This window comes from Treponema vincentii F0403 (assembly GCF_000412995.1).
GTDB classification, from domain to species: Bacteria; Spirochaetota; Spirochaetia; order Treponematales; family Treponemataceae; genus Treponema; species Treponema vincentii.
In genome coordinates this window covers 80,619-138,289 of sequence record NZ_KE332514.1, presented here as the reverse complement: position 1 = coordinate 138,289, position 57,671 = coordinate 80,619, and the positions used below count along the sequence as shown (strand labels likewise).

Sequence of the window (57,671 nt, the reverse complement as noted above, 5' to 3'; positions counted from 1 at the left end):
TGCCGTCTCCGGCGGCTTCCGGACATATTGCACAATAGCCGCCGTTACGGCAATAAGCGCGACACAGACTGCCGCCGCTGCCGCAATTTTTGCGCGGTTGCGGACAAAAAAACGCTTGCGGGTGATACGCTTCCGCGCCGTTTGAACAAAGGCCTTGAGCGCCGCTTGTGCTTCCGCCGCCGGCGCCTGCCCGCCGCCTTTCAGCGCATCTGTCTGCTGCGCCTGTACACCGGTCTGCCGTCCGCCGGCGAAGAGCGGCAGCGATTCATCGCAATAGCTGCAGAGCTGTTCCGTAAGCGGCAGCTGTGGCGCAGTGCGGCGGTTCGCCGCCGTATCCGTATTGCCGCTGTCCGCCGTTTTTTCAAAGCTGGCGCTCTTATGTCCGGCGGCTCTGACAGCGGTATGTTCTGCGGCTTTAGCGCTCCCCTGCCCCGCGGTTACAGCTAAGCCGCAATCGATGAGCTGCGCAAACCGCGGGAGCAGCGCCGGACAGCGAAGTTCTACCGGCACATACACGCCGTCCCGTATATTCTGCACAAGCCGTTCCGCCACGCCGCTGTTCCGCTCAACCGTATATGCTGCGCCGTCGTTTTCATTATGAAGGCCACCTCTACAAGTGCTGCCGGTGCCGCAAAGTCCGCCGGCATCTACCGCTGCAAACGGGACGGCGGCGCTGTTAAAAGGCGGCGCTCCGGTGATACAGGCATAGCTGAGCGTTGCTAAGAAAAACGACGCAGCATCGTCAAGCGGCACTCGTTCCGCATCAGGATGTACCCACGGATAATGAAACCGAAGCGCTGCTGCAGTCTCAGCAGTAACGCAGCGGAGCGTTAATCGGGGCGGCAGTACGATAAGGTCTTGAGCGCCGCCGTCGGTTCCTCCCTCGATCAGCAAACACAAGGGGGCAGACATAGCTGCTCGGAAAAAAGCTTCGCTTACCGTACCGTTTTTATACGCGGCGATAAAGCCCGAAAAAAGCCGGTACAGCCTCCGCAGCGAAGTTTCAGCCTCGCGGAGTTTTTGCGCCTCGGTATAAACCGAATCGATAAGCGGACGGGCATCCCGCAGCGGCAGCACAATTCCAACCTCTTCCCGCCCTTTTTCCGTATTAAAAAACGTAAGGGTTTCGTTAAGATAAAACTCCTGCACCGTCCCGTCGGGCGCAATGCGGAAACAGACATCGTGAATATAATCGACGGCAGCCGAATGTGCAAATACTCGAGGTTCCATCCCCGAAGCAAGGAGGCAATACTCGGCACCGTTTATTTGATGTATTGTTATCGGATTTTCAATCATACGCTTTATTGTATCCTAATACGAAAAGGAATCTGACGCATTGGCCTTATCCATCGCTATCTTCCATAAGCGGTGAATTTTTTTATTCCGAAAATCTTCCGGTATCGACTGAGCGCTGATGTCCTGCACGGTAAAGAGCGTATTTTGATAAACAAACCTATCTTTTCCCGCAGTGCCGGATGGTCTATCCGAAAGTTCCGCCGCGTTAAACCGCAATGTCCGCGAATTGGTGGAAAAGTACAGCACCCCTTCCGCCGACAATACCTTACAGCAGCTGCGGATTAAGTCTTGCCAGTGCCGGTTCACATCGAAAAATTGAGGAGTCCGCTTCGAGTTTGAAAATGTCGGCGGGTCGCAGATGATGATATCCCAGCGCTCTTTCCGCTTGGCAGCCTGTTCCAAAAAAAGGCGGACATCGCTTTGTACAAAGGTGCAGCGGGCAGGATCGTCAACACCGTTCAGCTGAGCATTTTGATATGCCCATTGCAGATAGTTTTTAGATAAGTCAACCGAGCAAACCTGCCGCGCGCCGCTTACCAGCGCATGAACGGAAAAAGACGCGGTATAGCAAAAAAGATTCAGCACCGTCTTACCGGCGGCACTTTCGGCAACCGCGATGCGTGCAGGCCGGTGATCAAGAAATAAACCGGTATCGAGGTAATCGGACACATTGATAAAAAAGCGGCACTTACCTTCCCGCACGATAATACGTTTTCCGCTATCGGCAATCTTTTCATACTGCGCTTCGCCCCGCTGCCGCTTACGGCATTTCTCATACACCTGCGCCGGAGGAATCTGTAAAGCCGCACAAAGCGCTTCCGTCAACTCAGAAAGAGAGGCAGCTGTTTTTCCTTCTTTGGTAGTGTAATTATGATCAGTAGACCGTTCATATTCGGTAAGCACGGCAAATATCAGCCCTGTTACATCTTCAATATAAAGATCGACGGCAACGGGAATTTCGGGAATGTCTCTATCATAAAGCCGATAGGCAAAAATACCAAGCCGGCGTGCATATTTTTTTAGGTGTTTGTACCGCTTCACCAAGCGGTTATAAAAAAGAGCTGCTTGCTGCGGAGATTTTGAAGGAGTCATAAGGCTGTTCTATGATGGGGCTTTAACATATACATTTCTTAAAGTCCCATATCCGTAAATAAAAAAATAAATGTTATTCGCTTGCTTGCTGAATACGGGTATTCATCATCACGCCTAAAAGGGCATAACCTGAGGTAAGGTCTTCCTGCTGCACAAGTACATTGTCGGGCACTTTTATTTTAACATTCGTAAAATTCCAGATTGCATCAATTCCCGCTTCTACCAATCGGTCTGCAATGAGCTGCGCACTGGGGGAAGGAGCGGTTAAAACCGCTAAAGCAGGATGCAAAACGTTAATTTGTTCCGTTAATTCGTTCATACCGAAAATCGGAATACCGTGAATTTTTTTGCCGATCTTTTTTTTGTCGCTGTCGAAAGCCGCACAAATTTCCAATCCGTGATCCCTAAATCCCTGATAGCCGGTGAGTGCGGTGCCAAGATTTCCTGCGCCGATAAGGACGGCTTTTTGCAGCGTATCCCAGCGGAGAAAATGTTCAATAGCTGCAATGAGCTCTTCAACCGGATATCCCTTTTTCGGCTTGCCGATAATACCGGTAATCGCTAAATCCTTACGCACTTGGATGGGTTCCAGATGTAACTCTTCAGCGATAACGGTGCCGGAAATATAGGGATTCCCATCTGCTTGAGCTTGCTTTACTATATGTAAATATGACGGTAATCTTCTGATGGACGGTACTGCAGGTATCTTTAACTTTTTCATTCGCATCACACCTTATTTAATAAAACTCAAGGATCAACTATTTTATAATCCTTTATCGTATTGTTCTATGATATAAGTAAAAGTATGAAAGGTCAAGCGGTAATTTTTCGGTGGTCAGATCAAACCTCTTAGATATTTTTTAAAAGTATGCCTCTTGACACTTGCAAAAAAATAACTAACAATAAGTTGGTATTCTAGTAAAATACCAACTTTGAACAAAAGGAAGGGGGTCGTTATCATGCGGCACAAATTTTTGATACTATCACTGGCTTTAGCACTGCTTACCGCTCCGTTTATTTGCGCACAAAATAAAAACGCTGCAAAAAACGATAAGAACGGTGAATCCGACAGTATGATTACCGTCGAACAGGCATACCTCAATTCAATTGAGGGCGTTATGATTAAGGAAATGGTTGCCGCTGAAGGGCGCGACTCAAAACTCGTTGCCTTGCAGTATATCGAAGAAGCATTGAATGAAGGACGCCAATCCGAAGAAATTCAAGCGGCTTTAAGTACGCTCGCAACGGAAGGCCTTTCAACCGTTGTTAGAGAAGACGGCAGAGTGGTAAATAATTATCCTGAAATAAGACGCCGTGCCTGCGAATTGCTCGGACAGATGGGTACCGAGAAAGCAAAGGATTCATTAATTACGGTTATGTATACCGATAATGAGCCGTCCGTTATTACCGCTGCAGTCAAATCGCTCGGCGAAATCGGAAAAAACGACAACGATGAAGTATTCAATATGATCAACTGGATTGCCCGTAAATTCGATACGGTTAATCCGACAAGCTCACTCGCACTTGAAATCCTTAACACCTTTGAAAAGATGTCCGGTTCGGTTACGAACAAAAAAGAGATGTTTGAAACGGTTATGCGCATCGCAAACAACTACAGCTATGTAACTCCTGTAAGAACAAGAGCTTATGAAGTTATGCGCAGCATTTCGAACTCCAACTCGGAGCAAAAACAGAGCAAATAGCGCTTAACCGGTTATTCACAGGAGACGCTCTAACATCTTTGCTCTTTGGAGAGTCTCCGGTAACAACCTCAAAGCCCGCTATAAAAAGCGTTGTAAATATTTTACAACGCTTTTTATTTATCCGCTATATAAGAGATTACGAAGTTTTCTTTTACCCCTGCCTTATTTAGCTTCAATAAAGTCTATTTCGATTCCATTGGGATCGACCGCCGTTAATATCTTTTTACCGTCTTTAACAGTCCGCGGCTGCATGATAATACGGACATCTTTAGAGCGAAGATATTTTTCCGTCTCTCCGATCTGATTCACATTAAAAGTCAGCGAAATAGAGTTTTCTTTTTTTACCTTTGAATGATCGTTATGAATAAGCTCAAGCCGGCCGTTTGATTTAGGGTCGTACAAAAAAGCAATCTGCTTGCCCGGCGCTGCTGACATCATAGACTCAAAGGTGAGTCCAAGCACCTTTTCATAAAACTGTAATGATTTTTCCATGTTGTCGGTTCTAATGACCACACTGTTCATCTGCATCTTTTACTCCTTAGCAGATACCGATATTCCGGAATCTGTGACACTTAAAGTATACCCGACAACGAATAATTTTGCAAAAGAAAAGAACAAGACAGTATCTTGCATTAAGCAGGGGTTTCCCGTACAATCGCAGACAAGGAGTGCAAAATACAAGCCGTACAAATAGCACGGCTTGTATTCACCCAAGTTTGCCCAAGTGCAAACTTGTATATTATATGCACGTTCTCACTTCGTTGCGGGCGTGCGTAAAAAGTCAATTGAAAGTTGATACTTTCTTCTCGACTTTTTATTGGAGTGTAAAAATGAAACGTATTATTCCCCTTTATTTATTGATTGCAGCGCTCGGCGTTACTTTTTTAAGCGGTGCATGTGCCTCTAAGCCCAAAAAGAATGATCCCGATTTTCTCGGTAATTATCCGGTGCAATCGTTAGGTGTGCTGCACTTGAATATAGTAAGACGATATTCCAATGATTTACTGCCTCGCGATGTCAGCTTTATTTTCGAACCTTCGACCAACACCGTTAAGTTTCATCACAAGATGATGGGCGATAACATCTGGATTTCGTTAAAAAAGAATGAACGCGCACTTTTGAGAGAAGCGATTGAACGATATCTTACCGCTTTTTCCGATAAAACATTGACTTCCGAAGGAGCAAAGAAACGGGGGGCTTTCGGAAAGGCCGATATATTAATGACATGGGGACTGTTCGGAGGCGCACATGAAGCGTATCCAACCTTGCGGTTTGATTATCAGTTTATTACTCCGCAGCGGCCGTACTTTATTCTTGCAAATGCAACGACTCAAGCGGAAAACGGCGCGAACTGCCCTGCCATAAGGATTGCAATTTCGCCGGCACAGTGCCAAGATGTGTTAAAGGTATTGGATGAAAATGCCCTTTTACAACTGGTGCAAGAATTAAAAGCAGAATACGAAAAATACGATGCATTCGATTCAAATACAGCTGCAGTTAAAAATATCGAAAGCGCCCCGGAAGGAAGCGACACGCCTGTAAAACAGGAAAACGTTGTATTTGATGAATTTTAAAAGCTATTATGCGAGGAGGTATTATGCGCAATAAGAGGTTATTCGGTTTGATTGCGGCGGGAATACTGATAGTAACGATTGGTATGTCCGGCTGTGCGGGAACACCGCGGAATTCCCGGCCGTTGGTATTTCAGACGGACTTCGGTTTAAAGGACGGTGCGGTTTCAGCAATGAAGGGGGTTGCTTTTACGCAATCGGCAGCAATTCCGCTATACGATCTTACCCACGAAATACCCGCTTACAGTATCTGGGATGCAGCGTATCGGCTCTTTCAGACGGTAGAATACTGGCCGGCAGGTACGGTGTTTGTGTCGGTTGTTGATCCCGGCGTCGGTACAGACCGTGATTCAGTCGTCTTAAAAACTAAAACGGGACACTATATTGTTACCCCCGATAATGGAACGCTCACGCTTGTTGCCGACCGGCTCGGTATTGCGGAAATCCGTTTAATTGATGAATCGGTAAACCGCCGGAAAAATTCCGAAAAAAGCTATACCTTCCACGGCCGTGATGTATATGCGTTTACCGGAGCGCGGCTCGCAGGAGAAATTATCGGTTTTGAACAGGTTGGACCTACGAAAAAGGATATTGTCCGTATTCCTTACGAGAAATCTCGTTTTGATAAAGATGCACTGTTAGGTACTATTCCTGCGCTTGATGTGCAATATGGGAATGTGTGGACAAATATCGGCCGTGAAACGGCGGAATCATTGAAATTAGCCGTTAACGATGTCGTGCAAGTAACAATATTCAATGACGGAAAACAGGTTTACACCGGTTCGATGCCGTATGTGAATAGTTTCGGCGATGTTCCTGATGGGAAACCGCTGCTGTATTACAATAGCCTCGATTGTTTATCGATGGCATTGAATATGGATAATTTCGCCGCCGTACATAAAATCGAATACGGCGGCGAATGGACGGTAAAAATCACAAAGGCTGCAAAGTAGATAGAGCCGTCTTTGGGGATGTCTCAAAAGTTGATTACTTTTTCGACATCCCCGCGAGTTTAAAATTAAGTCTTTATACAATAATGACTTAATTTTAAACATCGTACTTACATCTAAGGAAACTGTCCACAAACTGTTACGCAATCCGCTTTAGCGGATATGATAAATTATTTCCTTACAGAAAAAGCCGATAGGCTTTCAGTTTTTGGACAGCCCCGTGTGCTTCTAAAAACTTGTGTTAGATTTTTAGAGAGAAGCTTTTTTGTTATTCCCTATGCGTCGATTTCCGCAAGGAGGTTTTTCATAATAAAGGCCTTGCGTTCGGGGGTATTTTTTCCCATATAAAACTCAAGCACGCCGGGAATCTTTTTAACGGTTTGAATGCTGACCGGTAAAAGGCGGATATCCTTTCCGATAAACTGACCGAATTCGCTGGGACTTATTTCTCCCAATCCCTTAAAGCGGGTAACCTCCGCCGCGGTACCGAGCCGCTTCATTTCACTATCCCGCTCTTTTTCCGAATAGCAATAGCAGGTCTCTTTTTTAGTGCGCACCCTAAAAAGCGGCGTTTCCAAAATAAAAATCCGCCCGCTCAACACTAATTCTTCAAAATAGGTGAGAAAAAAGGTCAGCAAGAGGTTTCTGATATGGAAGCCGTCGTTATCGGCATCGGTTGCAATAATGATCTTATTATAGCGGAGACTTTCAAGGCTGTTTTCGATGCCGAGCGCCATCATCATATTGTAGAGTTCCGCATTTTTGTAGATGGCTGCCCGCTTTTTGCCGTGCATATTTTCGGGCTTACCGCGCAGCGAAAAAAGCGCCTGCGTGAGCACGTCGCGGCTTGAAACCATTGAACCCGACGCCGAATCTCCTTCGGTAATAAAGATCATCGATTCATTGCCGTACTGCTTATCCCCAAGGTGAAACTTGCAGTCTTTCAGCTTAGGGATCTTCATTGCGATTTTTTTTGCGGCGGCCTTCGCCTCTTTTTTAACGCTGTTCAGCTCCGTCCGCAGGCGCTCGTTTGCAAGGATTTTTTCTTCCAGCTTGCGCGCGGCTTCGGCATTTTTTTGCAGCCATTCCACCACAGCGGCCTTTGTCCCGTTGACAATCCACGTCCGAACCTCGGTGTTGCCGAGCTTATTTTTCGTTTGACTCTCAAACACGGGCGCTTGCACCTTTACCGCAACCGCAGCGCAGGTACCTTCGCGGACATCCTCGCTCTTATAGTTTTTGCGGTAGTATTCATTTATCCCTTTCAGCAAACCTTCTTTAAAGGCGGAAAGGTGGGTGCCGCCGTCCGAGGTATACTGCCCGTTGACAAACGAAAAATAGGTTTCTCCGTAGTTATTGGTGTGGGTAAAGGCAAACTCAAGTTTCGCTTCTTTAAAATGCGCAATCGTATAGAGCGTCTCTTCACCGATTTCCGCATTAAGAAGATCGAGCAGACCGTTTTCGGATATGTATGAAGCGCCGTTAAAGGTGAGCGTAAGACCGGCGTTTAAATAGGCGTAGTTCCACATCCGCTTTTCGATAAAGTCGAGGTTGAACGCGTAGTCGCCGAATATTTCCCTGTCGGGGATAAACTCCACCAATGTACCGTTTTTAATGCCTTTTTTGGCGTCTCCCTGCTTTTCGTGTTTTAGTACGCCCCGTTCAAACACCGCTTCGGCGTACTTCCCGTCGCGGACTGAAACCACCCGGAAATACTCGGAGAGGGCGTTCACCGCCTTGGTTCCGACGCCGTTCAGCCCTACGGAAAACTGAAAGACTTCATCGTTGTACTTTGCACCGGTGTTGATTACCGACACGCATTCCACCACCTTGCCCAGCGGAATACCGCGGCCGTAATCCCGCACGGTAACCTTGTTGTCCTGCAACATTGCATCGATACGGTCGCCGTTTCCCATGATAAACTCGTCGATGGAGTTATCGAGCACCTCTTTTAACAGGATATAAATACCGTCGTCGGGATTGGAACCGTTTCCGAGCCGGCCGATATACATACCGGTGCGGAGCCTGATATGCTCCAGCGAGCTGAGCGTCTTTATTTTCGATTCGTCATAGGTATTCTTTGCAGCCATGTTATTTTAAATTTTCCTCCCTAGAAACTTTTGCAGGATGTTTAAATATTCAAAAAAGTAACCGAGCTTTAAGGAAGCTCTCTCTTTAAATTGAAGGTAAAACGGTGATCGGCGGAAGGCCTAAGGTGTCTACCGTTTGACGCAGCGCGGTCTCGGAGCATATCACCGCAGCGGTACTGCCGGATACGCTTGCGACGAGCCGTTCGGCAAAACGGTTCATGCGCTCCTTTGTACAGGCAATAATACCTTCGATTATCCGCATCCGCGTCTGATGGGTTATTCCATTCAACAGACGCGAGAACGCCGCCGAGCTTCTCTGCGCAGGAGTTCTCGGCTGGAGCGCGATACTGTAGGTGCCGGTAATTAGCGCTTCCATTTCGGAGTCGGTAAGCGGCGCAGTGATGCTCTTTTCGATACAGTCCCGTATAACAGCCAGCGATTTCAGCGGCGTAGGGTCGCGGTAGGTAGTCAGCGTAAAAAGAGCTGTGGCGGAATCGGGATATGCGGAAACGCCGTAAGCGCCGCCTTTTACGCGGATAGTCTCCCACAACGCCCCCGTCTCGAGCCATTGGGCATAGACGATGGAAGCTCCGTATTCGTTTTCGTCGAACACGGCCGGCACAAGCTGCGCCGCGAAGCCTACCTGCACGGCGCTGGGAAAAGCCGAAAGCGCGGCCGGTCTTTCAAAAGGTTCCGCTCTAAAGCCGCCGGTACTGCGGTGCGGAAAACCGAACTGCTGCAAATGCGGGAAAAGCGCTTTTTTGATACTGCTTACATCGGCGGCAGTACCGCACACTTTAACAATCAGGCCGGAGCGCATCAGTTTTCCGTGTATTACTTCCAGTTTACGGACAAGGCCGCCGATTGCCGCCGGTTTTTGCTCCAGAGCCGTATATTTCCCACGTAAGAAACGGAGCTGAGGAACACCCGTCCACAGGTTTTCCGCCCGTTTCGACCCCGAATAGGCAGAAGCCGCATACAGCGAAGCCAGCGTATGTCCCGAATACGAGGGGAGCGGATCAAGATCGTTTTTCAGCTGAATAAAAATATCCTTCAGCCGTTTTTCGTCGGCAAACGAAATACCGTTAAGATACGAAAAGATACGGTTTACCGCGGGCTCGATATATTCGGGCAGCATCTTGGCGCGGATTAAAATCCAGTCCCTGTCTACCACATCTTCCGCACGTAACGCGTTATCGAAGAACACCGGCGCTTCGGCTGTCCGATGCTTACCGGCGGAAAAGGTAACGGCGGAAAAGCCTCCCGTTAGATAGGCAAATTCGGCCGCAACGGAATCCCACGTTTGAGTTTTCGTACCCATTGAGGAAAGCGCCGCCGTATAGAGCGTTAAATACGCGTAGTCCTCCGCTGAAAGAGAATCGGCAGGGATTGCAAGATCGAGATAGGTGATGCCGTTTGTCGGCTGTTCATGCGCGATAACGGGTACTTTACCGGCATATTCGATGTATTCGGGGATAGGCGGTTCAAGCGGCGGCAGCTCCTCTTTTGAAATATGCGGAATGAGGTTTTGCATTCCGGAATCCGCCTCGGAATTAAGTTCCGTATCGGCATCCGACTTTTTACGATCGGCCGTTAAGGTTTTCCGTTCGGCGGGGCTCAACGCATCCGCTGCCTGCTGCGCTTCTTGAGCGAGCGTTTCATCGATTTTCTCGCAAAACCGAGGATCCGGATGTACGGAAACAGTCGTCCGGTGAGGATTATCAAGCAGCAGCGTCTTAATCAAGTTTTGCGTATAGCGGAGATTTTCGGAAATCTGCTGTTTAAGCCGCTGAAAGGCCGGTATGTAGCGGAGCGAGGTCTCCGGCGCAAAGCCGTGTATCCAGCCGCGGAGCGCCCGCCTCATCAAAACCAGCGAAAAAGGGCCGCCCGAACGGATAATTTCTCTATTGCAGAAGTCGAGGGAGTTAAGCGCGGTTTCAATCAGCTGAGGCTCAAACCCGTCCCGTGCAATTTCTTCAAGGCCGGAAAGGATGAACGCTTCAAACCGATGCTCCGCGCTTTTATCGATGTCTGCGAGGCCGAGCGTAAAACAGATGTTTTTAAGGTCTGCCTGCCCGCCGTTGTACGGATACACGTCTTCGGCAAAGGGGCAATCGAGCAGCTTCTTTTGCAAGGGCGCGCCGTCGTGTCCCAGCAAAACCTCTTCCAAAAACATACAGTCCATCAGCCGGTCTATATCGGCGCTTTCGGGTAACAGCCAATTCATCGTTACCGTAAGCTTGTCGGGATTTTTCCCTTCTCCTGCCGGAGCCGCCGCAGAATAGACGCGGGGTGCAGGATAGGGCGTAATAGCCGGAATGAGCGGAGGCCTTTCCGCCGGTTCAAAAAACTTGAGAAAATGCTCTTGTAAAAAGGCAAGCTGTTTTTCGGTTTCGATATTGCCGTACAGGAACACTTTGCAGTTTACCGGATGATAGTATTTTTTATGGAAAGCGCAAAAGTCTTCATAACTGAGCTTCGCAATATCGGGCGGAAAGCCTCCCGAATCGTGCGCATATACGGTGTTCTGCAATAAGGAATACCGCAGCTCACGGTCTACACCCGAATCGAAATCCGCATACGCGCCGCGCATCTCATTTAACACCACGCCGGAAAAATACGGCTTTCCGGCTTCGTCCAGTTCAAGCCGATGCCCTTCCTGTTCAAAGGTTTCCCGTTTGAGCAGCGGAAAAAAAACCGCATCGCCGTACACCGACATCAAATTAAAATAGTCTTTTTCGAGGATACTCGACGCGGGGTACACGGTCTTATCGGGAAATGTCATCGCATTTAAAAACGTCTTAACGCTCTGCTTGGAAAGTATCAAAAAGGGATCTTTTAACGGATAGTTTTTTGAACCGCAGAGCACCGAATGCTCCAGAATATGAGCGACGCCCGAACCGTTTTCAGGCGCTGTCATAAAAGCAAACGCAAAGAGGTTCTCGTTGTCATCGTTATGAATGTGATAAACTTCAAGTCCCGTTGCGCAATGCCGCGCAAAAATACCTTCCGCCTGCATTTCGTCAAGCGCCGTTTTTGAAATAATTTTAAACCCGTGGGTTAGGTTATCCATACGTCGTCTCCGTCCTTTCCGAATAAGAGCAAATCACCGTCTTCCCAGCTTTTCCGCAATTCCTGTAAGAACCGGTTGGTTACTTCGCGGCATTCCCGCACGGAAACCGGATGGGATACTTGATCGTCGAGGATGAACTGCTGCCTGTTTTTCGAAATGTTATCGAGGATTTTTTTAACAAACGCTTCCGGTTTATAGGAAATCAACGCGGCGATATCCGCCGTTTCCATGCCGGATAATTTTTTCTGTAAGAAGCGGTCGTCGGCTATGAGCACATCTTCAAAGGTGAAAAGCCGTTCGCGGATATTTTGTTCAAGCTCGGGATTGGCCTCTGCGATATTCCGTAAAATAAAGTTTTCCGTTTCGGCATCGCTGCGCCGCAAAATCGCAGCCAGCACCGCGCGCCCGTCGATTGCTTCGGTAGCCGATCCCGTCCGTATGCGGGTAAACTTTTCGCGCATAGAGGTACTGACCGTCCGCAGGATTTCGGGGTCGATCGTTTTAAGCCGCGCGAGGCGGAGCACGATGTCTTTTTTTTCGGCATCGTTTAAACCGGTAATATACGCAGCCGCTATTTTCGGCTCCAGCTGAGAAAGTACGAGCGCCTGCGTTGCAGGCATTTCGTCCGCTAAGAGCCGCTTGAGCTTTTCTCCGTCGATACCATCCAAAAAATCGAACGGACGCTCGGCAGCAGGCGGTATTGCCCGCTCGATAATCTCTCGAGCTTTTTCTCCGCCGAACGCCGCCGTCAGAATTCCTTGAGCGGTTTCTACGCCGCCGACGGAATTTTTTGCTTCGTTATAAAGCGCGGTAAATTCGCTTAAAATATAGGCGGCTTCGTCTTTGTCGACATAGCGGATTGTCAGCATCTCCGCTACTACTTTTTCGATTTGCTCGCGCGTGAGTTTTTGCAGAACCTTTGCGGCCTGCTCCTCTCCGATTAAATATAAAAATTTTGCAACGCGGCGGTACGGGTTTTCCTTTTGCCCGCCCTCAGTAGGAACTTTTATTAAGCCGCGCCGCTGTATCTCACTTTCCAGATCGCTCATCTTATCTCCCAAAGCTCACGCATAAAAAGCTAATCCTTACGATTGTCATTTTTTTGAAATATAAAATTTATGATACAAGTCTAAGAAAACAATATAAAATACATCAGGATTTAATTGAAATTTTTCAACATCATTTTTGTCGATGACAAATCCGATCAAACGTTGATCACCTTCCAATCTAAAGCGTGCCCATTTTACTCCTGCCGGGATATATTTCGGATGGAAAAAGTTTGATTTAGAAGGAAAGTCTTGATAAACGGCTAATACTTTACCATCTCTATGGCCTATGGGTGTTGCTTCCCAATGGGATCTGTTTTCCTTTGAATACCATTTAAGTTTTTCTATTATTTTATAAAACTGCTCTACCGATAAATCTGAAAATTTTTGTCCTTGTGTATCATCTAAAAATCTAAAATTAAACGATAATAATCCTCTTAGTGTTTTATAGACAGTTTCTATACTTTCTTGCGGAAAATTAGCTAATTTATTTTCTTTTTTTACATTTTTATGCTTCAATTTTAGGGTATCCTCCCAATAAGTGCCTTCTATATGGAGCCGATACTTTTCTGTCGTTTTTCAAAATATTGGTGTCCGGCTCATCAAGCCGATAACCAAAGCTTTCCCCATCATCTTTCTCAAATAAGTAAGATCGATACTTTCCTAAAATATCAAGATTATCAGGATTTACACTGGTAAAAATCATTTGTGCATTATAAGGATTAGATTTTGAATCTGTAAAAAGTTTGATTAAATGAGGTAAAATATCAGGATGCAAATTAATATCGAATTCATCAAGTAGTAAAACGCCTCCTGACTGTAAATTTTGATAGTAAAAAAGTAAATTGATATAAAGAGCTCTTGTACCTGTTGATTCCGAATCTATTCCTAATTTATATTGAGTGTTTTCATTTTCATGAAGGAAAATCGGAAAATATATTTTATTATTCTTTTCATCTTCACGATATGAAATCGTAATATTTGAAATTCCCGTGTCAAACTTTTGAATAAGATTCTTAGTAAAATTTAAAGCGTCTTGATTGTGAAAATACATTTTAGAAATTAAAGGTATATCCATGCTCATTTCATAGCGTAATCCTCTATACGTAACATTAATTATATTTTTAGCAAAAAAATCATAAACATCGTTTATTTCTTGTATTCCATATTGATGAAGGGTACTAATAAATGATGCATTATTTCTTAAAATAATTTTGTTTTCATTATCGTACAGTTTATTTATGGTAATTTCATTATTAGTACGTTCAAAATAAATTTCCTCCATTGTACTTTTAACTAAAAAAAGGAGCTCTTTTTCAACATGATCCTTATGTAAAACCGCTTCATAACGATATTCAAGACCGTCCGTATCCATAAATTCAACGTAAAATTCAGATGGATTATTATTATTAAAAAATGAATCAAATAAAATTGATGATTCAGTAGAATACGAAAAACTATTTTTAGCAAAATCTGCGATAAAAGCAAAAACTTTTAATGCATTGGTTTTTCCGGAAGCATTTGCCCCTTCATAACCCAGAAGTAATGAATAGTCTCTTCCTAAAGAAATATCTTTAGGAACGTCCTCGTTTAATCTTAAATTTATATCCAGCCAATCCTTAAAGCACCAGCAGTTTTTTGCTCCGTATCCCAATAACATAACTTTCCCCGTTTATATTCTTGCTAATAATACTAAATACTTTAGACATTCGTCAATATTTGTCAAATGTCTAAAAATTTACCTGTTTGATTTAACAATACATCCGCTGGCATCTTAGGCTAAAATCCTATAAAATCGTCCCATGGCACGCAGTAAGTACGGAACAACGCCGTGGGGCGCATGGTTTTTACGGATGATCGAGAGTTATGACGGCGACGGGCGGGTATCGCGGGGGAAAAGTTACGCGAATACCGGTAAGGTAGATTCCCTCGTGATTACCGGCAATAAAGTTGCAGCCCGCGTCGCGGGACATTATGACCCGTGGTATTATATTTCGCTCACCTTTCCCCGTATTTCCGAACCGAATCGAAAAAAATTGGAAAAAATCTTAGCGGAGCATCCCGCCGACTTCATCGCATTGGGAAGCGGTACGATGACGGAACACCTTGTAACGCTCTTTGAGGCAAAGGATATACGATTTATTCCCCGCCGCTGGAGCCTCATTGAAAGCGATTGCTCCTGTCCCGACTCAGCTTCTCTGTGTAAACACATCGCCGCGGTGCTGTATATTCTGGCAAAAGAAATCGACCACGATCCGCGGCTCCTCTTTCAGCTTGCGGGCATCGATCTTGCCGAACTGCGGGAAAAAATACTGCCCGCCGTAGGGGATATGTCCGCCGAACCGGCTCTAACCGTCGTACCGGAGCAGGGTGCATCACCGGCAACCGGTGATGCCACAACCGTCGGGGCGCAAAGAAAAGCGAGGCAATCCGGCGCGGCGGGTACGGCGGCTAACGTATCGCCTCTTGCTATGCCGTCAGAACCCGAATACGAGCATCCGGTGCCGTTATCCCTGCGCCGTTCTGATGAGCCTGCGCTGGACGTACCGGCGGAACTTCCCCGCTTTCCGCTTGAAGAATCGTTTTTACCGCTGATTTCCGCGCTGCTTCCGCCGCTTACACCGTTTTATGATGATGACTTGGTTGCAGCCTTTAAAGAGCTATACCATAAACTGATTGTCCGGCAGAACAAAGAATTCGAGTTGACGCTTGAGCAGCGGATTGCCGTTTTAATGAAATCCGGTACGGGCTGCGCATCGGCGGCAACGCTGTGCGATTCAAGCCGCCTTTTGTACACGCCGGTTCGGCTCGATACGGCAAAACTGCCGACGCAAAAAACGGCAGGGGGTCCGGCTTTCCCCTTGCAGAAAGAAGCAGCGTTACAGCTCCGCGTGCGGCTTCCGAACGGTACGGAGGCGGCGCTGACACTCGTGCAAGCGCTTCATCTCCTGCGCGGCGTTACGCCTGCCGCGGATTCTCCGGACGGCATGAAAGCAGCATATACGGTACTGACACTCGGAGAGCGGCTCGTCGCCGAGTCTGCGCTGTTACCGGCAGTATATCTCGATCCGGGAACGCGGAAACTGGCAATATTTTGGAAGCCGCTGACTTCGGCGCAGGCTGTTTCCGCTGCAATCGACCGCTGTGCACCCTTTATTACCGAATCGTTTTTTCCGCAAGTATCGCTTTGGGGTAGGCTGTACTGCGCCAAACTGCTGCTGACAGCTTTCCTCACCGAATATGTGCGCACCACCGATTTTATGCCCACCGGTATCCGCCAAGCGGAACAGGAAATTGCGGCGCTCTTTTTCCAAGGCGCGACTATCAATACGAAGGCGCCGGGTATGCGCCGCCTTCCCGCATCGATTAGCCGTTGGCTTGCCGCGCTCTACTACGACAGCAACAGCCTCCGTTTCCGGCTCATCTTGGAGGAAGCGAAAAAATCCGACTTTGAGATTTCCGCCGAGGTTTGCCATAGCGAAGAAACGAAGAACCGGTTTGTACCGTTTTCCCGTATCGCCGACTATGCACAAATTGAAAGCAAAACGGTGGAGTTCGCGATTGCGCTTTCTGCATATCTGCCGAAATTAACGGAGATGATCGGGCAAAAGTCGGTTCCGCTTACGCAGGAAGAGACGGCGGTGTTTTTACGGACGGCGGCGCCGCTCCTCTCCCGTTTTGGGATAGAGGTCGTGCTGCCTAAGACTCTACAGCGGGCGCTGAAACCGCGGGCGGTGTTCCAGCTGAAACGGCAAAAGGGAGCCGGCGCCGTACAGTCGTACCTCAGCCTTGATAACCTGATGGATTATGACCGCAGCATTATGCTCGGCGATACCGTCATCAGCGCCAAGAAATTCCGCGCATTGATGAAGCAGAGCAGCGGTCTGGTGAAATTCAACGACCGCTACATCCTTGTTGATCCCGAACACACGGCGCGCCTTCTCGAAACCATGCAGCACGAAAGACCCGATATCAACGAGGTCATACAAGGGACGCTGACCGGAGATACCGTAATGGCGGACGGCGCGCCGTTTTCTTATTCGCTCTTTCGGGAAACGGATGCCGCGGTACCCCGCACATTGCAAGCGACGCTCCGGCCGTATCAGGAAAAAGGTTTTCAGTGGCTCTATTCTACCATTAAAAGCGGTTTCGGCTGTCTGTTGGGTGATGATATGGGACTCGGTAAAACGCTGCAGGTTATCGCCCTCATTCTCAAATTGAAAGAACAAGGCTTTGAGCATAGCGGCATCCTTATCGCGGCTCCGGCGAGTCTTTTACCGAACTGGGAACATGAGCTGCACACCTTTGCTCCGTCGCTGCGTTGTACCATCTTGCACGGACAGGGGCGGCGGTTTTCCGCAAAGTCTGACATTCATATTACGACGTACCAGACCCTCCGGCGGGATGTAAAAAAACTTTCCGAAAAGACCTTTGACTGTCTGATTATCGATGAAGCGCAGGCGGTTAAAAATACGCAGACCAAAAATGCCCAAGCGCTCAGGCTTTTGCAGGCACAGTCCCGCATCGCGATGACCGGTACGCCGGTTGAAAACAGCCTTGAGGATATGCGCGCCTTGTTCGATTTTATCATCCCGGGCTATCTCGGCTCTGCGGAAACCTTCCGTAAAAAATGGCGCATACCCATCGAGCTGCACGGCGATGCGGAGACTGCGGAGTCCTTTCAAAAGATTACCGCGCCGTTTTTACTCCGCCGCCTTAAAACCGACCCTGCCGTTATTTCCGACTTACCGGAAAAAGTGATTACGCCGCAATACTGCCGCCTGACGCCGGAGCAAATTGCGCTGTACGAAAGCCTTGTTGAAACGCAGCTGAAAAGCGTATTGAAAACCGAAGACGGGATTAAGCGGAACGCGCTGGTGCTTAAACTGCTGACCGCCTTAAAGCAGGTGTGCAACCATCCCCATGTCTATGACGAAAGCTTTCAGACCGATACGGCGCTTTCCGGAAAAACCGCCGCGCTGATGCAGCTGCTCGGCGAAATATTGGACGCCGGCGAAAAGACACTGATTTTTAGCCAATACACGCAAACGCTCTTTTTACTGCGGAAGCTGATACAGGAGCAATTCGGAGATGAGCCGCTCCTCTTGCACGGACAGATGCCGCTTACCGCACGGAAGTCCGCAGTCGAATCGTTCCAAACCGATCCGGCGCAACGCATCTTTCTTATTTCGCTCAAGGCAGGCGGTACCGGCTTAAACCTTACCGCTGCAACCCGCGTTATCCACTTTGACCTCTGGTACAACCCTGCGATAGAAGATCAGGCGACCGACCGCGCATTCCGAATCGGGCAGCACAACACCGTGTTTGTGTCCCGTTTTATCTGCGCCGGTACCTTTGAAGAAAAAATCGACGAGATGATTCAAAAGAAGCGGCATATTTCGCAGATGACCTTGAGCGGCGGCGAATCGTGGATCGGCAAGATGAGCAACGCAGAACTTGCCGAGTTGTTTGAGTAAAGAACCGCAACACACTTAAGCGTTTTAGGAGATGCCTCATTGTAAACAGTTCACATGGAACGGTATAGTCTAAAAGAGCAAGCGAGGATATAATCATTTGAATGAGTTACGATAAGAATGCGGTGAAAGAAGCCGTCAAAGAGCATTACGAAAATCTGGCACATGGAAGCCTTTCCGTACATGGTGAGGCTGAAAAGATAACGACTTCGATAGGCTATGCCGCACAAGATTTGGTCGGCATTCCGAAAGAGGCCGACCTCGGGCTCGGCTGTGGAAATCCGCAAGAAGCTGCCAAGCCCCGCTTAAACGAAACCATCCTTGACTTAGGATGCGGAAGAGGACTTGACTGCTTTATAGCGTCAAAAGCTGTCGGTAAAAACGGAAAAGTTTTCGGGCTTGACAGCTCAAAAACTATGATCAGCCGCGCTTCGGAAATCGCCGTAAAAAACGGGTTTACGAATTGCGAATTTATACTTGGCGAAATTGAACATATTCCGCTTTCCGATAGTTCCCTCGATCTCATCATGAGTAATTGCGTGATAAATTTGTCAACGGATAAATATGGAGTGTATTCAGAGCTTTACCGCTGTCTTCGCAAAGGCGGAAGAGTCACGATTTCCGACATCACTTTAAAGGCTGCTTTGCCGCACGAATGGATCTCTGATCCCGATATGGTAAAAACGTGAGTGGGGGGAGCTTGGTCTGCGGAGCAGATAAAAGACACCTTTGAAAAAATCGGCTTTATCAACATAATCATACGTTCAAAAGACGTTTCAGACGAATACGCAAAGAAATGGGGACACGGCTTGGCAATAAAAACCTATATCCAAAGCAGCCTCATTTACGCAGAAAAATAAATGTTATACCCTTTCGTTCCGGAACGCCTTCGGCGCAGCTCCCATCGCTAACCTTTGGGATAAAAACACAGGCTCCGCGCCCTAGAGTTTCGGTAGAAAGTCTTTGTAAATACCGGGCGTAGAGCCGTCAATCAATACGGCGCCGACGGTTTTTTGATAGAAGGATTCGGGGCCGACTCCTCCGATAATGGCATAGGCATACCCTTCGTTGCGTAAGGCATGGAGTGATGCGAGCAGCAGCGCTTTGCCGATCCCTTTTCCCTGCTCATCTTCCAATACCTTTGTAGGGCCGAAAAAGTCGGGCGCGGTTGCGTTATAGCACGCATATCCGAGTATGTTCTGCCCGCGGGTAGCGATAAAACAGCTCACCGGTATGCGGGAAAAGCAGGTGTCGCATTCACCTGCTGCGCTTAAAGTGGAATGTTCTTTCACCCATTCAACGATTCGAAACTTATCGGGCGTCATCGCGCGCCGGATATGCACATCGTATTTCCGTTGCAATTCCGCATAAAGCTCTTCTGCCGGAGACAGCCGGAGCAAGTTTACCAACATATCAGCCATAGTTATCCCTTCTTTTAAAATACTTCTGCGGCAGTATAGCATAGATAGGCCGGTTTTTAGAAGCTCCCTTATACCGGCTGTTATGCAGCTGCAAATAAAAATACTGCACCATCGCGTTTTTTCGTAACAGGTTTTATGAAAAACAAGACAGGGTTTCTATTGAATAATGTTGCCCAATAGTGTTAAGGTATACCCCTGGCATCCGCACAACATTGTCTATTTATTTATAGGAGATTATAGATGACTATTGTACAAGTGAAGAATTTACGCAAGACGTATCTCTTAGGAAAGGTTTTGGTAGAAGCGGTTAAAGGAATTAATTTTTCCATCGATGGCGGAGAGTTTGTCTCCATTTCGGGACCTTCCGGTTCGGGGAAATCCACCACGCTCAACATGATTGGGTTGATCGACACGCCGACCTCCGGCGAGCTGATCATCAATGGAGAAACAATTTATCAGGAAAAAGACTTTGCCTCTCTTTCCAAACGGAAAAACAAGGGCTTAAAAATTCCGCCGAAGCTCGACAAGCGGATCACTCAGCTGCGCCACGAGTATCTGGGTTTTATCTTTCAATCCTTTAACCTGATTCCGGTTTTGGACGTATACGAAAATATCGAGTTTCCCCTTTTGTTCGGTAAGGCAAAAGAAAGCAAAGAAAAGAGCAAGGAATGGATTGAACACCTCATCGAAAAGGTCGGATTGAGCGAATGGACGCACCATAAATCGAACGAGCTTTCAGGCGGTCAGCGGCAGCGCGTTGCTATTGCCCGTGCCTTGGTTACCAAGCCTGCATTGGTGCTTGCCGACGAACCCACTGCAAACCTCGATTCCAAAACCGGCGATCAGATTCTTGCACTGATGAAGGACATGAGCCGCGAGTTTAATACCACCTTTATCTTCTCCACCCATGATGCTAAAATTGTCAATATGACCGACCACCGCATCAAAATCTTAGACGGAAATGTCGTCGAGGACACGAAGGTTAATGGATAATTAGTAATGGGTAATGGGTAATTATGATTTATCCGACGGAAGTGCAGTATTTGCATGATTATGAATTAAATTGAAGAGGATATAATGAATAAAACGATTTTTAAGTTGGCGTTGAAAAATCTTTTTTCGCATAAGACAAAGACGCTGATTATTATGATTTTGATCGGGCTCGGCAGCTTTTTGGTGGTGCTGGGGCTCGGTGTGCTGAATTTCGCCGAACAGCAGGCAAAGAATGTATGCGAGAGCGACTTTTGCGGCGATATTTTTATTACCGGAAAACCGGCTGATAAGGATGTCTTTGTAACAATTGCCGGTGCATATAAAAATGTCAACACGGGTAAGCTGCCTTCGATGCCGTATTTATCAAAGATAGAAAAAATTGAGGCAAAGTTACATGACATGCCGGAAGCTTCTGTGTTTACGCGGGGAATGGTTGTTGGGTATGGTATGCTGCGTCCGGCTGACCTACCGGATATGTGGGAACCTAAGAGCGAAAACTTTGCGTATATGCCGTATGCTACGACACTCGGTATCGAGCCTTCTTCTTACAAAAAAACATTCGAGACAATCAAAGTGTATGAAGGTGAATTTCCTGATTCGGATGATGCAGAATTTATCTTATTGCCGCCAAAAGTAAAAGAAAAGTACGAGAAATATTATGAACGGGAATTGCATGTTGGAGATGAAGTTGTGGTGATGAGCTTTGGAGAAAAAGCAAAGCTGCGCAAAATAAAGGTGAGCGGCTTTTTTACCTTTGCACATCCCGATACGGCGGTTCAAGATGTGCTTTATACGGATATCAACAGTGCGCGTATGCTTGCAGGCGTAACGATGGGGGCTCGTACCGTTACGGAAATTCCTCAGTCAATCGATTTAAGCCTTGCAGAGAAAAGCGAAGACGACTTGTTCTCCGATGATGCAGTCGGTGTTACCGAAGAGGCGGAAAGCATCACTGAAAAAAAAGCGACTGCGGAAGATTTGGAAAATATTTTAGGCAGTACGGAGCTGCGCAATCAGCTCAATATGGCGGACACCGATGCATGGCATTTTGTAACGGTTAAACTGAAGGATCCTTCAAAAACATCCCGGGTGATTGCAGATTTGAATAAATGGTTTGCGGAAGAAGGTCTTATAGCACAAGCGCTTCCGTGGGATAAAGCAGTGGTGCAGTATGCTGCTGCGATTAAGATGACACGGACGCTGATGATTGCGGTGCTGGTATTGCTTGCCGTTGTGGTGCTTATCGTCATTATGAATACGCTTGTCGTTTCTGTGATGGAGCGAACGGCAGAAATCGGTACGATGCGTGCCATCGGAGCAAAGCGTTCCTTTGTCAGGCGGCTCTTTTATACGGAGTCGTTTTTACTTTCGTGCGTTGGGGCTCTGTGCGGGATTACTCTTGCGATTATCGCAGGGCTTATCTTTAATGCGTTGGGAATCAGACTTCCGAATGAAACGATGGCTGTTATGTTCGGCGGTTATAAAATCCAGACAGCTATCTCGCCGGTTGCAGTATTGAGTACACTTGCCGCTATGCTTGCCGCCGGAGTAATTGCAAATTGGTATCCGGTCGGACTTGCATTAAAGATCAGCCCATTGGAAGCCATCAACAAATAAGGCATTGTTAATGAAGGTATTGTAAGGAAAGATTATGAATATATTAAAGATTGCATTTCGGAATTTAAATAGGCAAAAACGGCGTAGTATGTTGTTGGTTATTGCGATTGTATTTGCGTTTCTTATTGTAACATTGATCGACGGATTATCGGCAGGTGCGCGTAAGAGCCTGGAATATCAGATTGCAAAGATTATCGGCGGGCATGTCTATGTAACCGGGGCAGAAAAGGCAGCGGACAAGACAGAAGATGATAAGGCGAATGAATACCTTCCCCCCGAAAGTGTTGAGCTTGTGCATAGAATCATCAAAGAAGAAAAAATTGATGCATTGTATACAACTGTACGTGCACAGCGTTACGGCACGCTGATTTTTGCAGGGAATCAGTTGACTGCTCAAATTGCAGGCTGCAAATTCGATGAGGAAGAAGCCTTGCGCAACAGTTTCGCGTTTAAAGAAGGCGGATGGGAGAATGTAACCATAGAAAACGCTCTTTTTATCCCTCAAAAAACTGCCGAAGCGCTGAATGTCGCTTTGAATGATGTTATCCTTTATGAAATGACTACGTTAAGCGGGCAGGCAACGGTTGCGGAATTTCAAATAGCTGGTATCTATCAGGATCAAAGCCAGTTTGATCAAATACAGTTTTATGCGAACTTCGATTATCTCAATAAAATTGCCGAAATTCCCGAAGGGTGTGTTGCTCAGTTCGGTATTTTCTTGAGAGATGAAAACCAGCAAGATGCTGTTGCGTCCATTTTTGAAAAGCGCCTTGCCGAATACGGTCCCGTTACCAGCCGTGAACTGGCGGCGCAGTTTAACCCAACCTCTCCCGGGCAGGAACTGCTGCGGCAGTTGAATGACGGTAAGTGGGACGGAACAAAATACGCCGTTATGACCTTCTACGATTTTGCGCCGCAGATGGTAACGCTCTCGCAGACGATACAGTGGGTCAGTCTCGGTGTGCTGTTGGTATTGCTGCTCGTTACGATGATCGGTATTTCCAATACGTTCAGGATGGTGGTACATGAGCGGAAGGGGGAAATCGGCACCATGCGTTCCTGCGGTGTCAGCAGGGGGAAGGTGAGTCTTTTATTTCTTGCGGAAGCAGGCTTTCTTTCGGTCATCGGCGCCGTAGCGGGCTTTGTGCTTGCACTGCTCGTTATGCTGATTATCAGCCTTATCCCCATATCGATTGACTCGGTACTCAGTATGCTCACCACAAACGGGCATTTCTTGTGGATACTGTCGCCGACCGTTATCTGCTTAAAATTCCTGCTAACGGCTTTCTTGGCAATTCTTGCAGCGCTCGGTCCCGCAATCCGTGCAGCCAACATGATTCCTGCGGAAGCGCTGCGGTCAAGCAAGTAACAAGGTTTCGCTTTCTGACGCAAATTAAATCTAAGGAAAACCTCTAAAAACGGAAGTTTTTAGAGGTTCCCGAAAGGAAGTCGTATTATGCCAACGGGTGAAGAGCCGTTGTATTTGGAAAAAAGAAATTAAACTATGACGCATGTGTTGTTAGCGATTATTTATGTGGCATTTATCAGTTTAGGTCTGCCGGATGCGCTTTTAGGCGCTGCATGGCCGTCGATGTACCGTGACTTTTCCGTTCCAGTTTCTTATTCCGGTATTATTTTTATGATTATTGCCGGTGGAACGATTGTCTCCAGTTTGCAAAGCGACCGGCTGACCAAAAAATTAGGTGCCGGAGCCGTTACCGCTATCAGTGTTCTGACAACGGCGCTTGCGTTATTCGGCTTTTCCATAAGCCATTCGTACATTGCACTGTGCCTCTGGGCAATTCCGTACGGACTCGGCGCCGGAAGCGTGGATGCCGCTTTGAATAACTACGTAGCAATTCACTATGCAAGCAGACACATGAGCTGGCTGCATTGTATGTGGGGAGTCGGCGCTTCGCTGGGGCCGTACATAATGGGATACACCTTAACCGGTGGAGCGGGTTGGAATAGCGGATACCGTTATATCGCCGTTTTGCAAATCGGCTTAACGGCAGTGCTGTTTTTCAGTTTACCGTTGTGGCGCGGACAGACAAAGATTGCACGTAAAACGGGAGCTGCGGATACAAAAGCCGCCCCGATTCCGCTGTGGCACGTGGTTATGATCCCCGGCGCAAAAGAAATTATGCTTACCTTTTTCTGCTACTGCGCCGTGGAGCAGACGGCTAATTTATGGGCGAGCAGCTATCTTGTTCTGCATCGAGGTATCTCTGCAGAGACTGCCGCCGGTTTCGCAAGTTTATTTTTTGTCGGTATCACTGCAGGCAGATTTTTGAGCGGTTTTTTAACGCTGTTGTTGAACGATACACAGATGATCCGGCTGGGACAAGGATTGATTGCAGTCGGTATTATCACGCTTTTGCTGCCGTTCGGAACAATTACTTCATTGGTCGGTTTACTGCTTATCGGATTGGGATGCGCGCCGGTGTATCCTTCGATTATCCATGCGACGCCTGCCAACTTTGGAGAAGATAAGTCACAGGCGATGATCGGGGTTCAGATGGCCTCCGCTTATGCCGGTACCTGTCTTATGCCGCCGGTATTCGGACTTGTTGCAAATCATCTCGGCATATCACTGCTACCGTTTTATTTGATGCTTATCTTGATAGTAATGGTGTTTATGCACGAAAGGATGTTGACAAACACGGTCGACAACAGCGTAATGTAATATCGAAATTAAAGAAAACCTCTTGAGGGGTTCTCTAAAATAATAAAACCTAAAATTGAGTTTTTTATATATTTTATATAATTGAGGAGAATATGATGAACTACAAAACGATGATGAAAAAATACACCGTAGTGTTTTTTGCTGCGGTCTTGTGTGTACTGCCGCTTTCGGCACAAATACCGAGTACGGAAGAGATGTACGGTATTCTGGAGAAGCAGTACGAGTCTGGAAACTTCGATAAGGACATAACCTGTACACTTTCGCTCATTATCGAAAAACCGAACGAACCGAAATCTGCGCAGCAGTATAAATTGTTCCGGCGTGATACAAAAGATCAAACCACACTTGTGCAGCTTGCGCCTGAGGCGGATAAGGGAACGGGGTATATGCAGGAAAAGAATAACCTCTGGGTATATGATCCTACGTCGCATCAATTTACCCACTCTTCGCTTAAGCGCGCTATCGGGGATTCCGACGCAAGTGTTTCGGATGTTAATAAACGGTCTGAATTTAGAAAGACTTACGAAATTACCGATATAGCAGCATCAAAACTCGGTAAGTTTGATGTATATGCAGTTACGCTCAAGACTCTTCTTTCTGACGCGCGGTATGCGCAGGAAAAATATTACGTGCGTAAAACTGATCCGCTTATCTTAAAAATCGAAAGCTACGGCTCAAGCGGACGGCTGATGCGCACCACGCTCCTGCCTAAATACGTCAAAATCGGTAATTTCAACTGGCCTGCTCAATCCATCTATATTAACGAAATCAATAAGGGTGAAAAGACCACGCAAATACTCTCCGATTTTGATACCTCCGACATACCGGATGTGGTGTTTACGAAGGCCTATCTTGAAAAGATCAATTGATCGTTTGCAAATAGCGGGACATCTACTGCGTCGCACGGCAAAAAAGTGTCCTCAACGTATCGAAGATACGCCTGCGGTACTTTTTTGCCTACCTCCTTGTATCTATCTCCGCTATTTGCAAACGCGCTGAAGGGGCAGAACCGCCACGGATGGCGGGGGAGTAAATCAGTAACGAGTTTAGACGTAAGGCTAAACTCGTAGCCACAGAATGTACAGGACGTACATTCTGTGGCGTGCCTGCGGGTGTTTTTTGTGCGCTCCTAGCAGTTTCAGAACGGACAGGGATGTCCGTGATGATAAGCAGCAGCGAGATTTGTGTTATGCACAAATCTCGTCGTTGAGAAGCGTACAAGGAAGTACGCTTCTCAACAGGCTATTTGCAAAAGTGCTGGTTCTGCAGCACGGACAAGAATGTCCGCTTCGGTAATTTTTCTGAGACAACGCTTTTCATTGCTCTCTTGTTAAGAACAAATTCAGTTCATCCTCAAGACTGACCAGCTGAGCTTCCGCTTTTTTAATTTTTTCAAGCATGGCTTGCCGTTGTATTTTTTCCAACTTGGAAAATACCGTATCAAATAGCTCTTTTTCAGTTACTGCAGATTCTTGATTGAGGTATTCGATTGTATAACATCCTGTCGATGCCGCTGACGGCTGATTATTTTCCTGCATATTCTCATTTCCTCTGTAATAATATTAAAACAGCCCTTCACAGACGAAGCCCGAAATATTCCGATTTAGCGCGGATTGTACTTCGCTTTGAAAATTAAATTCCGATGTAAAATTACCGACCCAATGAATCCGGATAACAGGATACGGTTCAAAGTCATATTTATCGTAAATATATAAACCTTTAAAGAACTCTTTTTTCCCTTCAAAAATCGCTTGCAGCGTTGTTAAAAAAAGGCTTTTACCAAACCGGCGCGGGCGCGATAAAAACACATATTTGTATGTATTCAGTATTTCATACGCCTCTTTTGTTTTATCAATGTAGAGATAATCATTTTTAATAATTTCTGAGAATGTGTGTATTCCAATCGGCAGTTTTTTCATCATTATCTCCGCTACACTCGAACAATGTATTGAATCGTGAACAGTCCCCTACTCCCCTATCCCGAGCAGTTCACGTACATGACCTTGAAATTCGCCGGAGGTTGTCTCTCCGTTCAAAAAAGTTTTTATCTCCCGCTTGATGCCGGTAGGGAAACGCCGCCAATAAGATTCTGTCCAATTATGCATTGCTGCAGTAAGGCTTCGCTGTGTTTCAACCGGCATCTCGCCCAGACTATATGACACAAACTGTATCACCATTTCGTATAAAAGGTCGGCAGGTATACCTTGTACCGAGCCGTTCTTTGCTAAAGAAGCACGGCGGCTTTTACCATGCAGACCGCCTGACTGGGGTATCCACGAATCGACAAGTTCAGCAAGCTGCTCCTTAGAAAGTTCGGGAGCTTCTTTTTGTAAAAGATCGGCTGCATAATTCCGAAAAGTATGCCGCACTCCATCCATACTCGCATCAATTGAAGCATAGATCGATTCCGACATTTTCTTGGCAGCCTCTTCGGGTGTAAACGGAATATTGCCGTGCATCGCTCCGTCAAGCTGCTTTTGCCGCCGTTCAACCGCTGCAGCAAAGGCTTCAATCTCGCGTATATCCGCCTTATTCAATATATAATCAAGCGCAAAAAGAAAGTCTCTGTCGCTATTTGCATTACTCATGAGGAAAGCATATACTATTTTGAGGGATTTTAAAAGAGGAAGGAGAAAAAAGAAACATCAATAATAAGAAATCTCTAAAACCCGGAGCTTTTAGAGATTTCCAAATTATTTATACATAAATGTTAAAATGGCTACGACTGCGGTAACAACAGTTGTTGTTACCGTAATAAGAGGTACATAGATATTGAAATTATACATAAATGCGTTGCTTTTAGCCGCAATAATCGTATTTGGTCCGATAACGGCATCTATAGCGAGCTTTTTACCGTATACATCGGTAATTGTAACAGCACGTCCGCTGTTCCGCTGATAGTCAAAACCGCCGGCAAGCGCAATATAATAGTCATACGTTCTGCCCGGTGTATACGGATAAGCACCGGGCTTCGTAACAGCACCGGTTACGGTAACTGTTTGCTTAATTTCCGGAACAATGATTCGATCATCCGCCTCAAGAAGAATAACTTCACGATAAGATTGATCAAACAACAGAGGACTTAAATTGACCGGTATCTGCTTGCCCTGCCGAAAAATATACGTTCCAGCAGTATCGATCCACGGTTTGGTAAATAACGTCAATCTTTCACGCACAAGCGAAACAAGATCATCACCTTCATTAAAAGGGATAGGAATAGTAGTGGTAGCAATCTGGCTGTTGCCGGAAGCGTCTTGCCCAGTTGTACCGGAAGAAATTCTTTGTGTATCTCTTAAACCGTTTATCTTTTGAGTTTCCACCGAAAGCATGGCTCGTGTTTCAGCATCAAGCGGGATATCAAGATAAATAACGGGACGCAGCATATTCTTGTTGTCGACATATACCTTATCCAAATGTTGTAGAGGCTCTATACTTTCTCCTTGGCCGTTGGTCGAAACAAAAAAAGAATCGAACTTTATACTTCCGTCTTCGTTGTTCATGGTACGGGTAATTTTTACCTGTGTTCTATCCGCACCGTCGGTATATCCGCTGCCGTAAATGGTAATAAGATCAGTAAGAGTCTCTTGTTCCGCTAACTCATACGTTCCGGGACGCTCAACCGCACCGGAAAGAGTAATACGCCGTTTAATCCGCGGAATAGTAATAACATCACCGGGAGATAAATAAGGATCTTGCCGTAAATCACCATCACGAAGTGCTTTAAATAAATCATAATCGGCCGTTTTTCCGGAACTACCCGTAATGGACAAATAGCGGTTAGAAGCAAAATCGGTTAATAAGCCGGCAACAGCTTGCGATACACGCATAAGCCCCCAAGCTTTCACCTCCGTCGTCTTAACGACCTCACCTTTGACGGTTACTGTAAAGGAACTGGGGCTGGCAAGCACAAATTGCACAACACTTAAAGGATAATTTTGGGAAACAAGCGCTTCCACCTGCCTTTTAACTGCAAGGAAGGTTTTGCCATTTGTATTCACCGACCCCAGATTTGACACACGGAGAATACCGCTTGAATCCACAACAATCTGATAACTCACAGCTGCTTGTCCGGCTGTATATCCCAACTGATATATATCGCCCGGCAAAACACGGTAATCGGGATTAGACATAGCTTGCTGAGCAAGCCGTTTTGCCTCCGCTTCCGAGCTCGACTCTTCTGCCGCAAATGAAGGAAAGAGAACTGCAAAACATACGCATATCAAGAATATGAGTTTATGCTTCATGTTGCACTTCTCTTTTCCGTAACAACTTTGCACGGAATACCGGATCTTTCCATATTTCCTGCAGCGCATTTAAAAGAAATGCAAGGAAGATGGAAAAAAACAATCCTGCCCCAAAAGCAATAATGCATATTTTTGCCCGTGAAGGTCCCGATTTTTTTTCGGGTATTTCCGGCATATCAAGTATTTGAAACACAGGAGTTTCGCTTGCTATTTCTACTTTTAATAGTTCATATTGCGCCTTTAATTGTCCATATACCCTTTCTTGAACGCTAATTTCACGTTTGATTTGCTCCATCGCAAGTGCAGCGCCTTTTATTCCGCCTGATTGAGCTATTTTATTTTCCAAATCTCCGGCTTCTTGTTCCAACCGTTTTATCTCATTAAACGATTGTTCCAAACTCTTTTCTAAATTTTGCTTTTCCTGAACTTTTGTATCAAGCCCAAGCTCTGCAAAACGTTTTTCATAATAGTCAACCGCAAGTAATGCAGCTTTTTGAGCAAATACAGGATCAACATGCGTAGCGGCTAATGAAAAGACTCCGCTTTTTTCATCCATCTTTGCTTTTATTAGCCCCTTTACGATCTTCCGGCTCTCAGTTTTGATGAATTTCTTAATCTTATATTTTTCGGAAATATGCAATTCATCAGCAATAGTGTCAAGAAAAGAGTTGCTATCGGCAATATAAAACGCTAACTGTTGTGTCGTATTTCCTCCGGCACCGATCCCCCCTGTCAAGCCGCCTAAACCGCTTTGCTGCAGAAGAGATGATAAAGCACCGCTGCCAGAGCTATTTCCACTCTGTATCCGCATAAATGCAGTACTGGTATATACATCCGGCATAAAAGATTTTTCCGGATCCATTTTTTTACCTATAAAAGTATAGACAAATACCGCTATAGAGAGCAAAACAGTGACGCCGATAATGAGCTGTTTCCACCGCCACAATACCGCGGCTAAATCCAGCAAAGATATTTCTTCGGATTCGGTCTTTATATCATCCACAATATACATTTTCTCCTCACTAAATAGCATTAGTATCTATTTAGAAAATAAAACATTTCTAATTCTAGAAATATATAGCATTTTATTTATTCGTGATGGCATCAAGCGGGACAGAAAGCGCAGCAATGGAAAAATCAAACGGAACGAAAAACCATGTATTTTATAAAGCATCTGTGTATATATCTTATATTCATTAATAGCTTTCTGATAACTGCGCCGCTTAAATGAATTGTCATCTAGCCTTTGAAAATAAAAGCATTCTTGCAAATTACGGATTTCATATCCATCCATTAAAATCCGAAACCATAAATCGATATCTTCATTAGCACCAACCATTTCATTATATCGATATTGGTTTAATAAATTTTTTTTAACCATAACAGTAGGATGTCCAAGCGGAGTTCCCCTATACAATAAAGTAGAATCTTTTAATATCCTATCTGGATATATACGATCACGTTTAAAATATCCACCGTTCCACTTACAATACACTTCAGTAATACCTGTTCCAAGAATAACGGTTGCAGGATTATTTACAAAAAACTCAAGCTGTGCTTCAAATCTTTTATCATCAGCTATATCATCAGTATCTATTCTTGCAATTAATTCACCTGTACAATATTGTATCCCAAAATTAAGAGCATGCGCTAAGCCTTTATTCTGCTCATATCCGACAATTTTTAATGGTAATAGCTCTTTCCATTTTCCCAAAACAATATCCAACTCAGAAGTAAGAAGACCATCCTTCACACATACAATTTCATCGGCAGACCTAGTTTGGTCAAATAGACTTTTTAAACATTCATCAAGATACTTTGGGTTCTCTTTATAATAAACAGACATTAACACGGATAAGGTCATACTCTAATAATCCTACTAAAAATATTAATAATTTTTAAAAATTTTAAACAAAAATCTTAATGGAATATAGCGGATAAGATAAATAGCCATTAAATTTATTACTTTTCCTTTCATACACTTATAAACATACTTTTTATTTAGAATGAAGAGAGCTTCTATTTGCTTGCTTTTATTTCCAGCACTAAATAAATATGCGAGGAGATTTGAAACATATAGATTTGCAATAAAAAAATTTAATCGCGGTTCCATGCGACTATCAGGAATATTTAGTGACAGAACCGCATCACGAATAAGTTCAAAAGATTTCATGCGCTCCAGAGTATAAATTTTATATCCCTGCATAGCAGAATCATCCCGTAATTGATATATAAAACATACCCTTTCCGAATAATATAATGCGTCGACCTCATTAAGCGCTTTTATAATAAATTCTACATCCTCGCCAATTTTAACACCCTGAGTAAAAGCAATCGCATGATTTTTAAGAAAAGACCTGTCATATATGCAACTGCATATATTACAGGAAAATTTTTTTGAAAAAAAACTTTCCTGTAATATATGAGACTTCAACATCTGGTTATCAAATTTAGATGAAATATATTTTTTTATCAAACCGCCATTTCTCCGCATTTCATAACCGAAACCAAACATTTGTATCGACAGATTACGTGCAAGCACGGAACGGAAAAAATCTAATGTACCGGCTGATAAAGAATCATCAGAATCGAAAAAATAAACATATTTTCCTTTAGCTAATTCCATTCCCCTATTTCGAGCAGCAGAGACACCATGGTTATTTTGACTTATATAAGAAATCTGTGAATGTTTATTCGAAAATGCCTTACAAATCATTTCAGTATTATCAGTTGAACCGTCATTGATTATAATAACTTCACAATTTTCCAATCCTTGACTAACCAGCATATCGAGTGTCCCAGCTAGGAAAAGTCCTGCATTATATGCTGGAATCACAATTGACAATAAAACATTGCATGTCTGCAAAATAGCACCTCATGCGAAAAAAATTGACTGATAAGGAACCACACCCTGAGCTCCTTGTATTATAACAGTAAAAATATAAAACACAATGAAATACCCCAACATCAGCCATGACACAACCGGCCTTTGGAATTTTTGAATTTTAGAAATAAACAAAGGATAAAATATTATTTCACTAATTTGGAAAACATAATTCAATCTTATTAACACATTAACACCATGAGCAAGATTAGCAAATGCAGTAGAAAAAATAAATAGATTCAACCAAAATATTTCCATCTTTTTATTAAACCCCGATCTAAAGTAAAAGGCTAATCCTACGAATAGATTAGGGACAACAAGCTTTAAAACAGCAGCATTAGATGTTTCAGTAAAAAAAGAAGATGTAAAATACACAGCATAAGGAAACGATGCTGGCATGAATTTTATAATAACATTCTGAATCGGCAAAACAATAAAAGGAATTGAAAAAAGCCATATTATCATGTATATATTTTTTTTATTTATTCTACACAGTAGATACAATACACCAATAAAAGTACTATAATGAAAAAGTGCTGCACAAGCAGTAATTAACAGAAAGCGTAAATATTGTTTTTTAAATACGAACTGAATACCGGCAAGGAAAATTGCAATTGCAACCATTTGACGAACAGCATTGAATGATATAAAATAATAGTTAAATAAAACATACAAAACAATTGAAAACACAAAATCGATCGAATATTGCTTTATAAAATATATTAATAGCACATTAGTAACAAAAGCAAAAAATAAAACGCTTGTCGCATAAGAACAGCCCAGATATTTCAATGCAATATTTACATATCTATAGCCCGGTTCTACATACGAAGATTCAGCAATGTTATTATATATATATTCGTATGTGTAATAATCAGTCCCTATTCCATATCGAAATCCTGAAATCATAACCAATAATAAAATCAACAATAATACAGATATTTTTAATATTTTCTTATCTAAACGTGAAAATAAAAAAAGAAGTATCATTTCCACTAAAAAAAATACATAAAACATTATATTAACCGTTCAACAACTTAAATTCATTATTAATTCTTGTCTCCCAATCAAAAACATGTACAACATGATTGTTTTTTTTGAGAAATTGGAAATGATGAGTATTTAGAAAAGTGGATATTACATCAATAATACCATCATCAGTAGTATCATCAAACAAGAATACTCGATCGGTATCAATTTTTTTCAAAATACTATCAAGGCTGTTATCATGTAACGTTATTACAGGTTTGTTAAGATATAATGCTTCAAATATAGGATTTGTAACATTTGTATATTTATAGAGCGACAACATAACATGATTTTGATTATATACATCAATCAAATCATCATGCTCAACAGCACCATAAAGATGTACACAGGGGGATAATTTGTATTTTTTTATCAAGTCTTCTAGAACTTTAATTTCAGAATCGGAACCATGACCATAAACATGCAAAGCATAACGGTGACAATTGAAAATATTAACTAATCTGTGCATTATCTCGATCGATAAATATATTCGTTTCCAGCCAATAAGACGTGAGAGTGTAAACAGATTGATTGTTTTGATATCATCAAATGTATTATCGATGCGGATACTCTGTTTAATATCTTTAATATATTGCGAAATACCATTTGGCTCATACAGTATCTTATCACTATTGACACCAAAGCAAGATAAGACTTTATCACCGTTTGTTCCATCATTAGTAATCGCACACACATCAAACTGATTACATAATCTGAAAGCTTCAATATCAAAGCTATAACGCTTATAAATAGCAGGATCATTAATTTTTTGATAATCAAAACCTAACACGGTACCTTGAAATTTTGCCAAATACTTAATATGTTTATTCGCGTATTTCTTTCTCGCTTTCAGCACAGGACGTACTGCAAAAACCTCATAAGCGCAAACAATTGAAGGATTATATCTTTTAATTACATAAAGCAATTTTCGATATAAAAACACAGCTGCGACTTTTGCAGACAGTATATTCAATTTACCATAGGTTGTATTCGTAAATTCTCCTGAAACAGAAACAGGATTACTTTCCTTGCGTTTTTTTAGAAATATCCCTAGCAAAAATTTAATTACAACAGGGAGAGTCTGATAAACATGAAAAAAAGTTATATCGGTACCAAAGATAGTCAACGCTTTTTTCATATCCATATAATAATTCTCACGCTTTGAAGCGGATGTGATAAACACAATATGATATTTTCTACTATATTGCTTTACCGTCTCCAATAAGGATTGATTTCCGATTCTATTAAAAAAAAGCGTAGAAACAATAACCATTACAGGTTTCGTACCAGCATTCCTCATCTATAGTTTAAACACCTTTCCATCTTCAATATGCACAGTTTTTACCGCATTGCGCAAATCAACAACCAAAGATGATTTTTCTACAATATGACCAATATCAAAACATGAATGATTAGTTGTAAACACTACGCAATCAGCCTTAACTAAAAGATCATCGGTTAAATCTATGCCAATCCATTTTTTTCCATGATCATCAACACACTCAGAAATATACGGATCGTAATAGAGGACATTAGCTCTCTTCTTAGCACATTCTTCCATAACAAGTAAGGCAGGGCTTTCACGCGGATCGTCAATATCAGGCTTATATGCAACTCCAAGAAATAAAATTGTTGCCCCATTCATTGCTTTTTGCTTACGATTTAAGGCATACATAATTTTATTCATCATCTTATGAGGCATCTGATTATTGATATTTCCGGCTGTGTTTATCATCGTTAAATCGAAGTTAAAACCTTTTGCAATATGTTCAAGATAGAACGGATCAAGCGGAATGCAGTGACCACCGATACCGGGACCAGGATAAAATGCTTGAAAGCCGTAGGGTTTTGATTTTGCAGCATCTATGACTTCCCAAATATTGATATCCATCTTACCGGCTAACAGTGCAAGTTCATTTATAAGCGAAATATTGATAAGCCGATAGGTATTTTCCAGTATTTTAACCATCTCCGCTACGCGGGGACTTGATACAGGATAAAGGTGCTGAATTGCTTTGCTATAGAGATCAATAGCTATCTTTTGAGCATCTTCGCCCAAAGCCCCAACCACTTTCGGCGTATTATCCGTTTTATAATCTTTATTTCCCGGATCAACCCGTTCGGGGCTAAAGCAAAGCCAAAAATCTTTTCCTTCTTGCAAGCCGGATTCTCTTTCGATAATCGGCTTCATAAAGTCTTCGGTCGTCGTAGGATATGTGGTACTTTCAAGCGAAACAAAGGTACCTGCTTTCATATTCTTTCCTATATCAATACAGGACTGTTCAATAAACTTCATATCGGGTTTTTTAAAGTGATCTAACGGCGTCGGGACGCAGATAATAATAGCATCGCATTCTTTAATACGGGAAAAATCTGTTGTTGTGGAAAGTTTTTTTGTTTCCTTTACAACACGAATCAAATCTTCATCTTTTATATCGCCGATATAGTTGCTTCCGGCATTTACTGCATCGGCTTTCTTTACACTCTTTTCAAAGCCTAATACTTGCACATCTTTTTTTGCAAAAGACACGGCAAGCGGCAACCCCACATAGCCTAAACCGATAATACCAACGACTTCGGTATTACTTTCAATTTTTTTTATGATTGTTTCAAAATTTGACATAATATAAACCTCCTATATACACCGTATTCTGGTTCTACCCGCAACTATTATCCGCGTAAAACCTCTATAATCTTTTCTGCTGTATGCCCGTCTCCATAAAGGTTAGGGTAGTCCTTCGGAACGTGCATATTCCGAATAGCGGATACAATCTTTTCGGGATCCGCACCGGCAAGTGTATTCCAACCGGAAGCCACCAGTTCGACCCATTCGGTACTATCCCGCATGGTTATACACGGCTTTTGAAAGAAAAACGCTTCCTTTTGTACACCGCCTGAATCCGTAAGCACAGCGGTACAAGTCTCTTCATATTTAAGCATTTCCAAATAACCGACAGGATCAATAAGGGTAACATGATTTTCAAAGTACAATCCATATTCCGCTACTATTTTCTTTGTACGAGGGTGTACAGGAAAAATAAATTTCTTCTCAGACAGAGTATTTACCGCTTGTACAATATTTTTTAACCGTATGGGATCATCAGTATTTTCCGCTCGATGAATAGTCAGAAGGATAAAGTCATTCGGTATCTGTATTGAAGTTGCCTTTTGACGATAATAAAGTGAGGCATCGTACATAATATCGCCCGTTTTACACACAACCTTATTATCCGGGGACGGCCTCATTGCAGACGGCACACCGCTAGTAGACGCAATTCCTTCTACTCTAAGATTCTCCACAGCCGTATCCGTTGGGCAAAAAAGCCATGTTGAAAGGTGATCGGTAAGACGACGGTTTTGTTCTTCCGGCATTGCCATCATATACGATCGCAAACCGGCTTCAACATGCGCAACAGGAATATGAAGCTTGCTTGCAGCTAATGCCCCTGCTAAGGTAGAATTAGTATCCCCATATACAAGCACCACATCCGGCTTTAGTTCTAACAGCAATTCTTCGATCTTTTCAAGCATAAGACCGGTCATTTTCCCGTGAGGACCTGAACCTATATGTAAATTGTAATCCGGCTGAGGAATATCCATTTCGGTAAAAAATATATCACTCATATTTTGATCATAATGCTGACCGGTATGAACGATGGTTTCTTCTATACCAAGTTGAGGATTATTTTTAATATAGCGGCTTAATACCGCGGCTTTAACAAATTGCGGACGTGCACCGATTATTGTAAGAATATGCATAAAATAACATTCCTTATATAATTCAAAAATCAGCAATCTAAAACTTCTATATAAAATTGTCGCTGTGCTTCAGTTATGAACTCAGTATTATGAAACAGTAAAACAAAATTGCCGTTATAATACTTACACTTATCTTTTAAGTTTTTAAATACTGCTAAAGCTTTATCAGTTAGACCAAAATTCATATATCGTTCGGCAATTACGGAACACTCCATTGCAATAAGAGGCCGCTCTTTCAATCTTAATTTTTTTCGTACTATACAATCATATACGGAATATTCATAACACGTACCGCAACGGAAACCGGGCATATCTGCAAAGCTCAGAGTAGAATCATAGTTCATACCGGATGTTTCCCAAACATTCAAGGTGTCAGGATTTTGCCATTGAAGATAATGCTGCCTCCCACCATGTATCTGCTGAGAAATATCCAGTGTTTGAAGTACATTTTTCAATATAAAAACATCATCTTTAAAAGCCTTATCATCAAGATACGTTCCATAAAATCCATGAATCCCGATCTCATGTCCGCGCTTATCAATAATCTGTAATAAAGATTGCATTTCCGGTAGGGAAACGGGATATTTGATCAGCATTTCCGGACTACCTGAAGGCAGAAAGTAAAATGCACTTTTTAGCCCTCGCTTTTCACTCTCCGTCATAATAAAATCAAATGAGTAATAGGGGTCATCCTCTACTTTGCCATGTTTGACTGTAGTCCATCCCCCAACAGTATCAAAAGCCAAACGCATAGATTTACGTTTTAATATATCACCACCTATATGTTTAATAAGCCGCGGTATAGATATATTCAGATATTGAAATGGGACATCAACATCGTGAGTAGGGGATGTTTTAAACTGCATTCTTTTCCGTTCTACTTGAGGAAAGAGATACTGTAACAAAGCAAATAAAAGTTCCACATATTCGTTGACAATAGGGCGAAACAAAAAATTTTCTTTACATGCAATCGAAGACTTTGCAGAAAACCGATTATGATTATCACGTTCTTTTATCACTATTTCCTCATATCGGGAAATCATAAAAAAAATACCGCCTAAAACATCAATATTGCAATCAATGGTGTCTTCGGAAACCGTTATTTCCGGCATACCGTACAATACAGGAAATTCGGATTCGCAAATATGAATTTCATTGTGTAAAACGGCTTTTAATTCATCCAAATTATAGTTTTTTAACGGTACATCTGGCATTGTTTCTGAGGCTAGCCAATTGTTTGAAGCCTTAACAAAAAAATCCGCATTTAGTTTCAAATATTTTTCATTGCTAGAAATTAATATAAAATCTTGCTCTAGCGTTTGAATTACATATTCAATTCCAAGCCATTCAGAAAAAACGACGAAACATGTGTATTTAATTTCTGAGACACAAAAGTTAGGTACTGTTATTTTCAGCATAGTATTTATTTCCAAATAATTAAACTGACGTAAAAATATCTTTTATATTTTTCATACATTTATATAATCGAGAACCGTAACGATACACTTGAAGATATGGTACTTGTATAGCGCCGAATGAACGGAAATATTTCTCAATGCTTTCGACCATACTTCCTTCAAAATCAAACACTTTATCGGACTGTAAGGCAAATAAAATAGAACTATGCTGCACTATATCCATACCACCCATATCTTTGGTATCAGGGTCTATTCCGCCCATCAGATAATAGACCGTATTATAATCGTATACCAAAAAATTCGCTGCAATAACGGTACCGTCCGGTAGTTTTGCTGCAAACATTTTTACAGCGTCATGCGCCATACATGCGTCATAAATACGTTCAACAATGTCTTTTGAATAAGGAATTTGCATATTTTTCCGATTAAATGTTTTCTTATTAAGACAGAAAAAATCATCTACAGAATGTAACTCTTCAACAGTAACACCAAGATTTGCAGCTTTTTTCCTTCTTCGTCTTATATCCGTTTCATATTCATTTTCCAGCTGTTCTTCTGTAATCTTCTTAATCCGATATGTATAGCGAGTTGTTTGTTTAAACCCATGCCAATAAAACGGCAACCAATTGGTAACCTGCGGAGAAAAACTTTGTTGAAAAAAATCATAATTAGGTAATTGCTTAATTAAATCGGAATACACTTCTTTTTCCCAAGAAAGACGTTTATAATATTTTTGATTTACCGGATAGTTTATATACGGTCCCAATGTTTGAGTCAACAATGGCATTTGTATTCTGTTAAACCATAGCTTTTTATCAATACAATAAGGCAAAGCGCCGACTATGCTTCCACCTTTTTCTACCAATACCACATTCCAATTATCTTGACCGCATACGGCATCAAGCCACCAATCTTGATTAAAAATCGGAACACCTTTTTCTTGTTCACAAAACGTATGATACCTGTCTTTATTTGCCAGCATATTTAGCAATCCTTCATTTCCTGCCAAATTGGAATATTTAAAATATTTTTACTAAGATATTCAGAAGCATGAAAAGACGTCATATAAAAACAATTGACATGATTATTTTCTATACGATCATGCAAGCAAGTTGGCCAATTAAAGTTTCGCACATCAACACCAATATTTTTAAAATAATCCAGCAATGCCTTATCCGTAGCAACAACAGAAAACCTATTCCAAACAACAGACATATCCGTGTTTACAAATTCAAAATAAGCATTTTTATACAAATCCGGTATAGAAAACTTTATCAAAGCATCACGAGTATCGCACAAACGTTGCATATTTATAAAAGCTGCTTTTATTCTTGCCATTCGTTTAATTGTATTTTTATATTTCAATTGTTTAATCTTATTATAAATTCTATAAATCAAAGACAGTATATATCTATACGCCTTTATATTAAAGATATAATTGTTATAAAAGCACACCAACACAGGCATATTATGAAAAATTGTATAATCAAAGTCATTATAATAATTTCCCGGATCAGTATATTTCATTGTGAAATAAATCATTTTTATATCAGCAACAGCAGTAATATCATCCTCGACAGAAAGCATATAATAAGCCTTAGTATAAAAAGTAATAAAATCTTTTGAAAGTTTATTTATTGTTAAGCTACCTCCTGTTAAGGCTGTATATGGTTTATCCCAAGCATAAGATTCAATATATATATTAGATAATGCACCCAACTTCACAGTTTTAATAGTGCTTGTAGCACCGTGAGCTAAATCATCAATCAGTAAAATTCCTTTTCTTTTGCAAGTTTCTGAAAATTCTATATAATTTTTATTCGGAATTCCTTGATAGTGAGTTAAAATAATAATATCAATCGGGACACTAAAATCAACCAACTTATAATCAAGTGAACAATCATCTTTTGATACATCATAAAGCAATGCTATGCTACCAGAATTTATAATCGCATCTAGCACAGAATGACAAGTGAATGACTGCACAGCGACTCGAGCTTTTTTATTATAATACGTATTAAACACCATAAGGAAATGCTGTAACGCATTGCTTCCACGATTATAATAATATGTTCCATCATCATTGCCAGAAAAATAACTAGTACTAGAGAGTAGAAACTCTTCATAGTCCTTTTTTATAAATTTCGGGCGAGCCCTGCATATCATTCCTACACCACCTTAATTCAATAAACCATACACTCTTATTTATGTATATAGTTTATGATTTTTTTAACCCATGCTTTTAACAATCTTCTCTCAACAACCAAAATCGCCATTAATGCTGTAAAAGCAGATAAAATTTCCAAAATTTTTAAATCAATAAATGTATTAATAAAAGCGACAATCCATAAAATCAAAAAATATATACTGGCTTTTGCCAGTTTAAATTTCATTGGATAAAGTTTTATTGAAAAAAATGTGCGGATATAAAAATAACAAAGATAGACAATTGAGATCACCATTGCGGCACCTTTTGCACCGAATTTTCGCAAAAAAACATAATTTAAAGCAATTGCAATCAAGTCCAAAAGAGCAAACGTATATGTTTCATACATCATTTTTTTCTTAAAATATATTCCAAGATTAGAAACTTCAGTTATTGTATACATAACAGGCAAAAACACCAAAAAAGGCATAATATGCGCAGAAGCAGAGTATTGCCGACTAAGAATAAGTACGATAATATCTTTAAACATAATCAACAATAATGCAGCAAGTATCAAAAAAAATAATAAATTTTCAAAAACCGCTTCATACAAAGAGGTATCCTCTTTATGTTTTTCATAATGTTCAAAGGCTGCAGGAGTCCAATACATAGAAAACCCTGACTGTATAAGACGTAAAGCCGCTATAACTTTAAAACTTACACTATACAAACCGAGCTCATAAAAAGTAGAAAATTGCTTTAAGCAATATTTATCAATTCCATCAAATAAGGTAGACAAAAAGTGTGCTGCGACAAGCGGTATTGCATAAAACAAAACATTTTTTATATCAACTCCGGTGATCTTAAATTTTGAAAACCAAAATTTCCGCTCAATAAAAATCGCAATAACCGACAGCACTAGATTAGAAATTATTCCGCCGTATATTATTGCAAGATATGATTTTTCAAAACACAACGAATAAATAATTATTGTTGCTGTATTAATTATTGAAAGAAAAAAATTAAGCAAAGAAAACAACAATGCTTTTTGTTGCATCCTTATCGTTAAAATTGAATAACGCTGAATTAATCTAAAGAACAAATCAACACATAACAAAACAACCAAATATGGAATATCTTTATCAAAAAAATACAAAGCTACCCGATGTGAAAAAATCAACAAAACAGTACATAAAAAAATAAAAATACAACAGCACGGAAACAAGCAGCTCCACAGTAATGCATACCGCTCATTACCTTCCTTTTCATAAAAAAATCGCATAAACGCTTGATCCGTTCCAAAATTAATTATAGGAAACAGAAAGGTTGCTATAGTAGAAAAAAGAGTTGCAATCCCGAAATATTCGGGAATAACAAAATATGTAACAACCGGCGTTGTAAAAAAAGAAACAGCAGCTGCAGCAAAAGAACCAATGGAAAATTGTAATAATTTTTTCAGCATAGTTTTCTCATGATTTTATTTGCCTACAAATAAAATCATACACTCTTTCACATGTCTTTCCATCAGTATATTTAATAAAGAGATTCTTAATATCATTATACTGCTTGTCATTCTTATAGGTTTTTCCATTTAATTCATCTTCAACAGCGGTATATAATTCTTCTTCGGTATAAACAATTTTACCTGCACAAAACAGTTCCACCGGATTATAAGAAAGTCCTCTGTCTTTTTCATATTCAGCACGATCACAAAAGTTAAAAACCACGGGTTTACCGGTAACTAAAAAATCAAAATATATTGACGAATAGTCGGTTATCAGCAAATCGGCATGAGGTAAAATATCATAAAAGGTATAACTCGGCGATGGCGCGTAAATCATAATATTAGAACAATCATCGAGCCCCAAGAGCTGATCATCCAACATCCCTGAATGGGGCTTAATGAGCAAGATAGTCGAATATCTGCTTAAAATAGTATTCAATAGTTTGAGATTTTCACATCCTATTATGGCACTATGTTGTTTATGCAATTTACCATCACGATGAGTTGGCGCATATACAATTATTCTATTCATAGGAGTAATACCAAGCCATGATTCCATATCCACACGCTTAAACCTTGGATTAAGTAATATATCTTGTCGAATAAAACCTAAAACACTATAGTTAAAATACGATAAATTAGAGGCACATAAATCCATACGGACAGAAAAATCAGATGCTGCTATTACATAATCAATTGTTTGATGTTGAACAGCCATTCGATGTTTTAGTATATCAGATTTAAAAGGAGCAGAAAAATAATTTAAACATATAGATAGCTGCCATCGTGCCTTTACACGGAGAGGTTCTACATCGCTTGGATTAATAATTATACGACACCGTCCCATACAAAAATAGTATACAAAATATTGTATAAAGCTCTTCTTTTTTTTCTGTGGATATGCGATCGGTATAAGTTCTATGTATTTTAGTTTTGATTGTAAATGCTTGCATTCAGATTCAATCATACTATTTAATGCTACAATGTAAATCTGTTTACAAAACAAATCCGGACTATCGTGATTATTAATTAGGTAATACAAAAACGCTAAAACATTATCTCCCGTATAATTCGTAATACTATAGGGTTCATGCATTCCTGTCTCTTCTGGAATTATAAAAACAGACTGTGTCTTTTTTAAACAAAATGCTAAAATTTTTATACAGTTGTAAAATATAGTTTTAAGAAAATGCAACTTCATTGAAAACTCCTATCAAATTTTTAATATATACATTAGGGCATTCCCCCCCTCTACTCCTTCTCTCCTGCTTCGTTCACTTTTCCGTGCACCCGCGCAGGATTGCCGTAGACAAGTGCGTACGGCGGGACATCCTTGGTTATAACGCTGCCGGCGCCGATTAAGGCATATTCGCCGATAGTTACCCCGCAGACAATTGTAGCATTGGCACCGATAGAAGCGCCTTTCTTAATCAAAGTGTGCTTATACTCGTGTTTGCGTTCAATAAAGGCACGAGGATTTATCACATTGGTAAACACACAGGAGGGGCCGCAAAACACATCATCTTCTATTACAACATCATCGTACAGCGAAACATTATTTTGAATCTTGACACCATTGCCGATAATTGCCTTACCGCCAATATTGACATTTTGCCCGATCGAACACTTTTTACCAACCTTTGCTCCACTCATAATGTGTGTGAAATGCCAAATCTTGGTACCTTCGCCTATCTCAGCGCCTTCATCCACATAACTTGATTCATGCACAAAATAATTCTTTTCCATTAATATTCCTTGCTCAATAAAAAATCGGCAATGTAAAAATGCCTCACGCCTTCTACATTTTCCTGCCAAAACTCGTCCATCGTTACGACAAATTTAGGATATTGATCGCGGATTTCCAAAAGAGGGGAAAACTCACGGGTGACGGTCTCTTGACTTTCTAATTTATATGCAACTTGGATATAGAGCTTTGCGCCATGCTTTTCTGCAATAAAATCAATCTCTTTTGCACCGAGCTTACCGATATACACGTTATACCGCCTACGCTTTAATTCCAAAAAAACGATATTTTCCAATATGCCGGAAATTTTTTGATCGGTATATCCTAAAATAGCATACAAGAACGATACATCGCTTAAATAAAATTTCTCCTGTGTTTTGAGCAGCTCTTTTCCTTTTATGTCATAACGAGAAGTCCGGTATAAAACAAACGCCGCTTCAAGCGCATTCAAGTAATTATATATCGTATTTACATCAAGTTTACGCTTCTGATTTTTAAAATAATCGGCAACATTTTTACCGGAAAAGCTATTGCCGATATTATCAAAAGTATATCTAACCACCCGCTCCAGCAGTTCAATATCACGAATATTAAACCGTTGGATAGTATCACGGAGCAGTACCGAAGCGTAAATATCTGACACAATTTTATACGCTTCTTGCTCTCCGTAATCCGCTGTATGGATAACAGGAAAACCGCCTTTTCGCAAATAGGTTGAAAAAGCGTCCCGTTGCGTCATATTCCGCTGCGGAAAATAACAGCCTTGAAACTGCAAATATTCCGCAAATGATAACGTATATATCGGAATTTCAATATACCGACCGGCAAGATAGGTCGCCAATTCCGAGGATAAAAGCCGTGCATTGGAACCGGTAATATAAATATCCGCATCAAAGTCTACAAGACAGGAATTGATGCACTTTTCCCAGCCCTCTACTTCTTGAATTTCATCAAACAACAAATAAACGCGCTGTTTCGGCTGAACTCGTTCAACAATATACCGGTACAAATCTTCAGCGGTTTTAAGCGTAGAAAAGGCAAAGCTTTCAAAATTGATAAAAATAATATGCGCCGCTTCGGCACCTTGAGCAATAAGCTCATCGCGCAGTAAAGATAAAATGCTGGACTTTCCACAGCGGCGTACCCCCGATAAAACCTTTATAAAAGGCTTCCCAATAAAAGGCGACACTTCTTGCAGATAATCCAATCGTCTAACTGTAGTTTTTGCGCTTACATCCATAATTCCCTCAATTATTGAAATAAACTTAAAGATATAAGCATAAAAAGTCAATACAGAGACAAGTTTTTATAGCCATAGCTATAAAGTTCAGAAAAAAATACAGTATTTTTATAGGTATAAGCATAAAAGTATTATATCTTTTTCTTCGGTTAAACGCATTATTCTTCAAAGCAATCCGATGCAAGCAGTGCGGCATCTTTTTTTTAAAGAATCGCTCTACCGCTTATAAAACGCCTTTATTGCGTCGCAGGTATAGGTAATTTCATCTTGAGTCAGCTCAGGATACATCGGTAGGGCAAGTACGGAAGCACAGAGCTTTTCTGCAACAGGAAAATCACCTTTTTTGTAACCGAGATACTTAAAGCACTCCTGCTCATGCAAACACTTGGGGTAATATACCGTTGTACCTATACCTTTTTCGGTAAGATATGCCTGTAACTCATCCCGGTTTTCAGCAAGGATATTGAACACATAGTATACTTCTTTTCCTTTCGTTTTTACGACGGGAAGTTTTATCTGTCCGATATCTTTGAGTAAAGCCCGATATTGGGCTGCGTGTTCAGACCGCTTTGCAATCGCTTCATCAATATGTTTTAACTTGACACTCAAAACGGCAGCCTGCAAGCTGTCAAGCCGCGAGTTATAGCCTATATAGTCATGGTGATATTTTTTTGTTGCTCCGTGAACACGCAAACTTTTTGCTTTCAGATAATATTCTTCATTATTCGTAACGATCATCCCACCGTCGCCGTAGCCGCCGAGTGTCTTGGTCGGAAAAAATGAATAAATCCCCATATCACCGATAGTCCCGGACTGATGCAAAGCGCCGCTATACACATCCTGCATACCAAAGGCTTCTGCGGCATCTTCCAACACACGGAGATTATGCTTTTTTGCAAGCGCCATACAAGCTTCCATATCAGCCGTTTGTAAGAACAAATGCACGGGCAATAGTCCGACCGTATTTTTTGTTATACGTTTTTCCACGTCCCGCATATCCATACAAAAGGTATCTTCATCAATGTCGCAAAAGACAGGCTTACCGCCTAAGCGGGCAATACAGGAGGTTGACGCAAAAAATGTAAAAGCAGGGGTTATAACCTCTGCACCGTCTTTAAACCCGAGGATATCGGAAGCAATCACCAGCGCATCACTGCCGTTCGCAACGCCGACCGCATATTTTGCACCGGTATACTGTTTTATTCCTTCTTCTAAGCTTGCTACAGCTTTTCCCAAAATAAAGTCACCCGTTTCAAGCACGGAAGACAAAGCCGTATCAAATTCTGTTTTTAGATTCTTATATTCTCTTGTCGCTGTATAAAAAGGTACATTCATTATTTTTCTCTCCTAATTAATTAAAAATCCCCTTCATTTCCAGCGTTGAAAAATCACACGGAAGCGTTACCGGCAGTCCGGTTTTTTGGGATTTATAAATAGCCAAGATAATCTCTAAAGCTTTTTTGCCTTTTTCGCCCGAAACAAGCGGTTCACGATTATGCTCGATTGCATCAATAACATCTCTAAAAAGAGCCGTATGACCGAAACCGTACACCGTCGGAGGGTCTTTTTCATTGGGATTGAGCACCTTCTCTTCCGTATCGCCGACCTGCTCAGCATCCGCAAAACGCCATGTTTCCATTTTATTAACTGCAAGCCCGCCAATTACAACGGAACCTTCCGAACCGAATAAACTCAATGTTTCGTTTAGATTTTTCGGATATACATCGGCAGTTCCTTCTATTATACCGACAGCGCCGGATGCAAACTCCACAATAGCGCAGCCGAAGTCCTCCGCATCAATCGGACGGATAAATCGACGGGTTTGTGCCTGCACACGGACGGCATCTTCCCCCATCATCCACTGCAAAAGATCAATACCGTGCGTACACTGATTCATCAAAGTACCACCGTCCTGCTCCCATGTACCGCGCCACTTTGCCTGATCATAATAACTTTTATTCCGGTTCCAACGCACTTGAATCATCCCGTGCAACATTTTACCGAAACGCCCTTTTTCGTATGCTTCGCGTGCTTTTACAACCGGTGCATTAAAGCGGTTCTGAAAGCACACTGCCAATGTTTTACCGTACTGCTTTGCCGTATCGATCATCTGCTGTGCATCAGACGTAGAGAGAGCCATCGGCTTTTCACAGATTACATGCGAGCCATTCTGCAAACAATGTACTGCAATATCCTTATGCTTACCGGATTCGGTTGCAATCGTTACCACCTCCGGTTTACACACCGAAAGCATTTCCCTATAATCGGCAAAGACTTTTACCGACGGATTCGATACTGCTTTACCGTACTCGGCTTTTTTTTCTTCCGCACGTTCCAACAAAGGATCACAAACGGCAACTAAATTCACCTTATCTTGCATTGCTGCAAAAGCTTCAATGTGCTTAAAACTAATACGGCCGCAACCGATTAATGCTACTGTGTGTTTCATCACTATTCCTTTTATTATCTATATTGCCAGCAAAATTTCTTCAAAATGCTGAATATCACCGATATTTACTGTTTTACAGCTTAAATATTTTACTTACAGACTTAGCATCAATCTATAGTCAATTTTCGGCATTCAAGGTAAAACCTTTTTTCACTTGCTTCTCCCATCGAAAAACTCTTTCTTGGTAAAGAGCCATATTCTGCAATCGTAGAGAAAAAACTAATCTTAGAGATAGGAGGTAGAATCACGGAAACTACACCATCTCGTTCCGCGAGATTAATTGCATCTGCAGCTCCATGTACATAATCAATTTGTTTTTCAGAATCAATAAATTCGTCCAAAACAGGCTGCAACGCACTTACAGCAAGACAAGTTAACTTCGTCTCCACACAAATTAAACCCTCAGTTCTAGAGGCAAAACCAAAAGACGATGTAGAAGCTTCTACCTTCTGTATAAGTTCTTCTTTATCTTTACACTTAAAGGTTGAACCGCCTAACTTTTCTTGCACAAAATGTATTAATTTTTTTGCATCGGTATTAAATAAAACACGATGGATAGGTTCAAACGTAAGTCCCGAATCATAGAGATTTACTATCTCTACCAGAGCATAGCGTAACGGATGATTTTCAATACTTTTTGGAATAGAAAAAAAGCCGTTTTCTAATAACATCCCGCCTGACTTTTGTTTGTACCTCTCCCATACAGACTTTGCTGCCGCAAGTGAATGATTGCCATCACCTACAGCAAACATAAATGTTGCCCCATCCTCTCCAGTATTTTTCTTATAAAGAATCTCAAGAGCATCTTTCATTATATTAATAGAAAGATCTTCAGGAATAGGCCATCCCGCAATACTACCTGAATCCATCATTAGAGTAAAATTATAGAGAGGCGATTCCCCTGTTTTATGAATGCATCTACCTATTTCTTCTATTAAAACATTATCAGCATCATTTACAAGTAGCATTATATGCGGTAATTCAAGTGCAGCTCCTTGCCTGATTTCCATACGAGGAGGAAGTCTATCTACTATAGTTGCCTCTGTTGCACGAATTTCAGCTTTTGAGAATGGTTGCCAGTCATATTTTTCCAAGTCAATACTCGTAACTATTCCTTTCCTCATACGCCCATAAGAAGTTTTTCTTTCAATATACATCATAGAAGAAATAGGAGGACTAAAAATACCGGCATCAAGATAATGCTTCATGTTATCTTGTATCCTTATAACCTCTTTTTTTCTTTGTTCTTCAGAAAAATGGTTCAAATAAATCTCGGGCAAAATAATATGACGTGTTGAATACTGACCGTTTGTGATTGATGACACAGTATCCCAATACTGTTTATCTTGTGTATATTGATCACAAGCTACAACAGACCACAAGGAAAGATCTACTTTCTCATTTGGTATTAAAATATTGGGAGTTTGTAAAGCATATTTTTCAAAAATATTCATAACAGAATCCTTATTTAAATATCTATACTTGAGTATTCGGCAAAATAATCTTATCAATAAGGAATTGTGCGGTTTGATCTATATCATCATAAGCGACTGTTTTTGGTAATTCCGTATGAAAAGCTTTTACTGATTTCTTAATAAGTTCATCTGTGTAGATAAGTTTGCCATCGACAATATTTTCAATTCCATCAAGATACATAGAAGCACGATTTGCCGTATCCATTTCTTTAAACGTAAAAACCGATTCATCAATCCAAGCTGTCAACAAGTCGTTTTTATAGCCGATTAAAACAGGATAACCGCCTATATTGCCAAATGCTCCGGGTATAAAAACACGCTGTGATTTACCTGAGCGTATTGCTTCAATTACTGCTGTAATAATATTATAATTACTTGAAGCATTCATCATATTTCTCGTTTGATCAACCGGCATAGAAATCTTACATGCTTGATACAATTTTTCAACGGAAATTTTTTGTTCTTCATCTTTATAATACACTTTTAAAGGCAGTTTAATATTCTCATCTTGTCCTTCTTTACTAATGCAAACATCATGAAAATGGCCGGCAGCAAATATAATATTAACATTCCAAAAATCATTAATACCAAGCATATCGGCCACAGCAAATTTCATGCGCGGAATAAGATGATTTAAATTCCCGCTACCAAAATCAGGATATGACCTTCCGGCACTTTTCAACCATGGAATTACAGCATCGGAATAGGATGTATTGATAACAACCGCATTGGTATCGGCTTTATCGCAAGCATCCATAATATTTTTTGTAAAACGTATAGCTAACGGCGTCCATATTCCATAAGCACGAACATTTGCCCATGAGATACTTCCGTATTTTAACCCTGAATACGCCCTGCTTGAATTTACTATAAAGTCCGGTTTATATTTCTCAATTGTACGTTGAATAGATTCAATATTATTTAAATCAACATCAGCCTCAATTCGAATAATGCTTTTATTCAATTGTCTTATTAAGGCTGAAATTTTTATAATATTCACCTTCGTTTCCATTTTATTAAAATCACGTCCAACCACAACGATATTAATGGACGGATCATTTTTCGACACAAGATAATCTAAAAGATAAGCACCAACACTTCCTAACCCGATTATCATTATAGTAATATTGTTCTCTTTTGTATGTTTTTCAACACACTTTAACCTTTCAACTAAATCTTTCATTTTTCGGCCTCCCAATAAATCGATATATTCTTATAATCATGACGAGTATTACAATTCGTCCATTTTTGAATACCCACTAGTTTGAAATCATCTTGAATACATAAGTCAATATAGTTCTGTATTAATACAAGATTAGTTTCATCTCTAGAATTTTTAATAAATTTTTCCGAAGCAGTTTTCAACTTTGATATATCAGTAAATTTCCAGATTTGTCCGGAATTAAAAATACATGAAAAATCTTCATCTATTTTTAATAGACCATGTCGACTATTAAAAGTATATTTATAACAATTATCTTTATTTTTATAAAGAACAACGGATGTACTTGCATAGATTGGTAAAAAAGTATATGTGAGTACATTTAATTCAGATTCGGCTATTCGGTTAAAGGATAAATCATCCACATCCAGATCACCTTCTGCAAACAAAACCTTAGTAACATCACGACCAAATGAAAAGGCTTTTTCCAAGCCGATGTATAAACTATATCCCGACGATAAATCGGAAAAATGACTATTGTATACCAATTCTAATTTATCATATAAAAGCTTTGGAAGTTTTGAACAGTACGCCTGTAAAGATTGATACTGATATCCACCTACAATTATAATTCTGTCAGCAAAGCAACACTTATCCAGTAAGTGCTTCAACAAAGTATCATCACGGTTCTTTTCATAATATATACATTTAAGTACTTTATCTTTTTCTGCAATGTCTTGATTAAATCTACTGGAAACTCCTGCAACCGTAATGATAGCAACAAGCATATCTATTCTCCAACATCAATTCCATTATTTAGTTAAATAACTCTGCATGCATAAATCAAGGCCGTGACTAAGATCTATTTTCGGCTGCCAATTTGTACAAGACCTTATTTTTTCAGTCGACAACAATCGTCTTTCTGGGTCAGATTCTCTATAACCATCAAATTCAATAACCGGTTGCTTTATTCCCATTTTTGAGGCACACAAATAGACCAAGTCAATAATAGAAATTTCTTCATCAGTCGCAACATTATAAACAGAACCGTCCAAAGCCGCATCTGTCATAGCCAGCGCTAAAACGGCACTACAACTATCATAATTATTTAAAAATGTTCTTTTATTCTTTTTTGAATTTTCAAGCAAAACAACCTTCCCGTCTTTTTGCAAACTATGGATTATAAAAGGAATAATATGCTTTGGATATTTTTCATCTTTGCTATAAACATTTGCAAACCTGATCGAACAGCCTAATATCTTTTTTGTAGAAACGGCATCTTTCATAAAAAATTCTGTCAGTAATTTTCCGACAGCGTAACTCGTGCGCTGACTATGCTCTGCATTAGCCAATGTTAAAAAAGAATCTTCTTTTATACCGCCACATTCATTCCATGAGTTCATTGAATAAACTTCTGAGGTAGAACAATTTATAAATTTTTTTGCTCCTACGCGTATGGCTTGATGCATAAAAGAATTCATTCCTTCAACATTTGTTTCAAATGTTTCATAAACATGATAAAAATGCTCTGTATGAACAACCGCTGCACAGTTTATATAGATAACTTCATCAAAAAGTTTTTTTATATTATTAATCTCATTTTCAAAGGATGTCATGTGTTCACGATTATTTAAGTCATATTCAAAAAAAACAAAACGAGGATCATTTATACAATCGTTTACCGTATCAATTGTAGATGCATAAAAATTATCAAAGCCGATTATTTTGTTATCATCACCTTCAGTTTTTAAAATTTGGCGAACAAGCTCATTTCCGGTCATACCGGTTACGCCGCTTATGGCAAATAATCTTTTCATTATATACGTATACTCCTATTTTGTTATATTCCCTGATAAAGCCTATCTCTATAAAACGGATCCACACCATTTGGAAATAATTTTGCAGCATCAGATATATTATAAGGGATTGCTTTTAAGGCTGTTTCCATAACACTCGTATCCAAAACAGCATATTGTGCATTCTTATTATGATTACGCGGCTGGCCTACAGATCCCGGATTAATAAATAAAACCGATTTTTTATTTCTCATAGAAGGATCATCCACATCATAAAATTTATGAAACACATGGGGGTAATGAGAGTGACCGGAAAATACAATGTCGTACTTTTTATAATCGCCGTTTACATTGTCGGGAAAAATAGCCTTCCAGTATCGATCATTTAAAGAACCATGTACCGCTAAACATTTTTTTCCATCCAATTCAAATTCTTTATATCCGGATACTTCAAGCGTATTAAGATATTCTTTTGAATCGGACGCCAGATGTGCAGCAGTATATTTTGCCGAAGCAACACCTCGTTCTGTAGAAAATCGTGAGAAATCAGCTCTTAATATCGCCATTTCATGATTACCCCAAATATTGCAAATAATTTTAACGGGACATGATATAAGATATTTTATCACTTCATTCGACTGCATTCCATAATCAATTAAATCGCCTAAAAGGATTATGCTATGAATATTTTGCTTTAAAATATCAGTCATAACACTTTCAAGAGCAGGAAGATTACCATGAATATCAGAAATTACTGCAAATTTTGCCATTTATAATTTTAACCATTCCATAAAAGCTTTTTTATTTTCAATAGGAGATGACTTAGGTCTACCTAAGTCGGAGCGTGAACCTTTTGATACTATCACCTCGATAAAAACAGGACACACAACCACACCGGTTAGTACAGCAGTCAACTCTTCCTGAGTTCTAACACAAGCGGCGTGAACATACCCGCAGGCTTCGGCAATAGCGCATAAATTTATTTTCCGTCCTACCGTCGGTTGTCCGCCCACCGAATCGTGAGCGCCGTTATTCAAAACAATATGGATCATATTCTGAGGTTTTTGAGTACCAATCGTACTTAACGCGCCTAAGTGCATAATCGCAGCCCCGTCTCCATCAATACAAACAACCTTATGGTGCGTTTTGCATAAAGCAATACCGAGCGCTATTTGAGAGGCGTGTCCCATTGAACCGACCGTCAAAAAATCCGTATCGTGCTTCTGCCGATTTTTTTCCCGTAATTCATATAATTCACGGGATGCCATTCCAGTAGTAGAAACAAAAACGGTATTTGATGGCATACACTCTATTATCTGCTCTATAGCTTGCTCTCTACTCATCTCGGCAGGAACACATTCATTCGATTTAAGCGTATACGAAGCAAAACAGCCTTTCCGTATTACAAGCGCAAACGGAGCGCTGCGTTCTTTTATTGTTTTATACGCATCGGTAATTTGAACCGCAGCTTTTTCTTCATCAGCTTCCAGCACCGCATAAGGAATTTCCATTGCCTCAAGCAATGCGCAGGTTACTTTACCCTGTTTGATATGCTGAGGCTCATCGTGATCGCCCTCCGGTTCACCCCGCCAGCCTATCACAAGCAGCAACGGCACGGAGTACACATCTTTATCTGCAAGAGAAAGCAGCGGATTAACCGTATTACCCAGCCCGGAATTTTGCATATATACAAGCGGGATAGTATTTGTTGCAAAATAATGCCCCGAAGCTAAGCCTACGGCACAGCCTTCATTTGCGGCAATAATATGATGCTTGGCATCCACCGTATCCGTCAAATAAGCGCAAAAATTTTTTAACAAAGAATCGGGAACCCCCGTAAAAAAATCGGTGCCGTTTTCCTGTAATAACTCATAAAAAAATTGAGGCCGAATCATCTATTTTGTCCCTGGAATAAGCTCTAAGATACTTTTTATTGAAAGGCACATATCATTTACTTCTAAAGAACGCTCGGCTTCCAAGATAGTTTTTGCAACCTTGTACATTGCCGGATACGATGCCCGCAGCATGTGATTTGCATAAATAATAATATTTGCGCCCCAAGAAGCAAGTTCCGATTCGGTGAATTGATTATATGTCGTAGGAACCAAAACAATCGGGACTTTTTTATATTCATTTCTAAAACGCTTGCAGAATGCTTTAATATCTTCACCGTTTTTTTCTTTGCTATGAATCATAACGCCATCGGCGCCGGCCTTTACGTAAGCAAGAGCACGCTCTAAAGCTTCATCAACGGAATGACCGGCTATCAGAGATTCAAGACGGGCAATAATCATAAAATCTTCGGTAACTTGAGCCTTTTTACCTTCCGCTATTTTATGACAAAAATCTTCAACCGGTGCCAATTCCTGCTTAGCTTCCGTGCCAAACAAACTGTTTTTTTTCAAACCAACTTTATCTTCGATAATAATAGCCGAAATACCATTCCGTTCCAGAGTCCTGACGGTAAATACAAAATGCTCTGGCTTACCGCCCGTATCACCGTCATAAATAATCGGTTTTGTGGTACATTCAAGAATATCCGTTAAACTTTGAAGACGAGTTGTAAGATCAACCGCTTCGATGTCGGGTTTCCCCTTACTGGTTGAATCGGTAAGGCTCGAAGACCACATTCCATCATATCGATGAATGCCGTCTTCCTTTTGTACTTCAAGATTTTCAATAATCAAACCGGAAAGGCCTGAATGAGCTTCCATAATCCGTACAACCGGCTTTGCTTCGACAAGACGGCGTAGCGTTTTCATTCTGATCTCAGGCGTTGTACCGATGTTATGCATATTAGCGGCAAGAGCCGTTGAATTAATTCCTTTGGTATAAGGAATTTCAATCACTTCGCCGCCCCATTCTTTCATTACCTGAATAACTTCATCTCGAATCTTGCTTAAATGGCCGGTTTTCCAGTCATCCCCATGAATAATAAAATCCGGTTTCAATTTTTTTAAATTGGGGACATAAGACCAATCTTCTTGCGGAACGACTTCGCTTACTCCTTTAATGTTTTCTATAACCTGTTTACGCTGTTCATACGTCAAATACGGCAGCCTTTTATGCGAAACAATCGCGCTATCCGTCAATACTCCGATGATAAGACGTCCATGCTTTGCACCTTCTGCAATGATATTGATAATACCGGGATGAATAATATCACCGGTAACCCCTAAATATACTGTTTTTTCCATATTATTATAAACCTCATTTCCCCTACATCTTCCCTACCAATCAGCTGTTCCACCGTTGCAGCAAGTCTCATGTATAAGGTTGTAAATCTGTTCCATGACGCATACATCACATTTCAGCTTTATTACTTCATCCATTACAACGCCCTGCCGGTACACATTTTATCCAAAATAATCCCATGCAGGCATTATGGTTATCTTCTTATCTTCTTTTACAAAAAGGTCATGAGAGTCTTTTGTAAGAATAAGTCCTTCCCGTACCTTAAAGAAGTTCATTGCCGCTAATAGCCCGTTTAGCTCCCGTTCGGTGTTGTCGAGATTCAAATCTAAGCACACTTGAATACACTGCGGTGCAAAAAGCGGATTAACGATAAAATCACACTCGCAGGTATCGTTACTATAATAGAAGATTTGTTTATCGTCAAACGTCCCGTATTTCCGACGAAGTTCGTTAAATACGAAATTTTCTAAAATATGCCCGGAATTTTCGCTAAAACTAACGCCTGCCGTCCGTATCAGTCCGATATCGGTAAAATAAACTTTTTTTGGGGCAAGGCTCTGAGCTTTTTGCGACCATGCGAATTTCGGCACCAAACTCAATAAGTACGCATTCTCAAGGTACGAAAAATAATCAAGAATAGTCGTATGCGATTTTACCCCTGCAACCGTTTTCAGCTTACTGGGAGAGATAAGCGATGCCGCATTGGAAGCAAGATACACATACAGCCGCTGCAGCGATTTATCATCACTCACATTGTAACGTACCGCTATATCCCGATATAATATATCCTTTTGAAGCTGCATAACAATATCGGAATTATGCAGTTTGAGATATTCGGGAAAGCCTCCCGTTTGAAAATAATTTTCAAACGACTGGCTGCCTTTTTGAGCACCTGCAAAGCGCAAATACTCGGAATAAGAAAACGGAAAGAGCTCTTTAACAATATGCCGCCCGGTCAGTTTTGTTCCAAGCTCACGGCTTAGGAGAGAGGCATTAGAGCCGGTGAGCACCACCTGAAAGCCTTGATCGAGTTTTTGCCGCACATACAGCTCCCAGTGCGCAGCAGCTTGTATTTCGTCAAAAAAAATCAGACGGCTCCCGGATTCGTCGATAACTGCATCCAGCACCGCATAATCGGGAACGGAAAACTCCAACAGCCGCAAGTCATCAAAATTCAGATAAAAGAACGGCTTATTCAGCTTTTTTACAAACTGTTGTAACAGCGTGCTCTTCCCACACCGCCGCACACCGCATACGACAAAAGCATGCGTTTTTATCTCGGGGATATCCGCTAAAGCATCCCGATACGTTCCGTCATCAGTGTGCTGTAGTTTTTCCAGCTGTGTAAGACATATTTTCTTTAATTCTGCCTGTAACATCCTAAGAGGAATATATCAACAATAGATTTAATATGTCAATATTATCAACATATATATACCAACACCATCGACATATATACGTCATTTTTACCTGCAAAAAGCGATAGAAGTCTTTCTATAATTGCACTTCCAGCCAACATTTTCCGGAAAATCCATCATCTTGAGCGAAACTTCATCAAGCCCACTCGAAAAGTTACAGCCAAAACAGCACCGGTACAGTCGGCGAACCAATCATATATGGAAGCATCCCTGCCGGGAACAAAGATTTGGTGTATTTCGTCGGAGACCCCATAGCAGGCAGCAATACAACAAACAAACATGGCGTATTTTAGCGGTTTTGCACTCCACGCATCGGCAGAAAACCAAAACGAAAGCGCAAAAGCAAGCCCGCTGAAAGCGCAAGCGTGCAGGAGCTTATCCAGTCCCGGAAAAGAAATAGACGGCGGTATAGGAAGCTTTGACTGCGCGGAAAGGAGAAAAATAGCAACAGCGATACCAATCGACATACAGCGCATACTATATGTAACAAATTTTTCTGAAATCATTGTAAGAACCTCCGGAAAGTGATGAGGACACACCTCACCCCGTAACACGACCGCTTTCAATTTTAATAGTCTTAATGCAAGCAGTATGCCAATCAATATAAAATAACCGCTGCCGCTTTCTGTGCCGCCGAAACAGGCTCCATTCCGCAAAGAGCTAATGTCTGTAAACCATACAACTATACACTAATTTTAGGGTAAATGCAAGATTTAACTTAAACCGGAATCGATAAATTTAACTAAACGGGCTGAACGACACCGCACCTTTTCAGTCGAAAAAGAGACAAAGCCCGTAGACTTCCTTGCATCCGGCAGCTTTTAAGACGCGGGCGCAAGCTTCGAGTGTTGCGCCGGTGGTCATTACATCGTCGAGCAGGATGAGCTTATCGGGAACAGCCTTTGCCGCAAGTTTGATTTTTCCTTGCAAGTTTACCGCACGATCGGTTTTGGATAATTTCTTTTGAGGAATACCGTCCAGCCGTTTTAAACACCGGCATACTGCCAGCTGCGGGTAAACCGATAAGTCCCGCACAAGGTCATCAAGCTGATCCCAGCCTTTTTCCCATAATTTTTTTGGACGGGGTGGAACCGGTACGAGCGGAATGTGCATAAGCTCCGGATTTTGTGTGAGAAACTTGTGAATAAGCGGTGCAAACACCGTGGAAAAGGTGCGAAAGTTATTGTTCTTCCAAA

At 41.6% G+C, this 57,671-nt stretch carries 51 protein-coding genes (2 of these 51 cut by a window edge); 11 read left to right on the top strand and 40 right to left on the bottom strand.

The features are described from left to right. The 3 genes from HMPREF1222_RS12230 to HMPREF1222_RS12220 form a co-directional block, all read right to left on the bottom strand. Positions 1–1,296, bottom strand: partial view of a hypothetical protein gene (locus HMPREF1222_RS12230; protein ID WP_016519645.1) — the 5' portion only. Its footprint begins 693 nt before the window's first position; 1,296 of the gene's 1,989 nt are visible here — the first part of the coding sequence; the start codon lies at positions 1,294–1,296; the stop codon falls past the left edge of the window. A gap of 15 nt (positions 1,297–1,311) precedes the next feature. Next, positions 1,312–2,388 carry a class I SAM-dependent methyltransferase gene (locus tag HMPREF1222_RS12225; RefSeq protein WP_016519644.1) on the bottom strand — a complete coding sequence of 359 codons (1,077 nt, stop codon included), beginning with the start codon at positions 2,386–2,388 and terminating at the stop codon, positions 1,312–1,314. Positions 2,389–2,461: 73 nt separating this feature from the next. Beyond that, positions 2,462–3,109 carry a redox-sensing transcriptional repressor Rex gene (locus HMPREF1222_RS12220; RefSeq protein ID WP_016519643.1) on the bottom strand — a complete coding sequence of 216 codons (648 nt, stop codon included), beginning with the start codon at positions 3,107–3,109 and terminating at the stop codon, positions 2,462–2,464. 238 nt (positions 3,110–3,347) lie between these two features. Here HMPREF1222_RS12220 and HMPREF1222_RS12215 point away from each other — a divergent pair, with 238 nt between their 5' ends. Then, the gene (locus HMPREF1222_RS12215) at positions 3,348–4,091 is read left to right on the top strand and encodes a HEAT repeat domain-containing protein (protein WP_016519642.1); all 744 of its coding nucleotides are present in this window, start codon (positions 3,348–3,350) and stop codon (positions 4,089–4,091) included. Positions 4,092–4,253: 162 nt separating this feature from the next. On the opposite strand, the gene HMPREF1222_RS12210 is transcribed toward HMPREF1222_RS12215, so the two are convergent. Further along, a complete protein-coding gene (locus tag HMPREF1222_RS12210) occupies positions 4,254–4,619 on the bottom strand; it encodes a VOC family protein (protein ID WP_006188054.1) in 366 nt (121 codons plus the stop codon). A 302-nt stretch (positions 4,620–4,921) separates the two neighbouring features. Here HMPREF1222_RS12210 and HMPREF1222_RS12205 point away from each other — a divergent pair, with 302 nt between their 5' ends. Then, the gene (locus HMPREF1222_RS12205; RefSeq protein ID WP_016519641.1) at positions 4,922–5,665 is read left to right on the top strand and encodes a hypothetical protein; all 744 of its coding nucleotides are present in this window, start codon (positions 4,922–4,924) and stop codon (positions 5,663–5,665) included. Between the two features lie 23 nt (positions 5,666–5,688). After that, on the top strand, positions 5,689–6,615 hold the full coding sequence (locus tag HMPREF1222_RS12200; protein WP_006188057.1) for an SAM hydrolase/SAM-dependent halogenase family protein: 927 nt from the start codon (positions 5,689–5,691) through the stop codon (positions 6,613–6,615). 272 nt (positions 6,616–6,887) lie between these two features. Here the strand turns inward: HMPREF1222_RS12200 and HMPREF1222_RS12195 are convergent, their stop codons facing one another. The 5 genes from HMPREF1222_RS12195 to HMPREF1222_RS12175 all read right to left on the bottom strand — a co-directional run bounded on the left by HMPREF1222_RS12195 (position 6,888) and on the right by HMPREF1222_RS12175 (position 14,481). Next, positions 6,888–8,702: a DNA topoisomerase IV subunit B gene (locus HMPREF1222_RS12195; protein ID WP_006188058.1), complete on the bottom strand. Its 1,815-nt coding sequence runs from the start codon at positions 8,700–8,702 to the stop codon at positions 6,888–6,890. 85 nt (positions 8,703–8,787) lie between these two features. Then, a complete protein-coding gene (locus tag HMPREF1222_RS12190; protein ID WP_016519640.1) occupies positions 8,788–11,775 on the bottom strand; it encodes an insulinase family protein in 2,988 nt (995 codons plus the stop codon). Then, the gene (locus HMPREF1222_RS12185) at positions 11,763–12,824 is read right to left on the bottom strand and encodes a flagellar motor switch protein FliG (RefSeq protein ID WP_016519639.1); all 1,062 of its coding nucleotides are present in this window, start codon (positions 12,822–12,824) and stop codon (positions 11,763–11,765) included. The genes HMPREF1222_RS12190 and HMPREF1222_RS12185 overlap by 13 nt, the downstream gene beginning before the upstream one ends. A 45-nt stretch (positions 12,825–12,869) precedes the next feature. Next, complete coding sequence (locus tag HMPREF1222_RS12180) at positions 12,870–13,340, bottom strand: hypothetical protein (RefSeq protein ID WP_016519638.1); 471 nt, start codon at positions 13,338–13,340, stop codon at positions 12,870–12,872. Then, positions 13,330–14,481 (bottom strand): AAA family ATPase, encoded by a 1,152-nt coding sequence (locus HMPREF1222_RS12175; protein WP_016519637.1) that lies wholly within the window; start codon positions 14,479–14,481, stop codon positions 13,330–13,332. Before HMPREF1222_RS12175 ends, HMPREF1222_RS12180 begins: the two co-directional genes overlap by 11 nt. A 142-nt stretch (positions 14,482–14,623) precedes the next feature. Here HMPREF1222_RS12175 and HMPREF1222_RS12170 point away from each other — a divergent pair, with 142 nt between their 5' ends. The 3 genes from HMPREF1222_RS12170 (at position 14,624) to HMPREF1222_RS13025 (ending at position 19,155) form a co-directional block, all read left to right on the top strand. Further along, positions 14,624–18,298 (top strand): DEAD/DEAH box helicase, encoded by a 3,675-nt coding sequence (locus HMPREF1222_RS12170; protein WP_016519636.1) that lies wholly within the window; start codon positions 14,624–14,626, stop codon positions 18,296–18,298. Positions 18,299–18,399: 101 nt separating this feature from the next. Next, positions 18,400–18,984 (top strand): methyltransferase domain-containing protein, encoded by a 585-nt coding sequence (locus HMPREF1222_RS12165; RefSeq protein ID WP_016519635.1) that lies wholly within the window; start codon positions 18,400–18,402, stop codon positions 18,982–18,984. Continuing rightward, positions 18,985–19,155, top strand: coding sequence for a hypothetical protein (locus tag HMPREF1222_RS13025; RefSeq protein ID WP_006188064.1), 171 nt, complete (start codon positions 18,985–18,987; stop codon positions 19,153–19,155). An 81-nt stretch (positions 19,156–19,236) separates the two neighbouring features. Here HMPREF1222_RS13025 and HMPREF1222_RS12155 read toward each other — a convergent pair whose 3' ends face one another. Further along, on the bottom strand, positions 19,237–19,716 hold the full coding sequence (locus HMPREF1222_RS12155) for a GNAT family N-acetyltransferase (protein ID WP_016519634.1): 480 nt from the start codon (positions 19,714–19,716) through the stop codon (positions 19,237–19,239). Between the two features lie 240 nt (positions 19,717–19,956). Between HMPREF1222_RS12155 and HMPREF1222_RS12150 the strand changes: the two genes are divergently transcribed. The 5 genes from HMPREF1222_RS12150 to HMPREF1222_RS12130 all read left to right on the top strand — a co-directional run bounded on the left by HMPREF1222_RS12150 (position 19,957) and on the right by HMPREF1222_RS12130 (position 25,881). Next, positions 19,957–20,709 carry an ABC transporter ATP-binding protein gene (locus tag HMPREF1222_RS12150; protein WP_016519633.1) on the top strand — a complete coding sequence of 251 codons (753 nt, stop codon included), beginning with the start codon at positions 19,957–19,959 and terminating at the stop codon, positions 20,707–20,709. 84 nt (positions 20,710–20,793) lie between these two features. Further along, positions 20,794–22,326 (top strand): ABC transporter permease, encoded by a 1,533-nt coding sequence (locus HMPREF1222_RS12145; protein WP_016519632.1) that lies wholly within the window; start codon positions 20,794–20,796, stop codon positions 22,324–22,326. Between the two features lie 34 nt (positions 22,327–22,360). Next, entirely contained in the window at positions 22,361–23,695 is a 1,335-nt protein-coding gene (locus tag HMPREF1222_RS12140; RefSeq protein ID WP_016519631.1) for an ABC transporter permease, read from the top strand. Positions 23,696–23,830: 135 nt separating this feature from the next. Further along, the gene (locus HMPREF1222_RS12135; RefSeq protein ID WP_016519630.1) at positions 23,831–25,012 is read left to right on the top strand and encodes an MFS transporter; all 1,182 of its coding nucleotides are present in this window, start codon (positions 23,831–23,833) and stop codon (positions 25,010–25,012) included. 95 nt (positions 25,013–25,107) lie between these two features. Next, a complete protein-coding gene (locus HMPREF1222_RS12130) occupies positions 25,108–25,881 on the top strand; it encodes an outer membrane lipoprotein-sorting protein (RefSeq protein WP_006188071.1) in 774 nt (257 codons plus the stop codon). 447 nt (positions 25,882–26,328) lie between these two features. Here HMPREF1222_RS12130 and HMPREF1222_RS12120 read toward each other — a convergent pair whose 3' ends face one another. The 30 genes from HMPREF1222_RS12120 to HMPREF1222_RS11975 all read right to left on the bottom strand — a co-directional run. Continuing rightward, positions 26,329–26,550, bottom strand: a complete 222-nt coding sequence (locus tag HMPREF1222_RS12120; protein ID WP_006188073.1) for a hypothetical protein — start codon at positions 26,548–26,550, stop codon at positions 26,329–26,331. Positions 26,551–26,574: 24 nt separating this feature from the next. Next, on the bottom strand, positions 26,575–26,934 hold the full coding sequence (locus tag HMPREF1222_RS12115) for an AAA family ATPase (protein WP_244870179.1): 360 nt from the start codon (positions 26,932–26,934) through the stop codon (positions 26,575–26,577). Positions 26,935–26,979: 45 nt separating this feature from the next. Beyond that, entirely contained in the window at positions 26,980–27,600 is a 621-nt protein-coding gene (locus tag HMPREF1222_RS12110) for a hypothetical protein (RefSeq protein WP_016519628.1), read from the bottom strand. Positions 27,601–27,705: 105 nt separating this feature from the next. Continuing rightward, positions 27,706–29,256, bottom strand: a complete 1,551-nt coding sequence (locus HMPREF1222_RS12105) for an SLBB domain-containing protein (RefSeq protein WP_016519627.1) — start codon at positions 29,254–29,256, stop codon at positions 27,706–27,708. Next, on the bottom strand, positions 29,246–30,268 hold the full coding sequence (locus HMPREF1222_RS12100) for a GNVR domain-containing protein (protein ID WP_016519626.1): 1,023 nt from the start codon (positions 30,266–30,268) through the stop codon (positions 29,246–29,248). Before HMPREF1222_RS12100 ends, HMPREF1222_RS12105 begins: the two co-directional genes overlap by 11 nt. A gap of 27 nt (positions 30,269–30,295) precedes the next feature. After that, positions 30,296–31,120 (bottom strand): glycosyltransferase, encoded by an 825-nt coding sequence (locus HMPREF1222_RS12095; RefSeq protein ID WP_016519625.1) that lies wholly within the window; start codon positions 31,118–31,120, stop codon positions 30,296–30,298. A gap of 24 nt (positions 31,121–31,144) precedes the next feature. Next, positions 31,145–32,122 (bottom strand): glycosyltransferase family 2 protein, encoded by a 978-nt coding sequence (locus HMPREF1222_RS12090; protein WP_016519624.1) that lies wholly within the window; start codon positions 32,120–32,122, stop codon positions 31,145–31,147. Positions 32,123–32,131: 9 nt separating this feature from the next. Further along, positions 32,132–33,157: an EpsG family protein gene (locus HMPREF1222_RS12085; RefSeq protein ID WP_016519623.1), complete on the bottom strand. Its 1,026-nt coding sequence runs from the start codon at positions 33,155–33,157 to the stop codon at positions 32,132–32,134. A 4-nt stretch (positions 33,158–33,161) separates the two neighbouring features. Beyond that, entirely contained in the window at positions 33,162–34,313 is a 1,152-nt protein-coding gene (locus HMPREF1222_RS12080; RefSeq protein WP_196799970.1) for a glycosyltransferase, read from the bottom strand. Positions 34,314–34,469: 156 nt separating this feature from the next. Continuing rightward, positions 34,470–35,792 carry a nucleotide sugar dehydrogenase gene (locus tag HMPREF1222_RS12075; protein WP_016519621.1) on the bottom strand — a complete coding sequence of 441 codons (1,323 nt, stop codon included), beginning with the start codon at positions 35,790–35,792 and terminating at the stop codon, positions 34,470–34,472. Between the two features lie 47 nt (positions 35,793–35,839). Next, positions 35,840–36,928, bottom strand: coding sequence for a non-hydrolyzing UDP-N-acetylglucosamine 2-epimerase (wecB, locus tag HMPREF1222_RS12070; protein ID WP_016519620.1), 1,089 nt, complete (start codon positions 36,926–36,928; stop codon positions 35,840–35,842). Positions 36,929–36,957: 29 nt separating this feature from the next. Further along, positions 36,958–38,346 (bottom strand): polysaccharide deacetylase family protein, encoded by a 1,389-nt coding sequence (locus tag HMPREF1222_RS12065; protein ID WP_016519619.1) that lies wholly within the window; start codon positions 38,344–38,346, stop codon positions 36,958–36,960. Between the two features lie 19 nt (positions 38,347–38,365). Then, positions 38,366–39,328: a GNAT family N-acetyltransferase gene (locus tag HMPREF1222_RS12060; RefSeq protein ID WP_016519618.1), complete on the bottom strand. Its 963-nt coding sequence runs from the start codon at positions 39,326–39,328 to the stop codon at positions 38,366–38,368. A 2-nt stretch (positions 39,329–39,330) separates the two neighbouring features. Further along, positions 39,331–40,512 (bottom strand): DegT/DnrJ/EryC1/StrS family aminotransferase, encoded by a 1,182-nt coding sequence (locus HMPREF1222_RS12055; RefSeq protein ID WP_016519617.1) that lies wholly within the window; start codon positions 40,510–40,512, stop codon positions 39,331–39,333. 35 nt (positions 40,513–40,547) lie between these two features. Continuing rightward, a complete protein-coding gene (locus HMPREF1222_RS12050; RefSeq protein ID WP_016519616.1) occupies positions 40,548–41,954 on the bottom strand; it encodes a lipopolysaccharide biosynthesis protein in 1,407 nt (468 codons plus the stop codon). Between the two features lie 7 nt (positions 41,955–41,961). Next, positions 41,962–43,197, bottom strand: coding sequence for a CDP-glycerol glycerophosphotransferase family protein (locus tag HMPREF1222_RS12045; protein ID WP_016519615.1), 1,236 nt, complete (start codon positions 43,195–43,197; stop codon positions 41,962–41,964). Between the two features lie 50 nt (positions 43,198–43,247). Next, a complete protein-coding gene (locus tag HMPREF1222_RS12040; protein WP_016519614.1) occupies positions 43,248–43,742 on the bottom strand; it encodes an acyltransferase in 495 nt (164 codons plus the stop codon). Next, positions 43,742–44,980, bottom strand: a complete 1,239-nt coding sequence (locus tag HMPREF1222_RS12035; protein ID WP_016519613.1) for an ATP-binding protein — start codon at positions 44,978–44,980, stop codon at positions 43,742–43,744. The genes HMPREF1222_RS12040 and HMPREF1222_RS12035 overlap by 1 nt, the downstream gene beginning before the upstream one ends. Positions 44,981–45,196: 216 nt before the next feature. After that, on the bottom strand, positions 45,197–46,315 hold the full coding sequence (locus tag HMPREF1222_RS12030; RefSeq protein WP_016519612.1) for a DegT/DnrJ/EryC1/StrS family aminotransferase: 1,119 nt from the start codon (positions 46,313–46,315) through the stop codon (positions 45,197–45,199). Positions 46,316–46,331: 16 nt separating this feature from the next. Continuing rightward, positions 46,332–47,429: a Gfo/Idh/MocA family protein gene (locus tag HMPREF1222_RS12025; protein WP_016519611.1), complete on the bottom strand. Its 1,098-nt coding sequence runs from the start codon at positions 47,427–47,429 to the stop codon at positions 46,332–46,334. 107 nt (positions 47,430–47,536) lie between these two features. Continuing rightward, on the bottom strand, positions 47,537–48,883 hold the full coding sequence (locus HMPREF1222_RS12020; protein WP_016519610.1) for a DUF1015 domain-containing protein: 1,347 nt from the start codon (positions 48,881–48,883) through the stop codon (positions 47,537–47,539). A gap of 22 nt (positions 48,884–48,905) precedes the next feature. After that, complete coding sequence (locus tag HMPREF1222_RS12015) at positions 48,906–50,087, bottom strand: saccharopine dehydrogenase NADP-binding domain-containing protein (protein WP_016519609.1); 1,182 nt, start codon at positions 50,085–50,087, stop codon at positions 48,906–48,908. After that, positions 50,084–50,854, bottom strand: coding sequence for a DUF6564 domain-containing protein (locus tag HMPREF1222_RS12010; RefSeq protein ID WP_016519608.1), 771 nt, complete (start codon positions 50,852–50,854; stop codon positions 50,084–50,086). The genes HMPREF1222_RS12015 and HMPREF1222_RS12010 overlap by 4 nt, the downstream gene beginning before the upstream one ends. A 24-nt stretch (positions 50,855–50,878) precedes the next feature. Then, the gene (locus HMPREF1222_RS12005) at positions 50,879–51,883 is read right to left on the bottom strand and encodes an NAD-dependent epimerase/dehydratase family protein (RefSeq protein WP_006188319.1); all 1,005 of its coding nucleotides are present in this window, start codon (positions 51,881–51,883) and stop codon (positions 50,879–50,881) included. A gap of 23 nt (positions 51,884–51,906) precedes the next feature. After that, the gene (locus tag HMPREF1222_RS12000; protein ID WP_016519607.1) at positions 51,907–52,632 is read right to left on the bottom strand and encodes a metallophosphoesterase family protein; all 726 of its coding nucleotides are present in this window, start codon (positions 52,630–52,632) and stop codon (positions 51,907–51,909) included. Beyond that, a complete protein-coding gene (aepY, locus tag HMPREF1222_RS11995) occupies positions 52,633–53,757 on the bottom strand; it encodes a phosphonopyruvate decarboxylase (RefSeq protein WP_016519606.1) in 1,125 nt (374 codons plus the stop codon). Then, the gene (gene aepX, locus HMPREF1222_RS11990; RefSeq protein WP_016519605.1) at positions 53,758–55,059 is read right to left on the bottom strand and encodes a phosphoenolpyruvate mutase; all 1,302 of its coding nucleotides are present in this window, start codon (positions 55,057–55,059) and stop codon (positions 53,758–53,760) included. A gap of 159 nt (positions 55,060–55,218) precedes the next feature. Further along, positions 55,219–56,436, bottom strand: a complete 1,218-nt coding sequence (locus tag HMPREF1222_RS11985; protein WP_016519604.1) for an ATP-binding protein — start codon at positions 56,434–56,436, stop codon at positions 55,219–55,221. A 155-nt stretch (positions 56,437–56,591) separates the two neighbouring features. After that, entirely contained in the window at positions 56,592–56,981 is a 390-nt protein-coding gene (locus HMPREF1222_RS11980; RefSeq protein ID WP_016519603.1) for a VanZ family protein, read from the bottom strand. Positions 56,982–57,246: 265 nt separating this feature from the next. Then, positions 57,247–57,671: the 3' portion of a ComFC family protein gene (locus HMPREF1222_RS11975; protein WP_016519602.1), read on the bottom strand. It continues 355 nt past the right edge of the window; only the last 425 of its 780 coding nucleotides appear in the window; its start codon lies beyond the right edge, outside the window; the stop codon is at positions 57,247–57,249.

Excerpts from the sequence above, each read along its gene's own strand:
- HMPREF1222_RS12225 (WP_016519644.1), bottom strand. The coding sequence starts at position 2,388 with ATGACTCCTTCAAAATCTCCGCAGCAAGCAGCTCTTTTTTATAACCGC.
- HMPREF1222_RS12220 (WP_016519643.1), bottom strand. The coding sequence starts at position 3,109 with ATGAAAAAGTTAAAGATACCTGCAGTACCGTCCATCAGAAGATTACCG.
- HMPREF1222_RS12215 (WP_016519642.1), top strand. The coding sequence starts at position 3,348 with ATGCGGCACAAATTTTTGATACTATCACTGGCTTTAGCACTGCTTACC.
- HMPREF1222_RS12210 (WP_006188054.1), bottom strand. The coding sequence starts at position 4,619 with ATGCAGATGAACAGTGTGGTCATTAGAACCGACAACATGGAAAAATCA.
- HMPREF1222_RS12205 (WP_016519641.1), top strand. The coding sequence starts at position 4,922 with ATGAAACGTATTATTCCCCTTTATTTATTGATTGCAGCGCTCGGCGTT.
- HMPREF1222_RS12200 (WP_006188057.1), top strand. The coding sequence starts at position 5,689 with ATGCGCAATAAGAGGTTATTCGGTTTGATTGCGGCGGGAATACTGATA.
- HMPREF1222_RS12195 (WP_006188058.1), bottom strand. The coding sequence starts at position 8,702 with ATGGCTGCAAAGAATACCTATGACGAATCGAAAATAAAGACGCTCAGC.
- HMPREF1222_RS12190 (WP_016519640.1), bottom strand. The coding sequence starts at position 11,775 with ATGGATAACCTAACCCACGGGTTTAAAATTATTTCAAAAACGGCGCTT.
- HMPREF1222_RS12185 (WP_016519639.1), bottom strand. The coding sequence starts at position 12,824 with ATGAGCGATCTGGAAAGTGAGATACAGCGGCGCGGCTTAATAAAAGTT.
- HMPREF1222_RS12175 (WP_016519637.1), bottom strand. The coding sequence starts at position 14,481 with ATGTTATTGGGATACGGAGCAAAAAACTGCTGGTGCTTTAAGGATTGG.
- HMPREF1222_RS12170 (WP_016519636.1), top strand. The coding sequence starts at position 14,624 with ATGGCACGCAGTAAGTACGGAACAACGCCGTGGGGCGCATGGTTTTTA.
- HMPREF1222_RS12165 (WP_016519635.1), top strand. The coding sequence starts at position 18,400 with ATGAGTTACGATAAGAATGCGGTGAAAGAAGCCGTCAAAGAGCATTAC.
- HMPREF1222_RS12155 (WP_016519634.1), bottom strand. The coding sequence starts at position 19,716 with ATGGCTGATATGTTGGTAAACTTGCTCCGGCTGTCTCCGGCAGAAGAG.
- HMPREF1222_RS12150 (WP_016519633.1), top strand. The coding sequence starts at position 19,957 with ATGACTATTGTACAAGTGAAGAATTTACGCAAGACGTATCTCTTAGGA.
- HMPREF1222_RS12145 (WP_016519632.1), top strand. The coding sequence starts at position 20,794 with ATGAATAAAACGATTTTTAAGTTGGCGTTGAAAAATCTTTTTTCGCAT.
- HMPREF1222_RS12140 (WP_016519631.1), top strand. The coding sequence starts at position 22,361 with ATGAATATATTAAAGATTGCATTTCGGAATTTAAATAGGCAAAAACGG.
- HMPREF1222_RS12135 (WP_016519630.1), top strand. The coding sequence starts at position 23,831 with ATGACGCATGTGTTGTTAGCGATTATTTATGTGGCATTTATCAGTTTA.
- HMPREF1222_RS12130 (WP_006188071.1), top strand. The coding sequence starts at position 25,108 with ATGAACTACAAAACGATGATGAAAAAATACACCGTAGTGTTTTTTGCT.
- HMPREF1222_RS12120 (WP_006188073.1), bottom strand. The coding sequence starts at position 26,550 with ATGCAGGAAAATAATCAGCCGTCAGCGGCATCGACAGGATGTTATACA.
- HMPREF1222_RS12115 (WP_244870179.1), bottom strand. The coding sequence starts at position 26,934 with ATGATGAAAAAACTGCCGATTGGAATACACACATTCTCAGAAATTATT.
- HMPREF1222_RS12110 (WP_016519628.1), bottom strand. The coding sequence starts at position 27,600 with ATGAGTAATGCAAATAGCGACAGAGACTTTCTTTTTGCGCTTGATTAT.
- HMPREF1222_RS12105 (WP_016519627.1), bottom strand. The coding sequence starts at position 29,256 with ATGAAGCATAAACTCATATTCTTGATATGCGTATGTTTTGCAGTTCTC.
- HMPREF1222_RS12100 (WP_016519626.1), bottom strand. The coding sequence starts at position 30,268 with ATGTATATTGTGGATGATATAAAGACCGAATCCGAAGAAATATCTTTG.
- HMPREF1222_RS12095 (WP_016519625.1), bottom strand. The coding sequence starts at position 31,120 with ATGACCTTATCCGTGTTAATGTCTGTTTATTATAAAGAGAACCCAAAG.
- HMPREF1222_RS12085 (WP_016519623.1), bottom strand. The coding sequence starts at position 33,157 with ATGTTTTATGTATTTTTTTTAGTGGAAATGATACTTCTTTTTTTATTT.
- HMPREF1222_RS12080 (WP_196799970.1), bottom strand. The coding sequence starts at position 34,313 with ATGGATATGAAAAAAGCGTTGACTATCTTTGGTACCGATATAACTTTT.
- HMPREF1222_RS12075 (WP_016519621.1), bottom strand. The coding sequence starts at position 35,792 with ATGTCAAATTTTGAAACAATCATAAAAAAAATTGAAAGTAATACCGAA.
- wecB (WP_016519620.1), bottom strand. The coding sequence starts at position 36,928 with ATGCATATTCTTACAATAATCGGTGCACGTCCGCAATTTGTTAAAGCC.
- HMPREF1222_RS12065 (WP_016519619.1), bottom strand. The coding sequence starts at position 38,346 with ATGCTGAAAATAACAGTACCTAACTTTTGTGTCTCAGAAATTAAATAC.
- HMPREF1222_RS12060 (WP_016519618.1), bottom strand. The coding sequence starts at position 39,328 with ATGCTGGCAAATAAAGACAGGTATCATACGTTTTGTGAACAAGAAAAA.
- HMPREF1222_RS12055 (WP_016519617.1), bottom strand. The coding sequence starts at position 40,512 with ATGATATGCAGGGCTCGCCCGAAATTTATAAAAAAGGACTATGAAGAG.
- HMPREF1222_RS12050 (WP_016519616.1), bottom strand. The coding sequence starts at position 41,954 with ATGCTGAAAAAATTATTACAATTTTCCATTGGTTCTTTTGCTGCAGCT.
- HMPREF1222_RS12045 (WP_016519615.1), bottom strand. The coding sequence starts at position 43,197 with ATGAAGTTGCATTTTCTTAAAACTATATTTTACAACTGTATAAAAATT.
- HMPREF1222_RS12040 (WP_016519614.1), bottom strand. The coding sequence starts at position 43,742 with ATGGAAAAGAATTATTTTGTGCATGAATCAAGTTATGTGGATGAAGGC.
- HMPREF1222_RS12035 (WP_016519613.1), bottom strand. The coding sequence starts at position 44,980 with ATGGATGTAAGCGCAAAAACTACAGTTAGACGATTGGATTATCTGCAA.
- HMPREF1222_RS12030 (WP_016519612.1), bottom strand. The coding sequence starts at position 46,315 with ATGAATGTACCTTTTTATACAGCGACAAGAGAATATAAGAATCTAAAA.
- HMPREF1222_RS12025 (WP_016519611.1), bottom strand. The coding sequence starts at position 47,429 with ATGAAACACACAGTAGCATTAATCGGTTGCGGCCGTATTAGTTTTAAG.
- HMPREF1222_RS12020 (WP_016519610.1), bottom strand. The coding sequence starts at position 48,883 with ATGAATATTTTTGAAAAATATGCTTTACAAACTCCCAATATTTTAATA.
- HMPREF1222_RS12015 (WP_016519609.1), bottom strand. The coding sequence starts at position 50,087 with ATGAAAGATTTAGTTGAAAGGTTAAAGTGTGTTGAAAAACATACAAAA.
- HMPREF1222_RS12010 (WP_016519608.1), bottom strand. The coding sequence starts at position 50,854 with ATGCTTGTTGCTATCATTACGGTTGCAGGAGTTTCCAGTAGATTTAAT.
- HMPREF1222_RS12005 (WP_006188319.1), bottom strand. The coding sequence starts at position 51,883 with ATGAAAAGATTATTTGCCATAAGCGGCGTAACCGGTATGACCGGAAAT.
- HMPREF1222_RS12000 (WP_016519607.1), bottom strand. The coding sequence starts at position 52,632 with ATGGCAAAATTTGCAGTAATTTCTGATATTCATGGTAATCTTCCTGCT.
- aepY (WP_016519606.1), bottom strand. The coding sequence starts at position 53,757 with ATGATTCGGCCTCAATTTTTTTATGAGTTATTACAGGAAAACGGCACC.
- aepX (WP_016519605.1), bottom strand. The coding sequence starts at position 55,059 with ATGGAAAAAACAGTATATTTAGGGGTTACCGGTGATATTATTCATCCC.
- HMPREF1222_RS11985 (WP_016519604.1), bottom strand. The coding sequence starts at position 56,436 with ATGTTACAGGCAGAATTAAAGAAAATATGTCTTACACAGCTGGAAAAA.
- HMPREF1222_RS11980 (WP_016519603.1), bottom strand. The coding sequence starts at position 56,981 with ATGATTTCAGAAAAATTTGTTACATATAGTATGCGCTGTATGTCGATT.